Source organism: Methylobacterium planeticum, from assembly GCF_008806345.1.
Taxonomy (GTDB): Bacteria; Pseudomonadota; Alphaproteobacteria; order Rhizobiales; family Beijerinckiaceae; genus Methylobacterium; species Methylobacterium planeticum.
In genome coordinates, this window is record NZ_VZZJ01000015.1 from 84,021 (window position 1) to 132,214 (window position 48,194).

A 48,194-nucleotide genomic window follows, 5' to 3' on the forward strand; every position below is an offset into this window, starting at 1 on the left:
CCGCCCACTACGAGGCGGCGTGCGACGAAGGCTCGCTCGGATCTCCGCGGGGCCATCCCGTGACCCGTGGGTCGATAGCGCAGGTCGGGACCGCCGGAGACACCGCGACGCGAAGCGGCGGAGGCGAGCGAGCCCCCGCCGCGGGACGCCGGGAGACCGGTTTCAACAAGTGCGCTCAGAGTGGTCTCGCGGCGTCCCGCGTCCCCTCGCAGGCGGCGTTTGGGCCATGCCCCCGGAGCCAGCGGCTCGCGGGGGCGAAGGCGTGTCGGGACTGGGCCGGCGCCTCAGACGCTCGCCTGGCTGACGAACTTGGTGGTGAGGTAGGCCTCGAGCGCCTCGGCGCCGCCCTCGCTGCCGTAGCCCGAATCCTTGACGCCGCCGAAGGGCGTCTCGGGGACCGCGAGGCCGTGATGGTTGATGCCGAGCATGCCGCTCTCGATCCGGGCCGCGACCTTGGTGGCGCGCTCGGCCGAGCGGGTATAGGCGTAGGCCGCGAGCCCGTAGGGCAGGCGGTTCGCCTCGGTCAGCGCCTCGTCATCGTCCGAGAAGCGCTGGATCGCCGCCACCGGGCCGAAAGGCTCCTCGTTCATGATGCGGGCGGAGAGCGGCAGGTCGGTGAAGACCGTCGGCTCGAAGAAGTTGCCCCGGTTGCCGATGCGCTTGCCGCCGGTGCGCAACGTCGCGCCCTGCGCCGTCGCGTCGGCGGTCAGGCTCTCCATCGCCTCGAGCCGGCGCCCGTGGATCAGCGGGCCCATCCGGGTCTCGGGGTCGAGCCCGTCGCCGATCGTGAGGCCCTCGGCGAGCGCCACGAAGCCGTCGACGAAGCGGTCGAACACGCTCTCGTGCACGAGGAAGCGGGTCGGGGCGACGCAGACCTGGCCGGCATTGCGGAACTTGTTGGCGCCGAGCACCGAGACCGCCTTCTCGACGTCGGCATCCCCGAACACGATCGCGGGGGCGTGGCCGCCGAGCTCCATCGTGACCCGCTTCATGTGCTGGCCCGCGAGCCCGGCGAGCTGCTTGCCCACCACCGTCGAGCCCGTGAACGAGATCTTCCGGACGACCGGGTGCGGGATCAGGTAGGACGAGATCGCGGCCGGATCCCCGAACACCAGGGAGAGGGCGTCCCCCGGCACCCCCGCGTCGAGATAGGCCCGCACCAGGGCGGCGCAGGAGGCGGGCGTGTCCTCGGGGCCCTTCAGGATCACCGAGCAGCCGGTGCAGAGGGCGGCGGCGATCTTGCGCACCGCCTGGTTGATCGGGAAGTTCCAGGGCGTGAAGCAGGCGACCGGCCCGACCGGCTCGCGCACCACGAACTGCATCACCCCGTCCTGCCGGGCCGGGATCACCCGGCCGTAGCTGCGCTTGCCCTCTTCCGCGAACCAGTCGGTGACGTCGGCCGCCACCAGGGTCTCCATCCGGGCCTCGGCCAGCGGCTTGCCCTGCTCGAGGGTCATGATCCGGGCGATGTCCTCCACCCGCTCCCGCAGGAGGTCGGCGGCCCGGCGCAGGATCTTGGAGCGCTCGAAGGGGGAGACCCGGCGCCAGGTCGCGAAGCCCCGCTCGGCCGCCGCGAGCGCCCGGTCGAGGTCGTCCCGGCTGGCGACGGCGAGCTGCCCGATGGTCTCTCCCGTGGCGGGGTTGAGGACCGGCAGCCGCTCGCCCGCGGAGCCTGCCGACCACGTGCCGGCGATATGCAGATCGACATCCGGATACATGAAGCGCGACCATCCCTGCTCGACCGGCCGACGGGCCGGCACCGGCGCCCATCGCCGGCGACAGGGGTTGTCCGCCCTTCGGGCGCCGCGGGCAACCCGGTTCCGCGCATGGGGCCGCGCGTTCCGGCCGTTCCCGGAGGGGCGGGCCGGTCCCGGACGGGGGGGGTCAGGCGGCGATGCGCTCGCCGATGGCGTCGGCCCCGAGCACCACGGCGCGCTCGCCGCGGCGGGCCTGCAGGGTGCCGCCCTTCGGCACCACCTGCCAGCCCTCGCGGCAGCCGTCGATCGGCTCCGACACCACGATCAGGCCGGTCTCGGTCTCGCGGTAATACAGGCTCGGCGGGCGCCCATCGCAGGCCCAGCGATAGGCCGTCAGGGTTTCGCCGTCGGTCAGGAGCGCGGTGAAGCGCAGGGGCTCGGCGATGCCGGCGCCCTGCATCAGCTCGCGCACCGTCGCGAGGGTCTCCGCCATGGCGCCGATCGGGCTGTCGATCAGCCCGTTGGCGAGGGCCAGCAGGAACAGCGCCTCGGAATCGGTGGTGCCCCGGCGCCCGTCGTAGAGCGCGTCCGGGATCAGGGCCTCGAGCCGGCGCTTGATCCGGTGATAGCCGCCGATCTGGCCGTTATGCATGAACATGTGCCGGCCGTGGACGAAGGGGTGGCAGTTCGCCCGGGTCGTCGCCGTGCCGGTGGAGGCCCGCACATGGGCGAAGAAGGTGCGGGCGCGGACCTGCTGGCAGAGGTTGACGAGGTTCTCGTCGGACCAGGCCGGGGACACGTCCCGGTAGATGCCGGGATCGGGCCGGTCGCCGTACCAGCCGATGCCGAAGCCGTCGCCGTTGGTCTCGGTCTTCGCCTCGGCCGCGTGGAGCGACTGATGCACCAGCGAGTGCGTCGGTGCGCAGACGAGGTCGGACAGGAAGACCGGATCACCGCTATAGGCGAGGAAGCGGCACATGGCTGACAAACACCCCCAGACAAACGCGCGGGCCGGGCTCTCACGGCTCACAAGCAAGCCGTATTCCGCAGCGCGGTCTCCGCCGTCTCAGAACTGTAACACTCAGGCTTGCGCGGTGAACAGTTCGTTAATGCACCGCATCATGCCGACGGTTTGAGCGTATCCGGGGATCATGCCCAAGGCATGGCCAAGTGAAGGCCTGTCGGGGTGATGGCCTTTCCGGGTGACGGCCTGACGAAGCGATGACGGGAGCCGGCGATGACGGTGCCGACGATGCGGCGAGCGGCCCCCGCGGCCCCTGCATGAAAAACGAGCAGAATAACGGGACCGATCCCGACTCTTGCCGGTTGACCCAAGCCGGCGCAGCATCGGGGTCGGCGCAGCGACCCGATTCGAAGTCGCGCTCTCAGGCATCACCCACATCCGGATAAGGAGGCTTCATGGGCCAAGCTCTGCCCGACTGTCCCGTCGCACTCGTGGTCGAGGACGACGCCGCGGTCCGCAACCTCGCCGCGGCCGTCCTCGAGGAGACCGATCTCGACGTCATCGCCTGCGACAGCGCGGAGGCGGCGATCTCGGTGCTGGAGCGCGCCGACGTCAACGTCGCCCTGCTGTTCGCGGATGTGCGCCTGCCCGGCGCGATGGACGGGCTCTCCCTGGCCCAGACCGTCGAGGCGCGCTGGCCGGACGTGCGGGTGATCGTCACCTCGGGCTACGACGAGGGGCGCAACGCCCGCATGCCCGAGCACGCGGTGTTCATGCAGAAGCCCTGGCGTGCCTTCGATGTCCTGGTCCAGGCCGAGCGCGCCACGGACGCGGCCCGCGCCGCCTGAGGCCACGCAAAAAGGCCCGTGCCGCCGTGAGGCGACCGGGCCCGCTTGGACGGAAGGCGGAGGCTGCCGAAGACGGCAGCCCGGCCCTTACGACGCGATGGCGGCGCCGGGAGCCTGCTGCGGAGCGGGGCTCGCGGAGGGCATGCCGGGACGGCGGGGACCGCCGGCGCCGAAGCGGGGCTTCGGCTTCGGAGCGGCGATCAGGCCCTCGCGGATCGCGGTCTTGCGGGCCTGCTTGCGGGCGCGGCGGACGGCCTCGGCCTTCTCGCGTGCCTTGCGCACGGAGGGCTTCTCGTAGGCCTTGCGCTGCTTCATCTCACGGAAGATGCCCTCACGCTGCATCTTCTTCTTGAGGACGCGGAGCGCCTGATCGACGTTGTTGTCGCGAACGAGTACCTGCAACGGTCTTGATCCTCTAGAACGATCTGTCTTCGATCAGCGCCGGCTCCGAGCCCCGACGGCTTGTGGGGAACCGACAAACGCCCCTTGCCCGGGGAATTCCCAGGAGGGACGTCGATCGGACAGTCTCGAATCGGCGCGTAAAACGATACCTGCGGCAAGCTCATACACGATGCGCGGACGAGATCCAACCGGGCGCGGGCGACGAATGCGCGGTGGCGGCGAGGGGCGTCCCGGCGCGGCCCGAAGGCCACACCCGCCCCGGCCGGGAACGTCCGGTCAGCTGTGCGACTGGATGAAGTTGCGCACGAGCGGGTAGGTCTGCGCCTCCCATTTGCGGCCCGAGAACACGCCGTAATGGCCGACGCCCGCCTGGAGATGGTGGCTCTTCATGTGCGGCGGCAGGCCGGTGCAGAGGTCGTGGGCCGCCATGGTCTGGCCCACCGCGCAGATGTCGTCGCGCTCGCCCTCCACCGTCATCAGGGCGGTGCGCCGGATCGCGCGCATGTCGAGCGGGCTGCCCCGGTAGGTGAGCTCGTTCTTGGCGAGGGTGTAGTCCTGGAAGACCATCTTCACGGTCTCGAGGTAGAATTCCGCCGCGAGGTCGAGGACGGCGAAGTACTCGTCGTAGAAGCTCTCGATCGCCCGCGCCTTGTCGGTCTCGCCGTTGGCGAGGTGCCAGAACAGGTCCGCATGGCCCTGCACGTGGCGCTTGGCGTTCATCGAGATGAAGGCCGAGACCTGCACGAAGCCCGGATAGACCCGCCGGCCCGCGCCCTTGTGACGGCGCGGCACGGTGGCGATCAGGTTCTCCTCGAACCACTCGATCGGCTTCGAGATGGCGAGCTCGTTCACCGAGGTCGGGCTGATGCGGCAATCCACCGGGCCCGCCATCAGGGTCATGCTGCGCGGGGCCGCCGGGTTGCGGCTCTGCGCCATCACGGCCGCGGCGGCGAGGGCCTGGACGGCCGGCTGGCAGACGGCGACGACGTGCGAGCCCTCGCCCATCGTCTCCAGGAACTGGACCAGGTGATCGACGTAATCGTCGAAGCCGAAGCGCCCGGCCGAGACGGGCACGTCGCGGGCATTGTGCCAGTCCGTGATGTAGACGTCGTGGTCCGGCAGCAGGGTGCGGACGGTGCCGCGCAGGAGCGTGGCGAAGTGGCCCGACATGGGCGCCACCACCAGCACCTTGGGCTGTTCCGTGGCGATGTCCTTGCGGAAGCGCAGCAGCGTGCCGAAGGGCGTGGCGAAGACCGGCTCCTCGGTGACGGGCACCTCGCGGTTGCCGACGGCGACCGAATCGATGCCGTAGGGGGGGCGCGTGAAGGTGAGCCCGGCCCGCATCATCATCCGGGCGCCGGCGGACCACCAGGTCACCGGCTCGCGGAACCCCGCATGGGTCCAGGGGGAGATCGCGTCGTGCAGGATCCGGCCCCAGGCCCGGGTCTGCTCGGCGAGGTCGGCCTGGACCTCGAAGGCATCGTACAGCATGGGGCGGGCTCGCATGCGCGATCGGCCCAGGGAGGGGGCGCTCACGGCGGAAGGAGAAGGCAGCCACGCCTGCGGGCGCTGCATATTCATGGGGCGCTAAGGATGAGACGGGCGCGAAGGCGCCGCAACCGGCCAAAAGTACGACGCGACGGGTCTGTGGTAGTGCTGCATCATCCGAGCCCCCCGCTGCACGGCCTTGCGCGTGCACGGCCCATGCCACCGGAACGGGCCGACCTTGTTGAGCCAGCAACCTTTCAGACTGGCGGATACTGTCAAGCCTGTGCGACCGCCGAGCCCACGCTTGGTTGACGGCTGCGCTTTCGGGGCACCATCGGCGGCCGCTCCCCGAGGGGCGGCAGGTGGAGGGACGGCAGGTGGAGGGACGGCACGAGGAGGGACGGCACGAGTCTTGGATCAGCTTGGCGCTAAGCAACACGGAAGCCCGAGGGGACCAGAGATGGCTGCGGCGACGCTCACGATTTCGAGCCGGAATTACTCCTCGTGGTCCTTGAGGGGCTGGCTGATCTGCCGGATGGCGGGGCTTGATTTCGAGACGGAGGTGCTGTCGGGCGCCGACGCCTCGACCCGGGCCGAGCTCCTGCACCTCTCGCCGTCGTTCCTGGTGCCGCGCCTCTGCCACGGCGAGGTGGTGGTCTGGGACACCCTCGCCATCGCGCAATATCTCAACGAGACCTACCCGAAGGCGGGCTTCCTCCCGAAGGACGTCGTGGCCCGCGCCCATTGCCGCTCGATCGCCGGGGAGATGCACGGGGGCTTCATCAACCTGCGCTCGGCCCTGCCGATGAACCTCAAGGCGCATCATCCGAACTTCAAGATCTTCAACGGCGCCAAGGGCGACATCGACCGGATCAGCGCGATCTTCGACGAGTGCCTCGGCCGCTACGACGGCCCCTACCTGTTCGGCGCGCAGCCCACCCTCGCGGATGCCATGTACGCCCCGGTCTGCACGCGCTTTCGCACCTACAACGTGGCGCTGCCCGACCGCGCCGCCGCCTACCGCGACCTGATCCTGTCCTGGCCGCTGATGCAGGAGTGGAGCGAGGCCGCCGCCGCCGAGCCGGACGAGATCGAGGAACTCGACATGGAGTTCTGAACCCGGTCCCGGGGCCGCCGCCCCGGGACCGGCGGGCCTCAGGTCTGGAAGTCGAACAGCAGGGCCGCCGAGGTCTGGCCGGAACTGCCGGAGCCGCTCGCCCCGTAGCCGGAGGCGCTGGACTGCGTCGCCTGCAGTTGCTGGATGAAGCTCGTCAGCAGGTCGTCGGTCCCGCTCGCGCTGGCGTCGGTCGCGGATCCCGCCGAGGACGCGTCCGTGGGCGGCGGACCGTGCGGCCGGTGCCCGCGCCCGCCGACCCCGCCGACCGGCTCCGCGTCCCGATCCTCGGATGCGTCGTCGGGACCGCCGCCGGCATTCTGCGCGAAGATCTGCTTGAGGGTGTCGGCCTGGGCGCTGGTGAGGCTGCCGCTCGTCACCTGATCGTCGATCAGGCCGTCGATCCGGTCCTTCATGTCGGAGGGGTCGAGGCGGGTCTCGCGGCCGCCGCTGCTCGTCCCGCCGGAACGCGACGTGCCGCCGGTCGAGGCGGTGGACTCGCCGAAGAGGCTCGCGTCGATCGACTTGAGGGCGCTCGTCAGCGCCGTGCCGTCGGCCGAGCTGATACTGCCGGAGGAGACCTCGCTGCCGATGGCGCTCGCCACCGGGTTCCTGCCGGAGGGCGGCGGGGGCGGGCGCTGGGTCGAGAAGAGCTGCTGGGCGGTGGAACTGGAGATCGTACTCATGGGCAGGCTCGTGAACTGGAAGGCACCGGTTGCGCCCGGCCGCGGGTCCGGTTCGATGAGGCGGGATCTTGGTTAAGGGGCCGTTGCGACGGGGCCGGACTTGGTTTCCCGAGATGTCTCCGGACGCCCCGCGCAACATCGCGAAACCAAGTGCCGGCCGGAGCCCTAGGCGGCCTCGGCCGGGAGAACGGCCGGCCCCGGTGCGGGCGGGTGCGGTGCCTGGACGGCGAGCGGCAGCTCGATCCGGGCGCAGAGGCCGCCCCCGGGCGGGTTCTCGAGGATCAGGCGCCCCTGATGCGCCTCGACGATGGCGAGGACGATCGAGAGGCCGAGGCCGAAGCCGCTCGCCTCGTTCAGGTTCCGGGCGCGGTCGCCCCGCACGAAGGGCTGCAGCATGGCGTCGCGCTCGGCCTCGGGGATGCCGGGGCCGGAATCGCGCACCTCGACGGCGATGCCGCGCGGCGAGGTCTCCATGCTGAGCACCGCCGCGCCGCCGTACTTCACGGCATTGTCCACCAGGTTGGTGATGGCCCGCTGCAGCTCGTCGGGGCGCCCGCGCACCAGCACGTGGCGGCTGCGCTCGACCTGCACGTCGGCGCCGACATCGCTGAAGCCGTCGCAGACCGTCTGCACCACCGAGGCGAGGTCGACGAGGGCGGTCGCCCCCGCGCCGCCGCCCTGGCCGTCGCGCACGAAGGAGAGCGCCGCCTCGACGAGGCCGTTCATCTGGTCGAGGTCGCGCAGCGTCATGGTGCGGGCCTGATCGTCCTCGATGAACTCCGCCCTGAGCCGCAGCCGCGTGATCGGCGTGCGCAGGTCGTGGCTGATGGCGGCGAGCATCTGGGTGCGGTCGTCGATGAGCCGGCGCACCCGCTCGCGCATCCGGTCGAGGGCGCGCGAGACGGCGAGCACCTCCTCGGGGCCGCGCTGGGGCAGGGGCAGGGGATCGTTGCGCGTCCCGAAGGCCTCCGCCGCGTTGGCGAGGCGCGCGAGCGGGGCCGTGAGCGCCCGGGTCGCCCAGACCGAGAGCAGGGCCAGCGTCAGGCCGAGGAACACGAAGGTGAAGATGAGGGCGCCCTGCTTCGGCGGCCGCAGGGGATCGTCGGGCAGGCCGGCCTCGAAGGTCGCGCCGCCCGGCGTCGTGATGCCGAGCCGCAGGATCCCGTGCGGCGCCGCTCCGGGCAGGTCCGTGATGGCGAGGTGCTGGCCGAAACCGTCGCGCAGGCGCTGCACCACCGGGTGGACGTCGAGGCTGCTCTCCGGCGTCGCCGCGGCGCCGCCCCAGGGCGCGATGCGCAGGCTCGGCAGGACGTGGGCGGCGTGGCGCAGGAGGGCCGGGCGCTCGGCCGGGGAGGCGACGTCGAGGAGGCGGGTGACCGTGGCGAGGCGGTTGGCCGCCACGCCCGGATGGTCGTCCGGGCGCCAGGGCTCGCGCAGCAGCACGAAGGCGATCGTCGCCACCGCGTGCGCCACCACGATCGCCGCCACCACGAGGAGCGCGATCTGCCCCGCCACGCTCCGGGGCCGCAGGCGCGCCAGGAGCCGCCTCGGGAGGTCGGGCGTGCTCATGACCGGCCGACCTCCGGGGTGAACAGGTAGCCGCCCGACCGGATGGTGCGGATGATCTCGGGGTTGCGGGAATCCCGCTCGATCTTCTGGCGGATGCGGCTGACCAGGACATCGATGCTGCGCTCGAACGGCCCGGCGGCGCGCCCCTGCGTCAGGTCGAGGAGCTGGTCGCGCGAGAGCACGCGGCCGGGGCGCAGGCAGAGGGCGTGCAGGAGGTCGAACTCCGCCCCCGTGATGGCGATGCGCGCGCCCTCCGGGCTCAGCACCTGCCGGAGCGAGACGTCGAGGGTCCAGCCCGCGAAGTGCAGGCGCCGCGCCCCGTCGTCGCCCGGCGTCTCGGCCGCCGCGCCGCGCCGCAGGATCGCCCGGATCCGCGCCAGGAGCTCGCGCGGGTTGAAGGGCTTGGCGAGGTAATCGTCCGCCCCGAGCTCGAGGCCGATGATCCGGTCGATCTCCTCGGCCTTGGCGGTGAGCATCAGGATCGGGACCGCGGAGGATTGGCGCAGGCGCCGGCACAGGCTGAGGCCGTCCTCCCCGGGCAGCATCAGGTCGAGGACGATCAGGTCGACGCGGGCATCCGAGAGGACCCGGTCCATCTCCCGCCCGTCGCCGGCGAGGCTGACGCGGCACTCGTTCGCCCGCAGGTAGCGGGCGATCAGGGCGCTGATCTCGCGGTCGTCCTCGACGAGGAGGATGTGGGGCGTTGACGTCATGGGCATCGACAGGGTTTTGCGAAGTTCGATCAGGGGTTATGCCCTGCTCGGGCAATCATTCGAAGCCTGCGGGGCGGGCTGAATTGTAACACGCTGTTTCCACCGCCGCCGAGGGACACATCGGGCAACGGAAGTTGTGCTGCTTGTGGAAAGTGAACGGTTCCGGGTCGGCCGCATTGCCGACGAGTCCGCAGATTCCTATGTCCGGTCGATGCGCGCCGAATCACCTCGGCGCAATCGCCAGTCCGGCGTTGGGCCGCACGGCGCCCCTCGTCCCCGGGAGACGACGATGCAGACCTCCAACCGCCTGTTCGACGATTTCGCCCGCCTGATGACCGACGCCGCCGGGGCGGCGCAGGGGGTTCGCCGGGAGGCGGAGACCGTCGTCCGGAGCCAGATCGAGCGCCTGATCCGCGACATGGACATCGCCTCGCGCGAAGAGGTCGACGTCCTGCGCGACCTCGTGACCACCCTGCGCAGCCAGAACGACGCCCTGACCGCCCGCGTCGTCGCCCTGGAGGCGAAGCTCGGCGCGGAGGCTGCGGCGGGGGCGACGGAGGCGGTCTGAGGCAAGTCTCGAAACCGTACCTGTCCACGGGCTTGAGCTTGTGCACAGGAAGCAGCGGTGGATAGCCGGTTTCCTGTTCACCGGCTCGAACCCCCGCTTTGAATCGCGAGTCAGGGCCGGTCTATAGTCAGGAACGCACTGATTCGCCCGAGTACGCCGATGACCGTGAGCGCCTAAGCTTTCACCGCATGTTCCTGGACCGTTTCGGTTCAGGATTCACCTTCGTGCGGATCGCTTCGACGACCCGGTTGCTTGTCTCTCATCATGTCGCGACGACTCCCCGGTCGGCGCCTTGGATCCCCATGACCCAGCTCCACGTCGACACCGAAGATCACGACCGGCTCGAGCACCCGCTCGACGTCGTCGAACGCCTCGCTTCCCTGCGCGACTGGATCTTCGACCGGGCGGAGACCGACGAGATGTCGGTGTCGGTCTCGGGGCGCTGGACCGATTATCACGTGGCCTTCACCTGGATCGAGGACGTCGAGGCGCTGCACGTGGCCTCGGCCTTCGATCTCAAGGTGCCGGAGCGGCGGCGGCTCGAGATCCTGAAGCTCGTCACCCTCGTCAACGAGCAGCTCTGGATCGGCCATTTCGACCTGTGGTCGACGGACAGCGTCGTGATGTTCCGCCACTCCCTGCTGCTCGCCGGCGGCGTGGCGCCGACCCATCCGCAATGCGGCATGATGCTGAAATCCGCGGTCGATGCCTGCGAGCGCTACTATCAGGCGTTCCAGTTCGTGATCTGGGCCGGGAAATCCGCCCGCGAGGCCCTCGACGCCGTGCTGTTCGAGACGGAGGGCGAGGCCTGAGGAGCCCGTCATGACCGATGCGCCCGGCCGGCTGCCGTCCTCGCTCACCCTCGTGGGCGCCGGAAAGATGGGCGGCTCCATGCTCGCCGGCTGGCTCGCGGGCGGCCTCGACCCGCGCCGCACGACGCTGATCGACCCCGCGCCCGCACCCGAGATCGTGGCCCTGTGCGAGGCCCGGGGCCTCGGCCTCAACCCCGCCGCGCCGCCCGCCTCCGAGGTCGTGGTGCTCGCGATCAAGCCGCAGGGGCTCGCGGCGGCCGCCCCCGCCCTCGACGCGCTGCTCGGGCCGGACGCGCTCCTGGTCTCGATCCTCGCCGGCAAGACCATCGCGGATCTGCGGACCCGGCTGCCGTCCGCCCGCGCGGTGGTGCGCGCCATGCCGAACCTGCCGGCGAGCATCGGGCGCGGCGCCACCGGGGCGGCGGCGAATGCGGAGGTGTCCGCGGACCAGCGCGACCGCGCGGACGCGCTCCTCGCCGCGACCGGGCTCGTCGAGTGGCTCGCGGACGAGGCGCTGATCGATGCGGTCACGGCCGTCTCGGGCTCGGGGCCCGCCTACGTCTTCCTGCTCGCCGAAGCCCTGGCCGAGGCCGGGGTCGCGGCGGGCCTGCCGCCCGAAACCGCGGCGCGCCTCGCCCGGGCCACCGTGGCGGGATCGGGCGCGCTCCTCGACGGGAGCCCGGTCGCGGCGGACGCGCTGCGCCGCAACGTCACCTCCCCGGGCGGCACCACCGCCGCGGGCCTCGCGGTCCTGATGCGGGCCGACGGGATGGCCGCCCTCCTGCGCGAGGCGGTTGCGGCCGCCAAGCGCCGGGCGGGAGAGCTCGCCGGCTGAGCCGATCGGGATCGGCCTCGGGGCGGGGCGGCGCCCGGCATCCGTGCGGCATGCCCGCCCACGGCCCTGCTCGACGCGGGGCGAGCCCCTAGATAGGGTTCTGCGACCGAGGAGGAGCGGAGACCCATGGACAAGACCGCAGGCCCGTCGGCTGAGGACCCCAAGAACGCCGGTCCGAAGGGCGAGACGTCGAAGAGCGAGAGTTCCCGGAAGAAGGCCGCGTCGCCGCCGAAGCCCTCGCCCCGCGAGGCCGCCGTCGAGGCCCTGATGCGGCTCGCGGCCGAGCAGCCCTGGAACGACATCGAGATCGGCGACATCGCCCGTGAGGCGGATCTGAGCCTCGCCGAGCTGCGCGACCTGTTCCCCTCGAAGGGCGCGGTGCTCGGCGGCCTCGCGCGCATCATCGACCGCAAGGTCCTGGAGGGCGACAATTCGGACCTCGCCGACGAGCCGACCCGCGAGCGCCTGTTCGACGTCCTGATGCGCCGCCTCGACGCGATGACGCCCTACAAGCCGGCCCTGCGCCGGATCGCCTTCGCGCTGCGCGGCGATCCCCTCTCGATCCTGGCCCTCAACGGCGTCGCGCTGAACTCGCACCGCTACATGCTGGCGGCGGCGGGCATCGACACCGAGGGGGCCCTCGGTCGGGTGAAGCTCCAGGGCGTCGTGATCGCCTTCGCGCGCGTGGTCGAGACCTGGCTCGAGGACGAGGATCCGGCCCTCGCCCGCACCATGGCGCGCCTCGACAAGGAGATCCGCAACGGCGAGCGCTTCATGGAGCGCGCCGAGGATGTCCGGCGCCTCACCGCCCCGTTCCGGGCCCTCGGCCGTTCCGTGCTCGAGCGGCGCCCGAGACGGCGCGGCGCGCGCAGCGAGAACGAGGACGATGGGAATCCCCTCGGCGGCGATCCGGCCGCGGCCATCTGAGGCGCGTTCGCCGGACGGGGCGCCGGTCCCCGCGCGGGCGCCGCCCGCGGGTCGCGGATCTCAGGGCTCGACGCGGCGCAGCACGAAGGTCGTGCCGGTCTCCGGGTCGCGCCGCCACGCCCCGTCGCCGGTCGGCACGAGGTTGACCGTATGCCCGCGCTTGGCGTTCAGCGTCAGGCGTCCCGAGACGAAGCGCCACGAGACCGGGTCGAACACCTCGACGCCGCCGTCGCGGCAGCCCGCGAGGATGCGCACGGGGGCCTGGGCGGCCTCGGGCGCGCCGAGTTCGAGGCGGCAGACATCCTTGTCGCGGTAGCGGTCGAGGGCGTAGATGCCCGGGTCCGGGCGCGGGCCCGCGGAGGCCGGGTCCGGCGGCTCCGCCGCCGTCGCGTGAGGCGCGTCGGAGGCCACGCTGTGGGTCGCGACGGTGCTGGCCTCCTCGGCCCGCCGCGCCGCCTCCTCGGCGGCCGGATCGGGGGGGCGCATCGCGACGATCTGGAGGGGCACCAGGCTGTAGGCCTCGCCGCTCTCCGCATGGGCGAGCAGGCTGCGCTGGTCCGGGCGGCGGGCGAAGAGCAGCACCGGGCGCACGTTCTTGTCGACGAGGCGGACCGCTCCCTCCGTGAAGAGCCAGCCCGCCACCCCGTTGAGGATCGGCAGCGCCCTGCGGCAGCCCGCCGGGAAGCGCAGGCGCCGGCCCGCATCCCCGCTCTCGCTCGTCAGCGTCATCACGCAGCGGCGGGTGCTGCCGTCCCGCGAGAGGTCCCAGGTGCCGGGCACCCCGGACAGCGCCTCGGGCAGGCTCGGGATGAAGGGCTCGGCCGGTGCGGCCGGAATCTCCGGCGCGGCTTCGGGCGCTGGTGCCGCGGGGGCCGGCTCGGGCGCCTGCGCCAGGGCCGAGCCGGCGCCTCCGAGCAGGATCAGGATCGCGAGCCGACGCCTCACGGATGCGCGCTCCAGGGCGTCTCCGGCACCGGCGTCACCGGGCCTTTCCCGGCAAACCACGAAACGAGATTGTCCACCACCAGCTTCCCCATCGCGGCCCGGGTCTGCACCGTGCCCGAGCCCACATGCGGCAGGAGGACCGTATGGTCCAGGGCCGCCAGCGCCTCGGGCACATGCGGCTCGCGCGCGAACACGTCGAGGCCGGCGCTGTGGATCGTGCCCGCCTCCAGCGCCGCGACCAGGGCGGCCTCGTCCACGAGGCTGCCGCGGGCGACGTTGATCAGGATCCCCTCCGGCCCGAGCGCCGCCAGGACCTCGGCATCGACGAGGCCGCGCGTCTCCGGGCCGCCGGGCGCCACGATCATCAGAACGTGAACGGCGTGCGCCATCGCCAGCAGGGTCGGATGGTAGGTGTAGGCCACATCCTCCTGACGCCGCCGCCCGTGATAGGCAAGCGCGACGCCGAAGCCTTCGAGGCGGCGCGCGATCGCCCGGCCGATGCGGCCGAGGCCGAGGATGCCGACCGTGCGCCCGCGCAGGCTCGTCGTGAGGGGGAACGACCCGCCCGGCCAGCGGCCCGCGCGCAGATGGCGGTCGGCTTGCGGGATCTGCCGGATCGTGGCGAGCAGCAGCCCGAGGGCGAGGTCGGCGACCTCGTCGCTCAGCACGTCCGGCGTGTTCGTGACGACGATCCCGCGCTCGCCGGCCGCGACCGCGTCGACCGTGTCGTAGCCGACCCCGAAGCTCGACACGATCTCGAGGTTCGGCAGGCGCGCGAGGAGCGCCCGGTCGACGGGCGCGTGGGCGTTGACGGCCACGCCCCGGATGCGCCCGCCGATTTCGGTCAGGACGGCGTCCGGGTCCGGGGCCGTGTCGAGGCGATGGAGGGTGAAGGCGGAGGCGAGGGCCTCCATCACGCTCGGCTGCATCGGCCGGAGGAGCAGGATGTCGGGGGCTTGCAAGGTCTCGGGGCTCCGCACCGGCAGGGGCTCGTGAAGGGAGGTCCGGCGCGTTCCGGCCGGACCGCCCTCGGGTCGCGCCGATGATGGTCGCGCCGGCGTGTCGCGGCAAGAATGCCCGGCAGCGACAAGAATGCCCGGCAGCGACAAGAATGCCCGGCAGCGACACGATCCGGCGATGTTCACCACCGCGTCTCGACGCGCCGGCCCGTCCCGACCCGGTCATGCGGCCGTCTCCGGGCAGCCATCCGGGCTCCGCCGGCGCGCGCCCACTTTCGAAACGGACTTGCGAACATTACTAAAGAGGCTCACTTCCACGCCCGAACGGCACCAGCCGCGAGCACACGATCAAGCGACCGAGCCCATGAACGCCCCGCGCACGCTCTACGACAAGATCTGGGACGACCACGTCGTCGATGTCCAGCCGGACGGCACCAGCCTCCTCTACATCGACCGCCACCTCGTCCACGAGGTGACGAGCCCGCAGGCCTTCGAAGGACTCCGCGTGGCCGGTCGCCGGGTGCGCCATCCCGAGAAGACCCTCGCGGTGGTGGATCACAACGTCCAGACCTCGGACCGGAGCCTCGGCATCGAGGATCCCGAGAGCCGCATCCAGCTCGAGGCCCTGGCCGAGAACGTGCGCGACTTCGGCATCGAGTTCTACGACGCCCTCGACCGGCGCCAGGGCATCGTTCACATCATCGGCCCCGAGCAGGGCTTCACCCTGCCCGGCCAGACCATCGTCTGCGGCGATTCGCACACCTCGACGCACGGCGCCTTCGGGGCGCTCGCCCACGGCATCGGCACCTCCGAGGTCGAGCACGTGCTGGCGACCCAGACCCTGCTGCAGAAGAAGGCCAAGAACATGCGCGTCACCGTCGACGGCACCTTGCCGCCGGGGGTCAGCGCCAAGGACATCGTGCTGGCGATCATCGGCGAGATCGGCACCGCGGGCGGCACCGGCCACGTCATCGAGTACGCCGGCGAGGCGATTCGCGCCCTCTCGATGGAGGGCCGCATGACGATCTGCAACATGTCGATCGAGGGCGGCGCGCGCGCCGGCATGGTGGCGCCCGACGCCACCACCTACGCCTACGTCAAGGATCGCCCGAAGGCGCCGAAGGGCGAGCTCTTCGACCGCGCCCGTGCCTATTGGGAGAGCCTCGTCACCGATGAGGGCGTGCAGTTCGACCGGGAGATCCGGCTCGACGCGCGCAATCTGCCCCCGCTCGTGAGCTGGGGCACGAGCCCCGAGGACGTGGTCTCGATCCAGGGCATCGTCCCCGACCCGGCCGCGATCCCGGACGAGAACAAGCGGCAGTCGAAGGAGAAGGCCCTGGCCTATATGGGCCTGCGGCCCGGCACCCGGATGACCGACATCACCCTCGACCGGGTCTTCATCGGCTCCTGCACCAACGGCCGCATCGAGGACCTGCGCATCGTCGCCAAGATGGTCGAGGGCCGCACGGTGCACCCGAGCGTCTCCGCCATGGTGGTTCCGGGCTCGGGTCTCGTGAAGGCGCAGGCCGAGGCCGAGGGCATCGACCGGGTCCTCAAGGCCGCCGGCTTCGACTGGCGCGAGCCCGGCTGCTCCATGTGCCTCGGCATGAACCCGGACCGGCTGAGGCCGGAGGAGCGTTGCGCCTCGACCTCGAACCGCAATTTCGAGGGCCGCCAGGGCCACAGGAGCCGGACCCACCTCGTCTCCCCGGCCATGGCGGCGGCGGCGGCGGTCGCCGGCCGCTTCGTCGACATCCGCGAGTGGCATTGAGGCCACGCCCGCGGGGCAGGGCGGAATCCCGGATTGACGATTCCGCCCGCGCCCCCTAAACGAACCCCAACGCCGACCGCACGCGGTCGACGGGCCCAGGTGGCGGAATTGGTAGACGCGCTGGTTTCAGGTACCAGTCTCGCAAGAGGTGAAGGTTCGAGTCCTTTCCTGGGCACCAATGCTTTTGTAAGACATTGATCTACCGCCCCTATTTCCGGAAAAGTCCAACTTGCCCCGCGAGGGCTCCGAAAGTTGGACACTTTCTCGCTCAAAATCAATTAGGTGCATAGCCCCACCGGCAAGCCGCTTCTGCTCAGCCTTGCGGGTGTAGTGCTCGGCCATCTTCGACGTACGCCAGCCGAACATCGCCATCAATTGCCGCTCCGTGGCGCCGTTCTCGGCCGCGAGCGTTGCGCCCGCTTTGCGCAGCCCATGGGACGAGCAGTGGGGCAGTCCAGCCTCCTTGCACCAGTCCTTCATCTTGTTGCCGAAGCCGTTCGAGGTGAACGGCTGACCGCGTTCAGTGACAAGAAACGTCAGATGGGTGCTCGGGCAGGCATCGATGGCCGCTCGCAGGACCGGGAGGAGGGGAACCTCCAGCGTCATAGGCTTCGAGTTCCGACCCTTGTGCTGAGTGTAGCGCAGCCAGGAGCCCTGTAAGTGCTGGCGCCCGAAGAGCACCACGTCGGAGCGGCGTCCGCCTGCGAACAGGAGCAGACACATGGCCAAGTAGGCCTTCGAGCCGAGTGGATGCCGGTCGATGAACTGACGTACCTCCGAGATTGTCCAAGTGTGGAAGCCCTCTGAGGCTGTCGAGATGTAGGCGACGTCGCGTGCCGGGTTGTGCGGGGCCAGATCCACGTCGGGCTTCACAGCCCATTTGAACACGGCCCGCACTGCCTTCATGCGGTTATTGGCACCATCGGGTTTATCCGCTTTGCGGTCTCGCAGAATGCGGACCGCGGCAGGTGTCATCCGCGAGAGCGGGAAGTCAGCGAACACAGTCGAGGCGCCTGGCTTGGTCGGCTCGTCGTACGTGCTTTCCAAGAGCGAGCGGCGGCGGCGCTGCGTGACGGCATCGAGGCGCTTGAATTCACCCGAGCCGATGTACTGCTGGCAAAGCCATTTCCAGCTGTCAGGCGTGGTGCGGCGCTGGTCACGAGCGGGCGCCGCCGGAGAACCTTCCAGAGCGGCGTGATATGCGCCCATGAACAGCTCGGTCCAAGGGATGCCCTCCAGCTTAACCTTCTTCTGTCCCTTCCGACGCAGATAGATGCGAACGATCCCGTAGCGATCGACATCCTCAACGCAGAATTTCGGGAGCCGGCGGGCCATGTCGGCGTCGAACCTCATGTGGCGAGGTCTCCCCACGCATCGTGCGTGACGTCCCTAGACGCGCCATCGCTCTCATCGGGCAGTGCCGCGAAGGCTGCGTCAAGTCTGATGCGATCCCACACCGTGCGGGCGTTGATCCGCTTCGGCGGCGGCATCCGCCGATCCCTGATCATCGTGTCGAAGAGGGACGGGGACACGCCGATGTAGGCCGCGGCTTCCTCACGCGAGAGACCACGCGGCGGAAGGGACACGGGCAACAGGTCGGCGAGGCGGCGAGCGGCTTTCATCGGCCGACCTCGGCGAGCGTGACACGCCCGTTTGGCGTGACATTTCTAAAATCGACCCAAACGACCGTGACGACGAAATCAGCCCGCGTGACAGGCGTGACACGAAAGCCCCCTACTACGTAGGGGGGCTTTCCGATGTCACGGCAAATGTCACGGCCAGCGGGGGCGTGACAGGCGTGACATTGACCCTTTGTCACGGGTGTCACAGCTGTCACGGTCAGGCCACCCATAGCCATTCCTCCCCACCCCAGAACCCGGACCGGAAGCCGTGCTGAGAACACGCAGCGAGCGCCCGCTTCAGAGCCTGCCGGGTCGTGGCCGCAGCCTTCTCGGGCTCCACGTCGCCCGTGACGTAGCGGCGTCGGAATTCGGGCCTCAGCTGCTCGACGGTGACTGCACGCACCAAAGGGCCGTCGCCCATGACGCTGACCTCACGGCCGAGCGCGATGACCTCGGCGAAGGCCTCCTTGAGCGCGAGGATCGGCAGGGGATCCTTCTTCGGGCGTTTCGTCAGGACAGGGGAGAGGACGTCCAGCGCCGGGTCGATGACACAGGCGCCGACTGGGTCGCCGTCATCGTCCTCACCGAACTGGATGAAGCGCAGGGAGAAGCCAGCAATCGGACCTTCCTCGCCGAAGCGTGTTTTCGCCAGGGCGAGTGAGCGGTTGGCCACTTCGCCCGTGACTTGGTTCCGGTCGGCCAGGACGCTGATCACCGCATCCGCGCCCGCCCGGTATGCTGAGGATCCCCGAAGGCCCGTCTCGTCGTTCTTGCCGTAGTGGTGTACTGGTAGGACGGCAGCGCCTATGGGATCGCCAATGAGACGCATGTGGCGGAGAGCCTGTTGCGCCTCGGCGGCATCGTTCTCGTCCTTCATCGCGAAGGCTGCAGCCAAGGTGTCGATGATGATGAGGCCAAGGCGGACGCCGTGGACCTTCAGCATTCGATCCGCGACCGCCTGGATTTTCGGCTGCAGAGCCTTCACCTCGTCGGCGTCAGACAAGCTGGGAACCGCTGCCAACCAAGCAATCGGCAGCGATTGGCCTTGAGCCCGGCTCCGCCGAGCGGCCTCGATGCGCGACGAAAGAGTGCCCGCCCCCTCCGCTGCCAGGATGAGCGTGCCGACGCTCTCGACCATGCGGTGGCCGAAGAAGGGCTCGCCGAGCGCTGCTGAGACAGCGAGGTCAACGACAATGAAGGTTTTGCCGGCGCCCGATTGGCCGCCGACCATGGTGATGCCCTCGGCTGGGACGACGCCCTTGACGAGGTAGCGTGGCGGATCCGTAGCTTCGTCACCGTCGAACACGAAGCCGGAAAGGAGGCGTTGAGTCTCAGCCTGACACTTTACGGCGTCGGCCAGCGCATCGTCCATCGGCGTCCAGTCTGATGAGTGCAGACGGGCTTCCTCGGCCGCAAATGGATCATCTCTCAAACCCATTCGGCGGCCCTCCCGGCTTTCTCCTCCCGCATCGGCGGACGAGCGGTAGCCTGCTGTCGCTCGCGTTGGTGGGTCTTCTGCTCGTCGAGATCCGCGCAGAGGCTCAGGACATGTCGCATCTCGATAGTCATCAGCCGCAGCGTGCGTGTAAGGCCGAAATCGTCGCGCAGAGATGCGTATTCGCCTGCCATCTGAGCGCGCATGGCGAGGGTCGCCGCCGTGTCGGCGATCTCAGCGCGCCACATATCGAGATCCCCGAAGGGGATCTCGCTTGTCGTGGGGATTGAGGAGCAGGTCATAGGCCGCTCCCCTCACGCTCGATGGCCTGCAACCCTGCGATCAGCTCGCCGAGCCGAAAGCGAGAGATGCAGACCCCATTGCGGGTCGGGACCGGCTCACCCCCGGATGAGTGAAGGAGCGCAAAAGTCCTGATGTCCACGAAGGCCGCGCCGTGATGCTCGGCAAGGCGAACTCGGATCTCCTCCGAGTTGCCCTTGCGGATGCTGCAATAGGTGCGTGGCTCGCTCACGGCCGAGCCCTCCAGCAGTCAATCCGTGGGAAGGCGAGTTCAGCCACAGCTGCAGCTGCGGCGGCCGACAACCCGTAACGGTGACGAAGGTGATGTTTTTGGTAGAAATCCGGGTCGCGAAGCGCTATCTGGAGGATGTCAGCTGCCGAGCAGACATTCGATCCAGAAGCCTTCGCCATGCCACTGGCGGGGGCTTCTTCCATTTGTGCTTGTCCTTTTTCAGGGGTGAGCGATCCGCATTCACTGGCGGATCAAGCAGCGGCTACGCTCGGGGTCGAAAGCCCGAGCATTTCGCGCAGCTTTGCACTCGGCACCCGATACTGGCCGCCGATTTTGATGGACGGGATGTCCCCGGCCTCACGCGCCTTGTAGGCGGCGTTCTTCCCAATCCCGAGAATTCGGCCGGCGAGCACCACATCGACAGTGGGCTGGGTCAGAACCTGCATGACGTCATTGCTCATCGCGGTCTCTCACACTTTCTCTCGGGATAGCCCGACGGAAAGTGTTGTGGACCCAATGATGCCACCTTGTCAACTTTACCTCGGGATACTACAACCGAAAGTGAGGGACCGATGGGGTTGAACCGTGACCGAAGCTGCTGCGACGCCCAAAAAGAAGATGGGGAGGCCGCCGAAAGCACCTGAGAAGGGCAGGCGCCAGAACTACACGTTCAGGATGAGTGACGCTGATCGAGACCGCGTCATCGAAGCAGCCGCTAAGTCTGGCCGCTCTATGAGCGAAGAAATTGAGTGGCGGATCACGGCCTCCCTTGTGAACGAGCGCCGTGATGCTGTTGATGCCGCAATTCTTGGCAGCCGGATCATCGCCAACATCGCGAAGGACTTGGCGCTTGCGCTCAGGCTGATCGACCCACCGACACCATTCCCGCCTTCGGGGTCCTACGAACTGGAGCGCTTAGCTTTTCTTGGGGCGGCCAAAGTCATCGCGAAGGAGCATCTGCCAGATCGCCTTCCGCTCATGGCTGCTGTTACTCGCACCGAACAGTGGGAGCGTGCCTGCTTGGAGGCGAAGCGGTCGGGACCGGAAATCGGCGGCCAAGTACTTCAGCAATCTCACTCGGCCTTTTTCAAGAGACTCGCGGCTGAAGCTGCTGCCCGTCCCGTTCCCGAAGAGCCTGACCTCAGTAGTTTCACGGGAATGGGCGGCCTGATGGGGGCAGGAGCTGAAGAACAGGCTCAACGACGGGCTACGGAGGCCGAGGTTCTGCACGAGAGTGGTCAAGATGGTGGGAATTTTGAGAACTCCACCGAAAACATCCGTATCTCGCGGGAAAATGGCGGAAAAACATAGTCAAATCTGGGAAAATCTGCAATAACTTGAGACAGACACAGGCCTATCCGTAGGGGAGGGTTTGTCATACATTCATATTCTGAGCTTTGGAGCCAGAGTATGGATGCGTGTGCTGTCTCTTCTTCAGCCCGCCTTGAGGCGGTCTTGTCGACGCGAGTGCCGGTCGGCTTTGGCGACGACATCCGCCTCGCTGCTCGCGCAGAGGGTGTGCGGCCCGGGACGCTGATCCGCGAGGCTATCTCGGAGCGCATTCGACAGGCCATGCGCTCTACTGATGCGGCTGCCTCCTACGGGGAGCAGCTCTGATGCCCGGTTTCTGGGAAAACGACGCGCTCGTTGAGCCTGTCACCACAGCGCGTGCCCCTGGGAAGGGCTTCTGGGAGAATGACCCTGTCGTCGACCAGCCTGCCTCAGGCGGCTTTGATGCTGGCGAGTATGCACGCTTCAAGGCCAATCGGCCGGCAGGCGGTTCGAAAGGCTTCAACTCTGCCGAGTACGAGGAGTTCAAGGCACGGACTGGTGAGCGGAAGGGCCGGCAACCGAACCCGTTTGACCAGTTCGATGACGCTCCCGCTGGCGCTCGCGGCTCGAAGCCCAACCCCTTCGATCAGTTCGACCTGCCTGCGGCCAGTGCGCCAGCGAAGGCGATGTCGGCTCTGGCGCCGTTCTTCGACAAGGGCCTGAGCACCCGAAACTCGGCTGGGCAGTGGACGCCTGAGGCTCGTGCTCGCCTCACCCGTGAGGGCATCAACCCACTCGACATCAACACGAAAGCCGAGAAGGGGCTCCTGGCCACCTATCAGGCTCAGAACGGCCAGCAGACGGGTGACGAGGCCGCCGCCATCGGTCGAGGCTTGATCAACGGCGTGCCGGTGGTCGGCCCCGCTCTGCTGGGAGGCACCAACCGCGCCGCGGCCTTTATCAGGGCCGTGCAGAACGGTACCAGCTACACCGACGAGTTGAAGAACGTCGAGGATTTCAACACCCGTACGGCCGCGGCCAACCCTGGCTCGACCACGACCGGCGAACTCGCTGGCGGCGTGCTTGGGACGGCGCCGGCCGTGATGGCGGCACCGGCTGCCTTCGGTGCGGGCGCTGGTAGCCTGGCGCTTCGATCAGGCCTGTCTGCGGCGACCTCCGGGGTGCTTGGTGGCGCCGACGCAGCTATTCGCAGTGGTGGCGACCTAGAGCAGACTGGAGAAGGCGCTGCCCTCGGCGGTGGGCTCGGCCTCATCGCGCCTGGTGCTGGGCAGGCTCTCGGCAGCGCGATCAAGGGCGTCGCCGGGCTGGCTGCAAAGGTCAATCCGAACGTGCCTGGCGTCGGTAACCGCGCTGCCAGAGCCCTCATGGACGACATGCGGAACTCGGGTGGAGCAGAGCCGGTTCGGGCACGCCTCGACGAACTGGGTCCGGAAGCGATGCTGCTTGACGCCTCGCCGTCCTTCGAGGGCCGAGCGCAAAGTCTCGCTGTTCGGCCGGAAACCCGGGAGGCGATCACCGCTCCGCTGACCGAGCGGGCCCAGGGAGCGAACAGGCGCCTCACCACCGACGTGGACACGCACCTCGGGCCGAACATGGATCCTGCGGTGTTCCATGCTGAACTGGACCGGGCCTACGACGAGGCCGTGCCGCAGCTCTACCAACGGGCGCTGTCCCGCCCGGTCACGGTCGACACCTCGGATTTGCTCGCCACCGTAGGCCGCATGGGCGAGCAGGAGAAGGGCGGCGCTCAGTCGGCCCTGCAGCGTGCCTGGGGCCTGCTGCACACGGAAGGCGATGTGCCCGGTGTCGGGTCCGCCCGCGTGCCCGACAGGCGTCCTGAGGCCCTGCACAATGCCAAGGAAGCCTTGGACGCGCAGATCGCGGCTGTTCGCAATCAGCAAGGCTCGGCAGCCCGTAGCGAGCTTCGAGCCCTCACGACGGTCCGCAGCGAGCTGAACGCCGCCCTTGAGGCCCAGGTGCCTGGGTACGCCGACGCGAACCGCATGGCTCAGAGCTTCTTCCAGCAGCGCGAAGCCTTCGATAGGGGCCAGACCCTGCTGAACGGCGGGCGTGAGGCTATGCGGCCGGCCGAGGTCGCGGAGACCACAGCAGCGTTATCGCCAGAGGCGCAGCAGGCTCAGCGGCTTGGCCTTCGAACCGAGGTCGACCGCCTTACGGGCACGCAGCTGAACGACCGCCTCGCGCTCCGCAAAGCCCTCCTTGGCGAGGGCGACTACAACCGCTCGCGGATGGGCACGGTCTTCGGTGAGGAACCCACGGCAGGGCTCGCCAGCGCTGTCGACCGTGAGGCTGCCTTCGACGCCTCGCACCAGCGCATCGTCAACAACAGCATGACGGAGCTGCGCCGACAGGCGGCTGATGCCGTTGGAGTTCGCGATCTCTCGCCGAACAGCGGTCCATCAGGTCTGGCCGTCGCTGGCGGGCTCGGAGGAGCGGCTGGGATTGCGGGGGCGCTCGGGCTCAAGGGTCTGAAGCTCGGCGCGGACGTCCTCGGCCGCTCAGCCGATCTGACCCGCAACAAGGAGGCAGCCCGCATCCTCACGCTGAAGGCAGGTCCGGAACGGGATGCGCTGATCGAGACGCTGACCGCCCGCCTCACCGCGACCGATCACGGGGCGATCCCGGCCAACAAGATGGAGAACTTCGTGCGGCAGGTGCTTCAGTCCCAGAACGACCGGAGCGAGCGCAACCTTCCGTCGCCGGTCCTGGGCCAGTAGCCGAAGGTGTACGCGGTGCTGATCAGGGCTCCCTCGATGGCGAGCACGGCCTCGATGCCGATCTGGCTGCTCAGCCATGAGACGCCGGGGAGCAGGGTGACTTTGAGGAGTGCCGCTGCGCCCGCCATCACGGCGGAGAAGAGCACCAGGGTTACGACGACTTGGGCAAGGCGGGACATAGATCTGAAATGGCCCCGCTTCTCACGGACACAAGAACTCTCGGCTCCTCGCAGAGGAGGGGCAGTGACCATCCTGCATCTTCGGAATGCAACATTGTTACCCCCAAATAAATCTGCGCAGTCCTTCCAGGACGGGGCGCCTTGGGTCGCTCCTCCTTCGCTCATAGCGGACTATCGCCCTGTCGGTGTCGGAGCAGGGCTTGTGACGGAGTCCGAGTTTTGAGGATCGGTCACCCACGACGGACAGCCGGTTTTCAGCGACTGGGCCACCTGAGCGACGTCGCCCGACATGCGCGTCTTCATCTCGCGGGGATACTCAATCAAGACGTGGTGGATCAGATCATTGTCTTTGCAGGCACTGACCATTTTCTCGTAGGTGATCTTCCCACTCTTCACCCCAGAGTACACCGCCCAGTTCGTGCCGCGGGCCTTATAGGTCACCTTCAGTCCTGGAGGGGCAGTAAGGCCCTGCTGAGAAACATCCCAGCCCGCCCAGACGAGGATGCGAACCTTGCCGTCCCGAGAGATGAGCGTGCGCCCGTCGCCATCGGCCGGTTCAGGCTGAGCCACGTAGCCGGCGGGAACCTCAATCCAGGTATCGAAGCGATCACTTCCATAGCGCGTCCCGGCATAGCTCGGCGCGATCATGAGAAGGGAGGCGAGCAGGCTGGCGACGTAGCGCATGTGGTGTCCCGCGAGTAGTTCGGTTGACTTAGTATTCGGTTTGGTTCTTTACAAGAGAACAAAAGAGGGTAGTGCGTAGATGGACCCGAAAAGTTTTGCCGAGAAGTACGGGCCATTTGCGGTTGCTGCATCACAGCAGACGGGGATCAAGCCAGAGCTGATCCTGGCGCAAGCCGCTGCCGAAAGTGCTTGGGGCGAGAAGTATAAGGGCAACAACCTCTTCGGCATCAAATCGCACGGTAAGCCGGGCGGCGTAGATGTAGCGACCCACGAAGTTGTAAACGGGCAGCGCGTCGCCATCACGGACAGCTTTCGGTCGTTCAAGACGCCGGAGGACAGTTTTCAGGGCTATGCAGACTTCATCAATGAAAACCCTCGCTACGATAAGTTGAAGGGGTCCGCGTCGCTTGGAGAGCAGCTGAAGGCTCTCGCTGCGTCGGGCTACGCGACTGATCCGAACTATCTGAACCTGATCGGTGGCATCGCCGGCCGGTTCAACCTCGGGGACTACAAGAACCCCACCCCTTCTTACGATCTCAACAGCCCATTCAACGGCGGGCTGCAGACGGACGTATCTGCCTCGGTCGGTGACGGCTTTCTCGGCTGGAATGCTAGGATGCCCGAAGGCGTTACGCTGATCGCCGGGTTCACGCAGACCATTCCAAATGTCCCGGTTCGGCCCTCCGACATCGAACTCAACGGCATGCCACGCCCTAGCGACTACGGGGCCATTGCCGCGCTGTACCAGCAAGATCTGGGGCGCTCCCCTGATGCGGACGGCCTGAGTTATTGGGGGCGCGCTCTGGCGAACGGCCAATCGCTGATGGATGTGGATCAGGGCATCCGCGGCAGTGCAGAAGCCAAAGCCTACCTCGGGATGCCGTCCACGGATGCAGGCACTTACAACCCTGCCACGGGGATTAGTGCGCTGAGCCCGGCGGACATCGTGAACACGGCCTACCTCGCGACGCTGGGCCGGGCGCTGGACGCGACCGGGTCGGACTACTTCACCCAGCAGACTCAGAACGGAACCGGCCTCGCCGGCATCATGGATGCCATCACGAAGAGTCCCGAGTACGCGAACCTCTACGACACCCCGAGCCTGACGCCAACGCTGGATCCGAACGGCAACACCCCGACCATCGGCTACACCGGCATGACGCCGACCATCGGGGGTGGTTTGACTGCCGGCACGCAGGGGCCGGGCGGGTTGACGCCCACGCAAGGCCCTAACCAGTTCGCCGCGGCTTGGGATGCTCAGCAATACGACGCAGCTAATCCTGATGTTGCCGCATCGGGTATGGACCCGCTCACCCACTACCTGACGTTCGGCCGAGGCGAAGGCCGGGCGATCGACACGCTCGGTCAAAAGTTCGGCGACCAAGCCTATCTCGCGCAGAACCCTGACGTGGCTGCGGCGGGCATGAGCCCTCTGGAGCATTACATCCGCTTCGGTCAGATGGAGGGGCGTGATGCGCCGCTCGTCGGGCCGGACGGCACGGTCCAGATGGTGGACAACTTCGTCCAGCAGCCGACCCTGCAGAACTATGACCTCTTGGCATTATTCGCTCCGCAGCAGGCCTCGACGCAGGGCCCGGGCGCTCTCACGCCCACCATCGGCCAGAGTGGGCTGACGCCGACACAGGGCGCACCCAATGCGATCCAGGCGTGGGAGCAGGAGTACTACAAGGCGAACCCCGACGTTCTCGCCAACGGCATGGACGCCCTTCAGCACTACATCACGTTCGGGCAGGGCGAGGGCCGAGCGGTCAACACGCTCGGGCAGAAGTTCGACGGCACCGCCTACCTCGCTCAGAACCAGGATGTCGCCACGGCGGGTCTCAACCCGTGGCTGCACTACCTCACGAGCGGCGCGAAGGAAGGCTGGGCGGCAGATCTCGTCGGCCCTGACGGCACGACGCAGCTCGTCAACAACTGGCTCTATGCGCCGACCCTGAACAATGCCGAATACGCGCCCCTGGTCACGAACATGGCCCAGGCGGCTCACGTCTGGTCGCCGTCCCTGACCCCGACGCAGGGGCCGCCCGGCAACTCTCCGCTGATCGGTCCTGATGTCACGGCACCGACCTTCAACCCCGGCACCTTCACTCAGGCGTGGGACCCGAACGAGTACCTCTCCGAGAACCCGGATGTCGCCGCCGCCGGCATCGATCCGGCATGGCACGCTCGCACCTATGGGGTGAACGAAGGCCGGACGGCGCACTTCGACCTCGGTGGCATCCCTATGTTCACCCCGAACTGGGGCGGCGCACAGCCTGCAGGATACCGGCAGGCGCTGAACGCCTTTGGACAGCCGGCCGTGCCCTCCGACAACCAGCCCCTCGGCTCGGGCAACACCTACAACAATGGCGGGGTCCAGTACGGCGGGGTGAACATCGGCGCCAGCGCGCTCTTCGACCCATACTCGTCGGAGATGGCCTACCTGAACACACAGGCCGACAACATCAACCAGAACGCGGTGGCCTCTCGCGCCGTCGAGAACCAACTCACGCAGGGCACGGGCACGATGTTCCCAACGTTCGCGGTGAACGGCTTCAACCAGGGCAACAGCAACGTTGTCCAGCAGCAGGGCCTGAACTACCTCAACAACGTGAACACATCTCTCGCCAACAACGCGCCGCAGTTCAACCCCGCTCTCAAGACGCAGGGCATTCCCAAAAACACCGGCTTCCTTGGCGTCGGCTTCGTGCCCTGGAGCCTCTGACAGCACCCGCGAGAGGGCTGCAAGCAGTGTTGATCACTCTCTCGCAGAGCAGTTTCTTTTGATGTAGGTCACAACCCTCGCATCCTTCAGGCGGGCGTCTATTGCCTCGAATTGCTTTGAGGCGCCCAATTCATAGGTGCAAGACTGCTCTGGGTTTCTGCTGTCATCAGCAACATTCAAAACACGCTCTGAACATGAAAAACTGCACCCAACGAGAGAGTTGCCTCTATTGTGCAGCATGCGGCCCGCACGCTTCTCCTCGGTATCAAATTGCCTCAGTATCTTCTCAACGCGCATGACCTCCTGAGCGCATTTCTGAACGCTCACCACCTTCCCGCACCAGTTCACTTCTTCATCATCGTTCCTTGGTTGACTTGCCTCACCAGGGCACCGCACGGTCTGATCTGAGCGCATTGCTTTTGACCAACGGCACTCAGGGTTTTCGGGATCGTACAGCGACAAAGCTTGGGCCCCCGTCGCCAACGCGACAGCAAGAGGCATGGCCAACATCAGTGCAAGGCGCATTCAGTCTTCTCTCCATCAACCTGCAATGGTCAGATCCGGCGCCGAGCCCGGTCGCTTTCTAGATCGAACGCTGACATACCTTCACTTCAAAGCGACAGCCCTCTGCGACGAACCAGCACCGGAATGCTGAGAGGTCGATGGGCGAGACCGACCCTGCCGCTCCGTCAGCTTCATTGAGGTTTCCGCTGGCGTCGTCATCATCCCAAACACCACGACTATCCTACGGAACCGGTCGCTGTGCTCTGGCCCAGCCTGTCGGGATGGTCTTCACCGAGCGTCTTCGCGTTCCGTGATCTGCTGCTCCGCATAGACGAACGGCGCGAAGATGCGGTTGCCGTTCATGATCCACGCGCAGAGGAACAGTGTCCCGCCGAAGAAGGCGATGGGGTAGATTAGGCTGACGGGCTTAATCTCTGACATGAGGCACGAACTCCGTCTTGGCGGCCCCGCCCATCTGGGTGCCTATCGGTCTCCAGCCCCCGATAACAGCTTTTCGATCTGCGCCATTCCACTCTCGCGCGCCTTCGCCTCGCTCGTCAGGCTGCGATCCGAGCGTTGGACCAGCTTACCGCTTCTGCGGATGGCCCATTGGTAGGCTGCGCCCTCGGCCTTCGGCGGCAGGATTTCCAGGGTGTAGGGATGCGTGTTCGTCAGCGTCTCGGTCATGCCCGACCATGGCACGGGCGCTCGCTGCCACCAAGGTACGCAAGTCAACGGGGTGTGTGGCGGCACTCCTTCACGAGCCCTGTGTCATCGCTGGCGATGCGCTTGAAGAGCCGGAGCGAGAAGCCGCTGCGGCGAGCATGGTTTACGAACGGCTAACCACGTTCACACACGATCCAGAAACTGCAGCGCTTAGGCCCGTTTACGTATGCGGACACATCGTTCGCGCCAGTTCGAGGGCCGCCGTGGTCATCCTCAATCCCCTGACCGGGAACGTGTTGAGGTCCCCGCCCCTAAGCCGCGGCTCAAGACCTCCTAGCGGGCGCAGTCTGATCCTGCACCGCTCTTCGGATCGCCGCCTCCGTTCGATCCGTCCTCATGCAATCGCTCTGCCTTCAACTCGCGCTCTGCTTGGAACCAGAACTCGGCCTCGTAACCCTCGGGTTGATGCCGCCGCTCCCAAATCTCGTATGCCCGCTGGCGGATCTCGTCAGAGGTCGGGTCGGCGATGAAATGCTGCATGTGGCTGCTCCTGCGCTAGCGTCAGCATTAAGCTGGCGACAGAGGCTTATCAGTGTCGGCATTTGGCAGGTCGGGCAGCAGCACACCTCTTTCTCCGCCGGGGTGTGCCGATGCCGACGTTTGCGGTGAACGGCACGAACCAGGAAGACGCCTACCTCAACAGCGTGAACACGGCGTTCGCCAACATGGCCCCGCAGGCAGGCGGCGCTTTTGATATCGCCCCCGTCGCGGCTGGCATGAACGCCACAGCCGCCAGCATCGCACGAGGGGGAAGCGGCTTCCTCTGGTAGCCACCTCCACCCTTACGTTCGTCTTCATCTCGGGCACTGCTGTCAGCGCCCGATAGAACCGAGGGAAACGACACCCAGGAAGATCCGCGATCCAGCAGCAGGATCCGCGCTGACGCAATTTTCAATTGGAGTCGTAGGGCTCGCCGCTTGAAGGATTGGCGCTGATCGTCAGCGCGTAGGTGTCGATCTGCGCGACGGCGTGGGCCTTCGACACGGGAGGATCCGTCAGCATCGTGACCGCGAACCCTGCAGCAGCAACGGCGAGCGCCGCTGAAAACATGACTAGCTTGCGCATATTTGTCTCCGTCATCGGAAATGCGGCGCGTACATTCATCAGAACTATATGCAGAGCCCATCCCTCGGACGGTTCTCACCATGGAGAGGGATCGTTGCAGGCGTATTCCGTTGATTGTTGCTTGTACCCTCGGCCCGTCATTCTCGCGCCGCCGTGCGCAAGGTCATCCTGACGGCGCGGCCGGAGAAGCAATGAGAGGAAAAGCACCACGTATCTGGGGCGAGAAAGTGATCCTTCTGTCTCAGAGTTTGATCGTGCTCTGGGTCCTCGTCTCAGCAGTGACTTGGTGGCTTAAGTAATCAAGTCCAGTTGCACTTCTGCATTGCCCCGGGGAGTCAGCTGCCATGAAACAGATGAATGGTCACAGGCAGCAGGGTTGCCGTAAGAATGCCGTTCAGGCTCATGCCCAATCCCGCAAACGCACCGGCGACCTCGCTCATTTGCAGAGCACGCGCCGTGCCGATGCCATGCGAGGCAATGCCAATGGCCAATCCCGTCACGCGGTCATCGCGCAGGCGGAGACGGCGGCCCAGCCACGGCCCCAGGATCGCACCTGTGATGCCGGTGCTGATCACCAGAACGGCGGTGAGAGCCGGCACCCCGCCAATGGCCTCGGAGATGCCAACCGCGATGCCGGCTGTCACGGACTTCGGCGCAAGCGACAAAAGCGTTGCCGGACTCGCTCCCAAAGCCCACGCAATCCCGACCGCACTCAGCACTCCAGCCGGAAGCCCGACTGCGAGCGCGGCAAGGATGAGCGGGCCGGAGGCGCGGATCAGGCGTGTCTGTCGGTAGAGCGGCACTGCCAGGAGCACGACAGCCGGTCCGAGCAGGAACGCGATGAAGCCAGCACCCCGCAGGTAGGTCGCGTATGGCACGCCTGCAGCCTTGATCAGGCAGGCGACGAGCAGGATGGCGATCAGGGTCGGGTTCAGCAGAGGATGATTGCCACCAAGGCGAGCAAGGCGGACCGCAGCCAGGAAGGCCAGGATCGTCACTCCAATCTCAAGGACTGGCTGCTCCGAGAGCGTTGTCCAGGCGATATGATCAAGCCGTGACATCGGCCGCCTCTGGACGCTCTGGCTCGGCTCGTGACAGTTCGCGACGTCTCTCCTGCATCAAGATAAGGTCAGCAGCCAGCGCCGTTGCAAGCATGGTCGCGAACGTCCCGCCGAGGATCGCAGCCGCGATCGGCACGAACTCCGCGTGGAGCACATCCGAGTAGGCCACGACACCGACGCCAGCTGGGACAAAGAGCATCCCGAGCATGCTGAGGACGCGGTCTGCCAAAGTGCCGAGATCGTCGGGCAAGCGCCTGCGGTAGAGCAGGTCGACATATAGCAGGACGAGGCCGATGACGGGGGCAGGAACAGGCAGTCCTCCCACTCGCATCAGGATCTCGCCAGCGCTGAGCCACACGAAGACGCGAGCAAGTGCCTCTAGCATCTTAACTCCATAGAAATGCTCGGGATTTCCGTCGCCAAATTACTCGGTAGCGAGCTCGCCGAAAGGGTTCTCACCCCCTCCCGCAGCGGCTGAAGTGTCCGTGAAGGTCGTCTCAGCCAGCGCCAGTCCCATCATTGCGAGAAGCACGGCGAAGACGACGATGATCGTCCGGTCCGACCCCTTCACAGGCGGTCTACGGGCGGGGAGCGTAGTCGGCATGAGACAGCACAGCCTGTCGCGGCTACGGGCAGATGCCGAAGGTGACGCACTGGTCAGCAGAGGCCAATTCCGACCGCTCCGACGCAGCAGTCTTTGCGGTCGCTGTTGCAGCCTCAGACTTCGGCGGGTCCGTCAGAACCACGGACCAGAATGCCCCAGCAGCAAGCGCTAGGGCGAGCGCGAACATGACGATTTTGGGCATGAGATGATCTCCGGCTTCTTCGCGAGAGGCACACACTGGCGCACGGCTCTCAGTCGAGAGAGGCGATCTGGACGGGCATTTCCGCGTCGTTGATGTCGACGACGTTGGCCAGCTTCGTGCCGTGGCGCATCACTTCTTGCTGGCCGAACAGCATGGCTGCAGCGAAGAGGCCCCAGATCGTAACGAAGAGAACAGGTGGGCGAGCGGTGTTCATCGGAGTCACTCCTCAATCAGCAAACCTAAGTGTTGTGCATGTCCGCGCCGCTGTTCTCTAGCAAATAAAGGAAAGATGATTGACTGTAATGCACGAAAATCTGGCAATGTGACGTAGATCACAGAGGTTAATTTTCGATCTTGACGCTCAGCAAGACTAAACAATAAGCTTTTAGTCTTCCTCTGCCGCATGCGCAGGGACAATCTTCCAGCTTTGGCTTCAGGCAGCCTCACTGCTCGTCCGATTGAGTGACAGCGTGCACAGACCGCATGGCTTTAGCCGCCTTCGCCACCCGCGCGGCTTGTCGTGAGCCATCGTCCCCAAGGCAACCCTGCCGTCGCCGACCTCTACGGCCAACGGTACGAACCAGGGCAACGGCACAGTCGTGGCCGCGAACCAGAGCGCCTACCTGGCGCGGTCAACAACAGCCTCGCCGCTCAGGCACCACAGTTCAACTCCGCCCTCAACACACAGGGCATTGCCAAGAACACCGACTTTTCAGGTATCGGCTTCGTGCCCTGGAGCCTCTGACAGCATCGCACGAGAGTGGGAAGCGGCTTCTTTTGGTAGCTCTTTCCACCTCCGCATCAGTCTTTTACCGCTGGCGCCGCCTACTGAAACTGACGTGCCATCTCGCGGTGGCGGCGCTTCAGATGCAGCGCGAGCGGCTGACATGCGCCGTCGCTAAAGAACACATTGTTGAGCAGGTTCGCCGCCTAATCCGCCTTGCGGAAAAGGTAGCTATCGGAAGGTGATGACTGCTCTTCGCCATTTCCGCTCCGTTGCGGCGGATTGCGCTCCTGCACCGGAACTGGCCTTCCTTCTCGTCTCTGAAGCAAACGCCCCAAGCGCTGCTGCCAACCGCCAGTCTGCCCAGCAGGTGAGAGTTCACTGCCCTGTTTGGTCCAGAAGAGATCCAGGATCATGAGAACGATCCAAGGACCGCCGATCCCGAGGAAAAACGCCATTGCTTCCACCCTCGCGCGCCAGGTTGCCCGCTGTTCCGGGATGAAGGATAGAACCCACGCTTGAACTCTCAACGATACCGAGGACCTGGTGCCTTGCGAGGGGGCAAGGCGCGTGCTGAAGCGGAACCATGAGCGACAAGCAGTTCAACGTTTGGCTTGGCAGTATGGTGGGGTTCACGCTTTCTGCCCTTGTGGGCCTGCTCGGAGCAGGCGTGCTCGACAGCGTCAATCCACCTGTGATCCTGCTACTCGCCCTGTTTGTTGCCCTGGCGTCAGCCGGCGGGCAGCTCGGCCTGTTCATTCTGGACCCGATTGAGCGTCAGAGGCCCTGAACCCCTTCATTGGCTGGAGTATGCCGCGTTCCTCGTAGTGCCTGGATCTAATGTTCGGTACCAGGACGGTTCGGGCGCGGCTTCTCGCCGTGCTGTTCGGTGAAGGCGGAGCGTTGCGGGTCGCCTTTGGACTGAGCGACACGAGCACGCATCCAGAGGGCCGCGGCGATGACAATTGCCAGCGTTGCCACAGCGAGCACGAGGATCAATATTTCGTTGTTCATGTCCGTGTCCTGGATCTGAGGATTTCAGAGGCAAGTCGGCGGTGAACAGCGATGTTCCTCTGCGTCGATGTCTTCACGGTCGCAGGCGGTCTCGTAGCTCATGTCCATGCCAAACATGATCGCGATGCTGGCCATGGTCCGTCGTCCGCTGACGCCGTTTCGCTTTCGCTCTCTGTTTCAACCCGTCGCGTTGACCTCACACCCGTTTCCTCGTCACCTCACTGGGTGTCGCGCGAAAGGCTGTCTGAGATGCACGGACCTCGCCGAGCCGCGCTCGTCGGCTTCCCGCATGTGGCCTACACACGCTGCGACCTGCCGGGCGCCTGCAACGACAGCCAACGCCAAGCACCTGCAGGGTTGAGGATCGCTGTCGCAGCGTTGATCGGCCTTCTTGAGGTCATAGCACTCCTCACCCGGCCCAGTGTCTGAGCGCGTTCGGCATACCGTCCGGCTTCATGCCCTCACGGCATGGCAGTGGCTTACTCTTTGGCATTGCTCAGGTTCTGCTTCCTGGCTTTCCGCCTGCGTGGAGGCAGGCCTTGGGCCGCACGGTCCGCATTATCCTCAGCCTCCCTTGCCGCCCGCCTTGCATCCCGTTTCGCGGCTATTTGCTCGGACAGCCCCTTTAAGACGTGCCGGAGGGCCTCAGAGGAAGCCTCGGTTGCACGGCGCTTCTCGTCATCGGTTGGGCGCCTCCAGGTGCTCGGGTCCGGAAGCGGGTCTGGAGGGATGATGCGGCACGCCTTCATCATCCTCTTGATGGCTCCGAGCGTAGTGAACAGCCGAACAGCGACTTTGAACCCTTCAAGGTGCCCCTTCCCTATCTCGCTGCGGAGGCCCTTTGCCTAAACCCCGCCATCCGGGAAGGCGAGCGCGGCGGCCACCTCCAAGCGCAACGGGATATCGTCGGTGATCTCGGAGGGGTTCGGAATGCGCTTCGGGTTCACAGAACGGGCCGTCGCCGGCCGCCTCGGGGCGTTCTGTGAGTACCGAGCCTCGCAAGGATTTCTTCGTCCGTCTCGTAGACCTCAAAGCTTGCGGCGGCGCCCTTCAGTCGGTCAATCCACTCGTCCAGGTCGTGCCGATCCCAGCGCTGAAGGCCATTCCCGAAATCAATTGGGACGACATGGCAGAGCCGCATGAACGTCGGAACTGCAAGTCCATAGTAGGCCGCTGCGTAGGATCGTCGAAGCAGGCGGGGCCAATAGGGAAGCGGGCTTGATCTCCTTGCCATAGTCGCCGCTCCCGAGCTCCCTGCCGCTTCCCTGCGGTTCACGACAATCCGAGGTCTACGAGGCGCGGCGCTCGCTCGCCTGGATTGCCGCCCGTTCGGGTTGCGGGGGTGCCCTCCCGGGATGGGGAGTTCAGCACAGGGCGCGGCTGCACCGGAAGCCAGAACATCTGCGAACTTGAGACGCGACCCAGTTGCCCGGCTTCCATGCTTGGAGATAGGTCAGGCGCCCCCCGAGGAGCAGCGTGAGCCCGGATGCCGATGGACATCGCCGTGCTCATTCATCGCAGGCCAAACTAATTTATGTTGCGGTGCAACATTTCGGTCCGTGTACCGTTGATTGAACAGGACGCTCTCTGCAGGCCATTGGGCCGCCACGGCATCTCCGGCCGCATCCGGCTGGCTCGCAGGCAGACACGTCGATCAACGGAAACCCTTATGCGCCTTGTACTCAGCCTTGCTGCGTCTGCCCTTCTGCTTGGCCTCGCCCAGCTTCCCGCACGAGCGACTTCTTGCAGCGAACAGATCAGAACGATTGAGCGTCGCCTCGACAGCGCTGGTGCTGTCCATGTGGCAGGTCTTCAGGACGGCCATGCAATCCGCAGCAGCAACTCGCCTAAGGCGCTCTTTGAGGCTTCAATGGGCGCCCCCAGTGACGTCGCTATGATTTCAACGGCCGCACGCATTTCCGACGCGCGCCACCTGATCACCCGAGCGATCCACGAGGACGGCCAGGGTGATCAGCGAGCTTGCGAAGACACCATGACGGAAGCCAAGGGCATGATCGGCGCGCTGCCGTAGGCATCGATCATCGTGGCTCGGTGGTCGAACTCACCGAGCAACCTTCCTCCCAAAGGCTGCCGTGTCCCGAAGTGCGGAGTGCTCCATGTACAATCCCTTCTTCAGTTCCCTGATGTTGGCCTTTGAGGCACAGAAGGTGATCGAGCTTCGCCTTGTCCGAATTGCATGGGGCGGGCGTGAGGCCGGGTCCGAGATGCACGCGATGGTCTCCGAGAAGATCAGTGCCAGCATCGAGGCGGCCGGAACGTTGATGACCGGCGGCTCGCCGGAGGCGGTCATCGCGCGCTATCGCGAGCACGTCGCTGCCAACACGAAGCGCCTGACCGCTGCCTAGCGCAGAGCCGAACTCGGACGCCGAACACACGGCATCGCTTCAGATTGATCCGGTTGGTCAAGGAGCATGTCCCCTCCCACTCAGGATCACATCATGACGCAACGTTCCAACACCAGCAGCTGGCTTGTTCCGACCCTGCTGGGCTCTGCCGCAGCGCTCGGCGCCTCAGCGCTCTACACAGCCTCGAAGGCACGTGAGGCGGAGCATCGCACGCCGCCTATCGGCGACTTCATGACCATAGACGGGGTGCGCCTGCACTATGTCGAGCGCGGCCACGGCGAGCCGCTGGTGCTCATCCACGGCAACGGCACCATGATCCAGGACTTTCTGGTCAGCGGCATCGTGGACGATCTGGCTGAGCGCTACCGTGTCATCATCTTTGATCGACCCGGCTACGGCTATAGCGATCGGCCGCGAGGCCTCTGGACCCCGCGCGCGCATGCCACCCTCTTTCAGAAGGCCCTGCAGCAGCTCGGCGTCACGCAGGCCGTGGTGCTTGGGCACTCATGGGGCAGCCTCGTTGCGGTCGCACTCGCACTGCAGGCGCCGCAACTCGTGCGCAGCCTCGTCCTGGCATCCGGCTACTACTTCCCAACGCTTCGGGCCGACGTGATCCTCGCCTCACCGCCGGCGATCCCCGTCATTGGTGACGTGATGCGCTACACGGTCTCGCCCGTGGTCGGGCGCCTCCTGCTGCCGGGGATGATCAAGGGCATGTTCGCGCCAGCTGAAGTGCCGGAGCGCTTCGACCGCGAGTTCCCGAAAGACATGATGCTGCGCCCATTGCAGTTGCGCGCCTCGGCGGAGGACGCCGCGATGATGACCTCGGTGACCGTAGAGATCCAGAAGCACTACCGTGATCTGAAGCTTCCTGTGGTGATCATCTCCGGTGCGGACGATCAGATCGCGGACGTTGGCCGTCAGTCTGAGCGGCTGCATCGTGATCTGCCCGACAGTGAGTTCGTCGTGGTGGCTGGCATGGGCCACATGATCCATCACCTCGCGCCCGATGAGGTCATTGCAGCCATCGACCGTGCGTCGGAGAGCGCCCGCACAAAGGGCGCATCGAAAGCAGCCTAAATCGAGTAGGCGGCATGAGGGCATCGTCGGAGAGGGAGCGGGGCTTAGCCCTCGTCCTTTCTCTGACCGGTCACGACGATCGGCATCATGGGAGTCGGTCGGGGCCGCGGTAGCTGCGTTACCCATGCCCTTCATTGGAGATTAACCATCGGGGTACCATATCAGGGACATGCCGGTCGCAGCCTCGTGCTGCTTGATCGGAGACGGCCACGATGCCGGGACGGGGTGACGCCGGATGTACGCGCACTCAATTCTGCCATCCGTGGCCGTTGGCATGTCTGGTCCGCGGTAACGCTGAACCCAATCTTCAGATCGTCATGAGCAAGCGTGTGAAACAACTTCCGCAGGAGCGGGGCTCGGTGCTGTTCGACGTGGTCTACGAGGATGGCTCCCGCAAATCCAATCGGCGCGTTCCAATGGAGATCCTGGGCGGTCTCGACGGCGATGAGCCTGCCCGCCTCCTGATCGAGGAGCAGGACGAGGCCATTGCGCAGAAGTCGGGCCGGCCGCGCTCGCCCATCCAGGAACTGACCCGTTCTGCGATCAAGGCCCCGAAGCTGGCTTCCGAGGATCGCCAATCCTCAGGCGGATAGACCGCCGACAGATCGCGATCCTGCAAGGCTGATTTTCTTCACCGGATTGTAGCATACCTCTCCGTGCGTCGGTCGAGCGTATCGCTGACGCGATTGAGCATAGATAGCCTCGCCCAACCCGCCTTCTTCACGCTTTAGCACGCTCTCATCGCATGTAGCCGCAACCCTCAGCCCGAGTTCGTGCGTGTGGCTGCGGCTGTAGAGGAAGGCTGCCAGACGGGCCCGGGTCCGCTCCGGGATACCGGCGACAAGGCTGGGCAGCGCCTCGGCTTCCGCGCGATAGATCCGACCGAGGGTGTCGAGCGGGACGGGGCAGTCTGCGTTCATGTCGTTGAAGCTGATCGAACGCGGCTGGATCACGGTGGCACCTGCTGACTGGAAGCCAGCAGACAAGCCGGGACATGGTTAACGAACTGTGACGCTCTGTTGCTGAACCGTATGGCTCACCGGCACCAGGGCGCTGCTCCGCACCACCGCATGGGCTTCGGATCAACAGAACCGGTCGTGGCGGGATCGGACACGCCTGCGGCTGTTTGCTGGCCAGTCTGGTTCGCGTCCATGAGCGATGCCGCCGCAAGCCCGCCGAGCGCCAAGGCCATAAGCCAGAGCGTGCCCCTCACTGCCTTCTTGGTGCGCTTCGACATGCTCGGCAGATTGGGCGCTGCTGGTTAGCAGACTCCTAATCGCAGAAGCCCCTGAAGCAGCGCCAAATGCGTCGCCGCGCTTCTTTCGGCTCAGCGTTGATCCTGCGCTTCCTCGTCCGACATTTCGTGTGTGCTCGAACCGCCATCGGTGTCGTGTTCGAAGAAGCGTGGATGCTCGACGGGCGGGAACAGGTTCTCCAGACCACGAGCAACGCCATACAGCACGGCATCAGAGCCCAACCCGCTGACGGGTGGGCAAAAATTGGCATCTCGCATCACACGCTCTTCAAGGCCGCGCCTCTACTCAGGGCGCTATCTGATGGGCGGCAGCAAGCGGCTGCCTTTAACTTCCATTAAGTGTGTGAGATGGAAATCGTTTCAGGAGTTCGGCGAATAATTTGGATGCCACAGCAATTGTCTGCGCTGATACAAAGCAGAAGAATTTCCGCGACGCTGCCCGAGCAGAGGAAGGCTGCCCCGCCGCCCGATCTGATCACGGGCTGGCGGGGCGTGTCGTGTCCGCACGACGGAGCCGATACGCAACTTGGCCTCGGGTAGAGTGCCAGAGGCGCGTTACCTGAGCCTCAAGCTCCTTCGGCATCTACCTGTCCAGAATGGGGACATCGCGGCCTAACCCGCTTCGAAGGGGCGTACCGCCCGACTATGCCCCTGTGACCTCAGTATGAGAAATTGCTGGCGCTTCTGTCACGATGAAGTTCAAGCAGAACAGGATGAGACCGACGCCATCGGTCACCTCCAAGCGCCATTCTTCACCAACGGCCAGCCGAGTAGCCTCATCTTCCAACAGCGCCCCAGCATAGCGGATCGCCTCTCGACGCGCGAACGTCGTATTCGGCAACTCGGTCCCGTCGGCATCGATAAAGCTACGACCATCATGGACGTTGAAATGATAGCGAGGCACGGACTGCTCCGGGCTATGGGAAGCAGGAGTGCGCCGCTTCCATCAACCGGCGGGTCGTTGAGTAGAGCCGGCAATGAGTTCTTGAATGGCACAACGCTAGGAAACCGCCGCATCATATGACGTCTTTTGTCCCACCTCAGGCGCGACCTTGAGCGTGTAATGAATGCGGTATGATCAGCCCGACCGTGCTCGACCGCATTGGTCGAATGCCGAGGAGTAGTCGCCGCGCAGCGCCTTGAGGCCCGGAGGCATCACCATCACGGTGACACTCTCAGGCGGCTTCGAGCCATTCCCGGAGGTTCGCTGCCACCTCACGGCTCAGACCGAACCGCCCCTGCATCGCGTTGGCGAGCTGCGGCCTGCTGATGCCGATCTGACGGGCCACGTCCTCCCGCTTCAACATCCTGACTTCCTCGCCAGCTTCACGCCCGGTTCCCCCGCGGTAAATTCGATCCCGGCCGCCTTCAGAGTTTGCAGCAGTGCATCCATCTGCGCGGTCGTGGGGACCGGTTCGCCCGGGCTTGCCTCGGCCCGCATGACGACGCTGGGACGTAGCTTCGCCTTGTTGGCGAACTCAGACAGCGGCCACTCAAAGAGTTCACGAGCGGCAGCGATCTGAGCACCCGTGATCATTGCTTCTTCCTCTTCAGCAGCTCGGCTTGTGTGAGGCAGGCGCTCATCTGCCGCTTCCGATTACGAACTTAATCGGTCAAAGACCCCTCAGTGGATGCGATGGGACGGCAGAAGTTCATCGGTTACCTCCTGCCCTGTCTCTGCCTCGCGAACTACGATTTTCACCCCTTCCATCCACAGCCGCTCCAAATCGTTCGGGGAGACATATCGCTCCGAAGCGGCATCATAGAGCCGACAGCCGCTGTAGCGCTTGATGAGCCGTGAGGGTTGAACTTTCTTTGCTGTCATCGCCGCTGAGGTCCTGCAAGCCCTTGCCACGTCGAAGGCAGAGCACTCCTCTCTGGAATGGTTACAGACTGGCGCCTCATCCAGCAAGGCAATGGCATGAAGCGCGGACACCAGCCGGCTAAAGCTCTCTGCGGGTGCCGTCTGCTCGATCACGAAATCGGATGCCGGCCCCTCCCTCGTTCTGGGAAATGAACTTCAGGCCGGCGGTCATGCTGGGTCCTTGCGCTTGAGCCTGACTCCTGGCTCGCCTCCGTTGAGGAACGTGACTCCAGCTTCCTCCAAGGCACGCTGAATGGCTTGGACGTTTACGGACCGACCAGCAATCGGGCCGAGGCCTGCAGCCTCCATGTTCCGGATCGTATTGACGTTCAGCCCCGCGACCTCTGCAAGTCGCGACTGCTCCATGCCCACGAGGGCACGAGCAGCTTTCAATTGGTTGCCAGTGGTAAGCATCTAAACCTCCAACCAGGCAATCTAGGTACCACACCTAGAAACCGGTTGACATAGGTGCAAGATGGCCATATCTAGGTATAAGAACCAAATTGGACTGAACCTGATGACCACTCGCAGGCAAATCTCCTGGACCGCCGCCACCCGCGACATGCGGAATGACCGCACGGTCGTTGCCCCTCCTGCAACGATGGCCGAGCGCATCGCCCGTCAGCAGGTTCGCGAGGAGCACGTCCGGCTCTACCGCGTCGCTCAGACCGCCCTCACCATCGCTTGGAGCCGCCCTCTCGCCACCGCTGCCAGCTACGACCGCGCCGCCATCATGAACCTCGCCAACGCCATCGTCCGTGAGCGGATGGCTGCGGTTCTCGGCCAGTCCTACCGCGCCCTGATCGGCAAGGCGCTCAAACAGGCTTGGGCCGCCGCTCACGCCGCCCGCCGCGCCGCTGCTCACTGAGGCCGCCATGAGCCCCGAGCGCCCGCCTTAGATCTCCGTGAGTCAGGAAGGCCATTTTGAGCCTCTAAGCGCCTGAAAGCGCAATCCGCTCAACTGCTTCTCCGGTTGAGTCGACCTCCAGTTATTCACCCTCCCCAAGCCCCGGAGTACACCGGTTATGGCAACGATCCTTCATGATCAGCCTCAACCCGATCCTATCCACGCAGCGATTGCCCGCCACCGCGCCGCCTACGATGCCTTCCAGGTTGCCCCTGAAGGCATTCTCAGCATCGAGGCCAACGATGAGTACGACGCTGCGAGCGACGCGCTGGTCTCGACCGCCTGCGCCTCGCGTTTCGGCGCTCTCGCTCTACTGGGGCATCTCCGTTGGTGGCTCAAGGATGAGGCCGAGTTCCGCGCCGGCCACGAGCCCGCTTACAGCCTCGCAGAAGCCCGCGCCGCCGACCTGACGCTATTCCTCGGCACGCCGCTGCCGCCAGCTCTGCGTCCTGCCACCCCGCCTATGCGCCAGCTTTACGAGCCTTGTCGCGTGCCGGTGAGGCCCTGGCCTGCCTGTCCATCATCGTCGGCGGCATGGGCCCGACCGGCCTCGCTTCATATCTTTAAGCCCCTCGAATTCCTCACAACACGTCTAACCGTCAAGCTATCAAGACAAGGAGCCGTTACCCATGAAAGCGATCAAGCTGTCTAGCTTCATTCGTCGCGATGAGAGCAAGCCGACCCTGCGTCAGCGCGCGGCGTCCCTCAAAGCATCGGCGGTGCGCGTGCTGCGGAAGTCCAATCTGAGCCTGTCGGCACCGGGCTCCGAAGAGGCCAAGGCCCAGTTTCACGCTGCCTCCAGCAAGTTCGATCGTCGCGCCATCGGTGGCACGCAGCACCTCAGTGACGTGCTCCTCCACTCGGATGGTACCTGCTGGACTAAGCGCAGCCTTGGTCTGGCTCTTGAGGAAGGCGCCATCTCGGTAGCGGAGTTCGTGCGCTTGCATCCACTCGCCTGCGAACGCGAAGCTTTCATGGACGCGACCGCCCGCTCGCTGAACCTCGCCGTACTGCACGCCCTCGCTTATGGGGGAGAAGCACAGCCTGATCCTGATGGCGGCGGCGAAATGGACGCCGTGCCCGCGCAACCGGACAAGATCGCCCCGCACTCAGACGTAGCGGGTCCGCATCGTCGCTCGATCGTGCTCGGGTCATTGGCTGGAGTGGCAACGCTGCCCGCGTTAGCAATTCCTACTTTTGCATCCTCTCTGGCCGGTGCATCCGCCGAGCCGCATCCAGACCAAGCCCTGTTCGATGCCGAGGCTGAGATGGTGCGGACCAAGGCTATGTTAGAAGCCGCCGAGAAGGCGAACGGCGAGGCACATTGCGCATTCTGGGAGGGTGTCGGCCCCTGCCCCGCCTTGCTCGTTGTGAAGCCTTGGGAGCACAGAGTCTTCGGCCGCGTGGCCCAGCCCTGGCTCAAGCATAAGCCTCACTGGGCCTGGATACCTCGGCATGAGGGCGACAATGGCAACCCTGATCCGATGGCTCAGGCGTGGACGGTTGAAGGGCTGCGCTCAACGATCCGCGATGCTGTCCTCCTGTTCGGCAGGGGCGGACAGACCCCGCATTTGATCCGCGAGTGGCGCAACCTCTTGCCGGTGGCCGAAGCGTTCGAGAGCCGCAGGGCCGAAATGGATGCTCGCTTCCGCTGCAAGGAGCTGTCGGCTGCTAGGAAGGCTGCGTCTGAGGCGCATCATGCCGCCGGGGTGGCCTTCAGTGACATACCCGCAAAGACCTTGGACGGATTGGCCGTGAAGACGCGCTATCTCGACCAAGCCGCTTGGCATCGGATGCCGAGCAACTGGGTCTCGCTGCTGCAGAGCGCTGCACTCGTCAGTGGCGTGGCGTTGCGCGAGCCGGATTACGATGGGGCCGGGTGGGTGAAAAAATGGGAGGGTGTCGGCGGCACGATCAAGCGGCGTCCCGTCTCTCAAGAAGTGATGTTCTGCGCGCCGTCCGGACCGGCCTCCTCTGAAGCGAAGGCTGAGGTGTCCCGTCTGGTGACCGAGCTTGGGGCGAATGAGGTTGCGATCAACCGCTGGGTTCGGGCTCAGGGCTGATCATAGGCACCATCCACACCTTCACGCCTCGGCAGCGCTATGCCGCCGAGGCTGACGTGCGGGCCCAGATCGAAGAGGCGGCGCAAGCCGCCCTCGACGCCGCCGAGCGCCTGATCGGCATCCTCGACCGGATGGATGGCAACCCCGACGACGAGGATGGCGCCAATGCCGAGCCCTCGCTCGGCGCACCCGAGGACCACGAGAGCCAGGTCGTCTGGCTGCTCGGCTCGGATCGCGACCTCGAAACCCGGACCATCCTCCCCCCATAGGACCGCTTCTGATGAAATCGACCCTTGCCATGCGGGCGTCGCGCCCGCGGCTTGCCCGCTGCCGCCCGCGGCCTCGGCCGGATCCGCAGGCTGCACCGTGATCTTCTCGCCAAAACCGGCCACGAAGCTGGATACGGCAACGTCATCACCGCCGGCGCGCTCCTCGCGGTCTACCTATTGGCGGGGCATAATGCCAAGGCAGCCCAGTCTCGCTTGCACATTTGCGATCACGGCCAAGCTGTTATGCTGGCGTCGGGACGCGCTGTCTGCACTCGTTCCGTCGAATGGGAGAAAGCAATGCTCAAGACGCTCATCCCGGCCGCACTCCTCGCTGCCGTTCTGGTCACACCAGTCTCGGCCGTGCCACTGGCCGCCTTTCCCACGCCCGACAGCAACATCGTCGAGGTCTATGGCGGCTGCGGCCCCTACGGCCATCGGGGCCCCTATGGCGGCTGCCGCCCGGGGGGACAGCGAGGCGGCTATTATGGTCGCGCCTGCCCTCGCGGGTTTCACCTCGGTCGAGGCGGCCGCCGCTGCTGGCCGAACTGACGAAAAAAGAGCGCGGCGCTGCCATCACAGCCGCCGCGCTCCTAGCCGATCTTGTGCTGGTGGCGTGATGCTGGATCAGCTCGGCTGCTCTTCGGTTTCCTCGATCTCGGGATCATCCTCCTCGGGGATGGATGGCGGGTCGCCTTCCGGCTCCTGAGGTTTGGACGGAGGATCACCGATCGGCTTCGGGTCGTCACCAGGACTCGTTGTGCCAGCTTGGCTCATCGTTCCGCTCCCATGCTTCGTTGCACGGAGCAAAGCTGCGATACCCAGAAGCGTTCCTTTCTGTCACATCGGAAGGAAGGCTTCTTGAGCCGCACCTCGATGTTCAACGAATATGACGCCCGTCCTCAGGCACCGAGGTCAGGTCCACGATGTAGCCCTTCGCAGCCAGGGCTTCGAGGACGAGGTACTTCATCGTCATACGCCGGTTGAGTGCTTCATGCCGCAGCCCACTCCACACCTCATCCGGCACTTCGAACTTGGGCGCAGCTGGCTTCACAGGGGCGATGGGGGTTTTGGCCTCTTGAGCCTTTGGGCTGACGGGCTCAACCGCTTCCGCGACCTGTTTTGACTCAAGCGCTGTCGATGCTCCGGTGAACCCATGGTCGCCAGTCGCAGCCGCTTGGGGCGGCCTTCTGAGGATCCAAGAGCCGGTAGACACTCGCCCGACCGATGCCGAGGCGACGCGCGATCTCCGTGGGCCGGATCCCCTCGGCCCTAAGCGCATGAACCTGAGCCGCGTCGATGGAGAGGGGCCGGCCCTTATAGATGCCGTTTGCCTTCGCTTTAGCGATGCCTTCGAGCTGCCGCTCACGACGTAGGTTGGTCTCGAACTCGGCGAAGACACCCAGCATGTCGAGGAAGGCCTTGCCCGCAGCCGTCCCGGTGTCAATGGGCTGCTCAGTCGCCTTCAGGATCGCACCCTTGGCCTTCAGCGTGCGGACGATGTCCTGCAGGTCACCGATGGAGCGCGCGAGCCGATCGACGCGGGTGACGACCAGGCTGTCGCCCTTGCCGATGAAGTCGAGGATGATCGCGAGTTCCGATCGCCCGGCCGTAGTGGTGCCAGATACCTTCTCGGACCGGATGGTGTTGCAGCCAGCAGCTTTAAGCGCCGCGAGCTGGATGTCGAGGTCTTGGTCGGTGGTGCTGACACGGGCATAGCCAATTGCCGCCATTGCGAACCAATTTGTCTCGTATGGATCTAGACCTCCCTCGCAGACTGTCTCGAAAGTGTCAATCTAACCCATACGAGACGTGGAAAGTGTCTCACGGCTTAGTCTCACATGGGTATACCCTAGCGGGCAAGACGAGCCCTGCATCAGGGACATAATCGTGCCAGTAGGACTCTAGAAGCGTGACAAGCTCGCGTTCCAGATCGCTAGCCCTTCAATCGGAATGGGCTCTCGGTCAGGCGGGACGTTCCACACGGCCAGGCCCTATCGGAACGATGAAGAGGCAGCGTCCGCGAAAACCTTCGTCAAATACTCACTCAAGCCCTGCTCTCTCCACGACCGGCCGCGCCAAGCAATGTAGCCATCCGGTCGCACGAGATAGCTCATCGCCTCCGGACCGTAGGCGGCGGCGAACGCTCCCGAGCGATCCGCAAGGAGCGTCAGACCCGGCGCCGCGCTCGCCCTGACTTCCCCAGCGATGGTGGCGACGCGCAGGTGCGTCCGCATGGTTAGGGGCAACTGCTGCACCCAGCGCGACAGCTCAGGGACCGCCTCGGTCTCGGCGCGGCCGAGGTAGACGACGAGAACGTGCTCCGTGCCGCGCAGGACATCGAAGAGGCGCAGCGGGAAGCCAAGCCCGGGCCGCACGAGACCGCCGACGTCGGGCGCGCGATCACCGGCCGCGGGCCCGGCCGCGTTGGTTCCGGCCGCCTCGTCGTTGACGAAGGCCGTGCCGCGGTAGGAGACCAGCACCTGGGTGTCGGCGAGCCGGTCCGGCGCGGCGCCCCGCTCGCGCCCGTAGCCCTCGCTCGCCGCGCGCGTGCGCGCCACCACGTCCGCGCCGACCGGGCGGCGCTCCGCCTCGTAGCTGTCAAGCAGGCTCTCGGAACTGGCGCTGCGCAACACCAGGGCGAGCTTCCATGCCAGATTGTAGGCGTCCTGAATGCCGGTGTTCATCCCTTGGCCACCGGTCGGTGGGTGGATATGGGTGGCGTCGCCCGCGATGAAGCAACGCCCCTGCCGGTAGGCTGCGGCCAGACGCATGCTGATGCGGTAGACGGAGGACCACCGGAGGTCCGACAGGCGCGGCCGGTCCGGCAGCAGGTCGTCGGCCACGGCCTGCAGGTCGGCGAGGGCGGGACCGCGAAGCTCGGCCTGGATGCCATGGTCTGTGCCGCCGGTCGGCACAAGCTGCGGCGGGGCGAGCATGGAGACGCGATAGCGGCCCAGCTCCGGCAGAGGGATGGCGATGAACATGGCGGGCGGACCGCCCTCGACGAGGCGTAGCGCGCGGACTGCCGTGCCGTAGGGCACGTCCCAGCCGATATGGACGTCGCCCAGCATGAAGGGCCAGGGATAGGCCTCGCCCTCGAAAGCGATGCCGAGCAGGCGGCGCACGCTGCTGTGCGCACCGTCGCAGCCCACGACGTAGCGGACGCGCGTTTCCTCGGCTGCTCCCTCCACGGACTCCAGGCGCACAGCGACGCCGTCCGCATCCTGCCGCAGGCCGACCAGGGCGACACCGCGCTCAACTGGGATGCCGAAGCGCGCGAGCCGGCGCGCCAATATGCGCTCGGTCTCGTATTGCGGCAGGCCGAGCTGGGCATAGGGCAGGTCCAGGGCGGGGGCGGGGGCGTCCTGCGGCGGCTGGCCCTGAATGATCGAGCGCAGCCCGGTAAGCCACAGGCCCGCGTCGATCATCTCGCGGGCGAGCCCCATGTCGTCCCAGACCTCCAGCGTCCGGGGCGTGACGCCAATGGCACGGCAGTAGGGCAGCGGTTCGGCGAGACGGTCGGCGATGCGGCAGCGCACCCCGTGCCGGGCCAGCTCACAGGCAAGCGTCAGCCCGACCGGCCCCGCTCCGACCACAAGCACATTCGACATAACTTCCTCCGCTGCTGGTTCCGGCAGAGCGACGTTCAATCCTGCCCGCAGGTGCTGGGTGCGGTCTCCCCGGCGAAGCGATCGCCGATCCAGTCTAGGGCGGTGGACGCGGCGTCAGGTGCTTTGTCTCGTGCCAGTCAGGGATGGGGTAGGCGTTGCCCAGGACGGTTCAGGTGCCGAACGCACCCGGAGGAGCCTGTGACTGGGCTTCGGCTTCTTGGAGGCGATGAGCATATTCTCGCACCATCGCATCCACGTGACCGAGAACGTTCTCGTAGGCTTCCCGCTAGCCCTCCTCGTTGGCTTCCTCCAGCCATTGCGAGAATTCCTCCTGCAATGTGTCGAGGACCACTGCACCGCCCTTCAAGTTTTCAAGCGTGCGTTCCGGGTCGGGCATCTTCTGCTCCGCGGTCACGGGCTGGCGACAGAAACCTGATGGTAGCAGGACCAGACCCCAACTCAGCCGTTGGTTAGGATCGCACGGGAAGTCCCAGGGCGGCCGCGGGCCGTTCGCGGCAGCGTACCGCGAAAGTCGCGACGGGCCGCCGGCGCGCATCTTGTGCGGCTCAGCGATGGCGCCGGCCGCGCCCTCGGGACGAAAACCGCCGGCTCTCGGTGTTCTACGCCACCGCGGAGCTACCCCCACCATCCACAAAACGCCTACGGCAAGATCGGGATCTGCCGGATGGTCTCGCGTGTGCCGCTGACGGTCAGGTCATTGTCGGCCTGCCGTAGGAGGGGGACCGGGATGCTGATCTTCCCGCCACCGAGCCAGCGCCGCCGTGTCACGACCGCAAGGAGCGTGGTGCCGTCCTGCGAGACCCGTACATCCTGCACGCGGCCCACGACAAGCTTGTGATCGGCATAGAGCCAGCGGCTGCGCAGGGTCGGGACCAGCGAGGCCGCACCGCGCGGGGTCGATTGCAGCCGAAGCAGGAGCAAACGCTCCGAAGAGGCGTCGGCATGGTCCGGTCGTGGCCAGACCGCTTTCGTCCAAGCCCACCGGGTGCTGTTCCGATAGGGCTTGCTCTACCGGACCTTAGCAGGTGTGCGACGCCATTTGCCGACTGAGCATTAGAGCGTCGCAACTGGGCTAACGGAGAAGCTGCAGTCCCGCGAACGTGAGCGTCGCTGTAGCGCCTTCGGTTTGTGAGACACCGGGAAAGAGCCTACGCGGCGAGGGCCGCAGGTGAAGGTCGTGCCTGGCGGGCAGCGGCTGGCGACTGGAAGCCGAGCCGCTCGATGAGCCAGGTGGTGTTGTAGGTTTCGCGGAAGGCAAGCAGCGCCTTGCGCAAGGCCTCCAGGGTGTAGCGCCTTCGGTTTGTGAGACACCGGGAAAGAGCCTACGCGGCGAGGGCCGCAGGTGAAAGTCG

Annotated in this window: 57 protein-coding genes, 1 tRNA gene and 2 pseudogenes; 22 read left to right on the plus strand and 38 right to left on the minus strand. The window is 66.1% G+C overall.

Annotated elements, in window-relative coordinates; genetic code table 11:
* Positions 1-284 precede the first annotated feature (284 nt).
* Together F6X51_RS17185 and F6X51_RS17190 are read right to left on the minus strand one after the other, a co-directional pair.
* The gene (locus F6X51_RS17185) at positions 285-1,718 is read right to left on the minus strand and encodes an NAD-dependent succinate-semialdehyde dehydrogenase (RefSeq protein ID WP_150964955.1); all 1,434 of its coding nucleotides are present in this window, start codon (positions 1,716-1,718) and stop codon (positions 285-287) included.
* 166 nt (positions 1,719-1,884) lie between these two features.
* The gene (locus F6X51_RS17190) at positions 1,885-2,676 is read right to left on the minus strand and encodes a class II glutamine amidotransferase (protein WP_150964903.1); all 792 of its coding nucleotides are present in this window, start codon (positions 2,674-2,676) and stop codon (positions 1,885-1,887) included.
* 440 nt (positions 2,677-3,116) lie between these two features.
* On the opposite strand from F6X51_RS17190, the gene F6X51_RS17195 reads away from it, so the two are divergent.
* Positions 3,117-3,509, plus strand: coding sequence for a response regulator (locus F6X51_RS17195; protein WP_150964904.1), 393 nt, complete (start codon positions 3,117-3,119; stop codon positions 3,507-3,509).
* Positions 3,510-3,596: 87 nt separating this feature from the next.
* Here F6X51_RS17195 and rpsU read toward each other — a convergent pair whose 3' ends face one another.
* The gene (gene rpsU / locus F6X51_RS17200; protein WP_150964905.1) at positions 3,597-3,911 is read right to left on the minus strand and encodes a 30S ribosomal protein S21; all 315 of its coding nucleotides are present in this window, start codon (positions 3,909-3,911) and stop codon (positions 3,597-3,599) included.
* A gap of 276 nt (positions 3,912-4,187) precedes the next feature.
* Positions 4,188-5,402 (minus strand): polyhydroxyalkanoate depolymerase, encoded by a 1,215-nt coding sequence (locus F6X51_RS17205; RefSeq protein ID WP_150964906.1) that lies wholly within the window; start codon positions 5,400-5,402, stop codon positions 4,188-4,190.
* Positions 5,403-5,859: 457 nt separating this feature from the next.
* Here F6X51_RS17205 and F6X51_RS17210 point away from each other — a divergent pair, with 457 nt between their 5' ends.
* On the plus strand, positions 5,860-6,516 hold the full coding sequence (locus F6X51_RS17210; RefSeq protein WP_150964907.1) for a glutathione S-transferase family protein: 657 nt from the start codon (positions 5,860-5,862) through the stop codon (positions 6,514-6,516).
* 38 nt (positions 6,517-6,554) lie between these two features.
* Here F6X51_RS17210 and F6X51_RS17215 read toward each other — a convergent pair whose 3' ends face one another.
* The 3 genes from F6X51_RS17215 to F6X51_RS17225 all read right to left on the minus strand — a co-directional run bounded on the left by F6X51_RS17215 (position 6,555) and on the right by F6X51_RS17225 (position 9,487).
* Positions 6,555-7,199 (minus strand): hypothetical protein, encoded by a 645-nt coding sequence (locus F6X51_RS17215; protein ID WP_150964908.1) that lies wholly within the window; start codon positions 7,197-7,199, stop codon positions 6,555-6,557.
* 165 nt (positions 7,200-7,364) lie between these two features.
* Positions 7,365-8,768, minus strand: coding sequence for an ATP-binding protein (locus F6X51_RS17220; protein ID WP_150964909.1), 1,404 nt, complete (start codon positions 8,766-8,768; stop codon positions 7,365-7,367).
* Positions 8,765-9,487 carry a response regulator gene (locus tag F6X51_RS17225; RefSeq protein ID WP_150964910.1) on the minus strand — a complete coding sequence of 241 codons (723 nt, stop codon included), beginning with the start codon at positions 9,485-9,487 and terminating at the stop codon, positions 8,765-8,767. Before F6X51_RS17225 ends, F6X51_RS17220 begins: the two co-directional genes overlap by 4 nt.
* Positions 9,488-9,770: 283 nt before the next feature.
* Between F6X51_RS17225 and F6X51_RS17230 the strand changes: the two genes are divergently transcribed.
* The 4 genes from F6X51_RS17230 (at position 9,771) to F6X51_RS17245 (ending at position 12,623) form a co-directional block, all read left to right on the plus strand.
* Positions 9,771-10,049, plus strand: coding sequence for an accessory factor UbiK family protein (locus F6X51_RS17230; RefSeq protein WP_150964911.1), 279 nt, complete (start codon positions 9,771-9,773; stop codon positions 10,047-10,049).
* A gap of 302 nt (positions 10,050-10,351) precedes the next feature.
* Positions 10,352-10,861 carry a type III secretion system chaperone family protein gene (locus F6X51_RS17235; protein ID WP_150964912.1) on the plus strand — a complete coding sequence of 170 codons (510 nt, stop codon included), beginning with the start codon at positions 10,352-10,354 and terminating at the stop codon, positions 10,859-10,861.
* Between the two features lie 10 nt (positions 10,862-10,871).
* Positions 10,872-11,696, plus strand: coding sequence for a pyrroline-5-carboxylate reductase (gene proC / locus F6X51_RS17240; protein WP_150964913.1), 825 nt, complete (start codon positions 10,872-10,874; stop codon positions 11,694-11,696).
* Between the two features lie 126 nt (positions 11,697-11,822).
* Entirely contained in the window at positions 11,823-12,623 is an 801-nt protein-coding gene (locus F6X51_RS17245; RefSeq protein ID WP_150964914.1) for a TetR/AcrR family transcriptional regulator, read from the plus strand.
* A 60-nt stretch (positions 12,624-12,683) separates the two neighbouring features.
* On the opposite strand, the gene F6X51_RS17250 is transcribed toward F6X51_RS17245, so the two are convergent.
* Positions 12,684-13,568 carry an AprI/Inh family metalloprotease inhibitor gene (locus F6X51_RS17250; RefSeq protein ID WP_246696855.1) on the minus strand — a complete coding sequence of 295 codons (885 nt, stop codon included), beginning with the start codon at positions 13,566-13,568 and terminating at the stop codon, positions 12,684-12,686.
* Positions 13,565-14,530 (minus strand): 2-hydroxyacid dehydrogenase, encoded by a 966-nt coding sequence (locus F6X51_RS17255; protein WP_150964915.1) that lies wholly within the window; start codon positions 14,528-14,530, stop codon positions 13,565-13,567. The genes F6X51_RS17250 and F6X51_RS17255 overlap by 4 nt, the downstream gene beginning before the upstream one ends.
* 361 nt (positions 14,531-14,891) lie before the next feature.
* Here F6X51_RS17255 and leuC point away from each other — a divergent pair, with 361 nt between their 5' ends.
* Both leuC and F6X51_RS17265 read left to right on the plus strand, forming a co-directional pair.
* Positions 14,892-16,298 (plus strand): 3-isopropylmalate dehydratase large subunit, encoded by a 1,407-nt coding sequence (leuC, locus tag F6X51_RS17260; RefSeq protein WP_150964916.1) that lies wholly within the window; start codon positions 14,892-14,894, stop codon positions 16,296-16,298.
* Positions 16,299-16,391: 93 nt separating this feature from the next.
* Positions 16,392-16,476 (plus strand) — tRNA-Leu (locus tag F6X51_RS17265).
* A 143-nt stretch (positions 16,477-16,619) separates the two neighbouring features.
* On the opposite strand, the pseudogene F6X51_RS28990 reads toward F6X51_RS17265, so the two are convergent.
* From F6X51_RS28990 to F6X51_RS17295, 6 genes and pseudogenes are all read right to left on the minus strand, one after another.
* Positions 16,620-17,651: pseudogene (locus tag F6X51_RS28990) on the minus strand (tyrosine-type recombinase/integrase); the annotation flags it as partial.
* Positions 17,648-17,920 carry a helix-turn-helix transcriptional regulator gene (locus F6X51_RS17275; protein WP_150964917.1) on the minus strand — a complete coding sequence of 91 codons (273 nt, stop codon included), beginning with the start codon at positions 17,918-17,920 and terminating at the stop codon, positions 17,648-17,650. The pseudogene F6X51_RS28990 and the gene F6X51_RS17275, both read right to left, overlap by 4 nt.
* Before the next feature lie 217 nt (positions 17,921-18,137).
* Positions 18,138-19,292 carry an AAA family ATPase gene (locus tag F6X51_RS17280; RefSeq protein ID WP_191970150.1) on the minus strand — a complete coding sequence of 385 codons (1,155 nt, stop codon included), beginning with the start codon at positions 19,290-19,292 and terminating at the stop codon, positions 18,138-18,140.
* Between the two features lie 56 nt (positions 19,293-19,348).
* Complete coding sequence (locus F6X51_RS17285) at positions 19,349-19,603, minus strand: hypothetical protein (protein ID WP_150964919.1); 255 nt, start codon at positions 19,601-19,603, stop codon at positions 19,349-19,351.
* A gap of 50 nt (positions 19,604-19,653) precedes the next feature.
* On the minus strand, positions 19,654-19,887 hold the full coding sequence (locus F6X51_RS17290) for a hypothetical protein (protein ID WP_150964920.1): 234 nt from the start codon (positions 19,885-19,887) through the stop codon (positions 19,654-19,656).
* A 251-nt stretch (positions 19,888-20,138) separates the two neighbouring features.
* A complete protein-coding gene (locus F6X51_RS17295; RefSeq protein WP_150964921.1) occupies positions 20,139-20,348 on the minus strand; it encodes a helix-turn-helix domain-containing protein in 210 nt (69 codons plus the stop codon).
* Between the two features lie 124 nt (positions 20,349-20,472).
* On the opposite strand from F6X51_RS17295, the gene F6X51_RS17300 reads away from it, so the two are divergent.
* Together F6X51_RS17300 and F6X51_RS17305 are read left to right on the plus strand one after the other, a co-directional pair.
* Positions 20,473-21,198 (plus strand): hypothetical protein, encoded by a 726-nt coding sequence (locus tag F6X51_RS17300; RefSeq protein WP_150964922.1) that lies wholly within the window; start codon positions 20,473-20,475, stop codon positions 21,196-21,198.
* Positions 21,199-21,503: 305 nt separating this feature from the next.
* Entirely contained in the window at positions 21,504-23,918 is a 2,415-nt protein-coding gene (locus F6X51_RS17305; protein WP_150964923.1) for a hypothetical protein, read from the plus strand.
* Here F6X51_RS17305 and F6X51_RS17310 read toward each other — a convergent pair.
* Together F6X51_RS17310 and F6X51_RS17315 are read right to left on the minus strand one after the other, a co-directional pair.
* Positions 23,861-24,097: a hypothetical protein gene (locus tag F6X51_RS17310; protein ID WP_150964924.1), complete on the minus strand. Its 237-nt coding sequence runs from the start codon at positions 24,095-24,097 to the stop codon at positions 23,861-23,863. The two genes, F6X51_RS17305 and F6X51_RS17310, sit on opposite strands and share 58 nt — an antisense overlap.
* Before the next feature lie 171 nt (positions 24,098-24,268).
* A complete protein-coding gene (locus F6X51_RS17315) occupies positions 24,269-24,781 on the minus strand; it encodes a hypothetical protein (protein WP_150964925.1) in 513 nt (170 codons plus the stop codon).
* 79 nt (positions 24,782-24,860) lie between these two features.
* Between F6X51_RS17315 and F6X51_RS17320 the strand changes: the two genes are divergently transcribed.
* Positions 24,861-27,506 (plus strand): glucosaminidase domain-containing protein, encoded by a 2,646-nt coding sequence (locus tag F6X51_RS17320; protein WP_150964926.1) that lies wholly within the window; start codon positions 24,861-24,863, stop codon positions 27,504-27,506.
* A gap of 33 nt (positions 27,507-27,539) precedes the next feature.
* Here F6X51_RS17320 and F6X51_RS17325 read toward each other — a convergent pair whose 3' ends face one another.
* From F6X51_RS17325 to F6X51_RS17335, 4 genes are all read right to left on the minus strand, one after another.
* Positions 27,540-28,031, minus strand: coding sequence for a hypothetical protein (locus F6X51_RS17325; protein WP_150964927.1), 492 nt, complete (start codon positions 28,029-28,031; stop codon positions 27,540-27,542).
* Between the two features lie 267 nt (positions 28,032-28,298).
* Positions 28,299-28,451 (minus strand): hypothetical protein, encoded by a 153-nt coding sequence (locus tag F6X51_RS27985; protein WP_191970151.1) that lies wholly within the window; start codon positions 28,449-28,451, stop codon positions 28,299-28,301.
* Between the two features lie 42 nt (positions 28,452-28,493).
* Entirely contained in the window at positions 28,494-28,697 is a 204-nt protein-coding gene (locus F6X51_RS17330) for a hypothetical protein (RefSeq protein ID WP_150964928.1), read from the minus strand.
* Positions 28,698-29,009: 312 nt separating this feature from the next.
* Positions 29,010-29,216, minus strand: coding sequence for a DUF2934 domain-containing protein (locus tag F6X51_RS17335; RefSeq protein WP_150964929.1), 207 nt, complete (start codon positions 29,214-29,216; stop codon positions 29,010-29,012).
* Positions 29,217-29,326: 110 nt separating this feature from the next.
* Between F6X51_RS17335 and F6X51_RS17340 the strand changes: the two genes are divergently transcribed.
* Positions 29,327-29,506, plus strand: coding sequence for a hypothetical protein (locus tag F6X51_RS17340; RefSeq protein WP_150964930.1), 180 nt, complete (start codon positions 29,327-29,329; stop codon positions 29,504-29,506).
* A gap of 121 nt (positions 29,507-29,627) precedes the next feature.
* On the opposite strand, the gene F6X51_RS27990 is transcribed toward F6X51_RS17340, so the two are convergent.
* The 5 genes from F6X51_RS27990 to F6X51_RS17360 all read right to left on the minus strand — a co-directional run bounded on the left by F6X51_RS27990 (position 29,628) and on the right by F6X51_RS17360 (position 32,850).
* Entirely contained in the window at positions 29,628-29,801 is a 174-nt protein-coding gene (locus F6X51_RS27990; protein ID WP_191970152.1) for a hypothetical protein, read from the minus strand.
* Between the two features lie 335 nt (positions 29,802-30,136).
* Positions 30,137-30,799 (minus strand): LrgB family protein, encoded by a 663-nt coding sequence (locus tag F6X51_RS17345; RefSeq protein WP_322098530.1) that lies wholly within the window; start codon positions 30,797-30,799, stop codon positions 30,137-30,139.
* 49 nt (positions 30,800-30,848) lie between these two features.
* Positions 30,849-31,247, minus strand: a complete 399-nt coding sequence (locus F6X51_RS17350) for a CidA/LrgA family protein (protein ID WP_150964932.1) — start codon at positions 31,245-31,247, stop codon at positions 30,849-30,851.
* Between the two features lie 470 nt (positions 31,248-31,717).
* Positions 31,718-31,882, minus strand: coding sequence for a hypothetical protein (locus tag F6X51_RS27995; RefSeq protein ID WP_191970153.1), 165 nt, complete (start codon positions 31,880-31,882; stop codon positions 31,718-31,720).
* Positions 31,883-32,598: 716 nt separating this feature from the next.
* Positions 32,599-32,850, minus strand: coding sequence for a hypothetical protein (locus F6X51_RS17360; RefSeq protein ID WP_150964934.1), 252 nt, complete (start codon positions 32,848-32,850; stop codon positions 32,599-32,601).
* A 128-nt stretch (positions 32,851-32,978) separates the two neighbouring features.
* Here F6X51_RS17360 and F6X51_RS17365 point away from each other — a divergent pair, with 128 nt between their 5' ends.
* Positions 32,979-33,182, plus strand: a complete 204-nt coding sequence (locus F6X51_RS17365; RefSeq protein ID WP_150964935.1) for a hypothetical protein — start codon at positions 32,979-32,981, stop codon at positions 33,180-33,182.
* A gap of 47 nt (positions 33,183-33,229) precedes the next feature.
* On the opposite strand, the gene F6X51_RS28000 is transcribed toward F6X51_RS17365, so the two are convergent.
* Positions 33,230-33,406 carry a hypothetical protein gene (locus F6X51_RS28000; protein WP_191970154.1) on the minus strand — a complete coding sequence of 59 codons (177 nt, stop codon included), beginning with the start codon at positions 33,404-33,406 and terminating at the stop codon, positions 33,230-33,232.
* Between the two features lie 1,669 nt (positions 33,407-35,075).
* Here F6X51_RS28000 and F6X51_RS17370 point away from each other — a divergent pair.
* From F6X51_RS17370 to F6X51_RS17385, 4 genes are all read left to right on the plus strand, one after another.
* Positions 35,076-35,438: a hypothetical protein gene (locus F6X51_RS17370; RefSeq protein WP_150964936.1), complete on the plus strand. Its 363-nt coding sequence runs from the start codon at positions 35,076-35,078 to the stop codon at positions 35,436-35,438.
* Positions 35,439-35,523: 85 nt separating this feature from the next.
* Positions 35,524-35,772, plus strand: coding sequence for a hypothetical protein (locus F6X51_RS17375; RefSeq protein WP_150964937.1), 249 nt, complete (start codon positions 35,524-35,526; stop codon positions 35,770-35,772).
* 93 nt (positions 35,773-35,865) lie between these two features.
* Complete coding sequence (locus F6X51_RS17380) at positions 35,866-36,852, plus strand: alpha/beta fold hydrolase (protein ID WP_150964938.1); 987 nt, start codon at positions 35,866-35,868, stop codon at positions 36,850-36,852.
* Positions 36,853-37,169: 317 nt separating this feature from the next.
* Positions 37,170-37,445, plus strand: coding sequence for a hypothetical protein (locus F6X51_RS17385; RefSeq protein WP_150964939.1), 276 nt, complete (start codon positions 37,170-37,172; stop codon positions 37,443-37,445).
* Here F6X51_RS17385 and F6X51_RS17390 read toward each other — a convergent pair.
* The 6 genes from F6X51_RS17390 to F6X51_RS28665 all read right to left on the minus strand — a co-directional run bounded on the left by F6X51_RS17390 (position 37,434) and on the right by F6X51_RS28665 (position 40,085).
* A complete protein-coding gene (locus tag F6X51_RS17390) occupies positions 37,434-37,805 on the minus strand; it encodes a hypothetical protein (protein WP_246696856.1) in 372 nt (123 codons plus the stop codon). The two genes, F6X51_RS17385 and F6X51_RS17390, sit on opposite strands and share 12 nt — an antisense overlap.
* Positions 37,806-38,179: 374 nt before the next feature.
* The gene (locus F6X51_RS17395; protein ID WP_150964940.1) at positions 38,180-38,365 is read right to left on the minus strand and encodes a hypothetical protein; all 186 of its coding nucleotides are present in this window, start codon (positions 38,363-38,365) and stop codon (positions 38,180-38,182) included.
* Positions 38,366-38,750: 385 nt separating this feature from the next.
* The gene (locus F6X51_RS17400) at positions 38,751-39,011 is read right to left on the minus strand and encodes a DUF6894 family protein (RefSeq protein ID WP_150964941.1); all 261 of its coding nucleotides are present in this window, start codon (positions 39,009-39,011) and stop codon (positions 38,751-38,753) included.
* Positions 39,012-39,282: 271 nt separating this feature from the next.
* Positions 39,283-39,414: a hypothetical protein gene (locus F6X51_RS28920; protein ID WP_281407649.1), complete on the minus strand. Its 132-nt coding sequence runs from the start codon at positions 39,412-39,414 to the stop codon at positions 39,283-39,285.
* Positions 39,408-39,644 carry a helix-turn-helix domain-containing protein gene (locus tag F6X51_RS17405; protein WP_150964942.1) on the minus strand — a complete coding sequence of 79 codons (237 nt, stop codon included), beginning with the start codon at positions 39,642-39,644 and terminating at the stop codon, positions 39,408-39,410. Before F6X51_RS17405 ends, F6X51_RS28920 begins: the two co-directional genes overlap by 7 nt.
* 87 nt (positions 39,645-39,731) lie before the next feature.
* Positions 39,732-40,085 carry a polyhydroxyalkanoate synthesis regulator DNA-binding domain-containing protein gene (locus F6X51_RS28665; RefSeq protein WP_246696857.1) on the minus strand — a complete coding sequence of 118 codons (354 nt, stop codon included), beginning with the start codon at positions 40,083-40,085 and terminating at the stop codon, positions 39,732-39,734.
* Between the two features lie 403 nt (positions 40,086-40,488).
* Between F6X51_RS28665 and F6X51_RS17425 the strand changes: the two genes are divergently transcribed.
* From F6X51_RS17425 to F6X51_RS17445, 5 genes are all read left to right on the plus strand, one after another.
* Positions 40,489-40,839 (plus strand): hypothetical protein, encoded by a 351-nt coding sequence (locus F6X51_RS17425; protein WP_150964944.1) that lies wholly within the window; start codon positions 40,489-40,491, stop codon positions 40,837-40,839.
* Positions 40,840-40,996: 157 nt separating this feature from the next.
* A complete protein-coding gene (locus F6X51_RS17430; protein ID WP_246696858.1) occupies positions 40,997-41,530 on the plus strand; it encodes a hypothetical protein in 534 nt (177 codons plus the stop codon).
* Positions 41,508-42,941, plus strand: coding sequence for a hypothetical protein (locus F6X51_RS17435; protein ID WP_150964945.1), 1,434 nt, complete (start codon positions 41,508-41,510; stop codon positions 42,939-42,941). The genes F6X51_RS17430 and F6X51_RS17435 overlap by 23 nt, the downstream gene beginning before the upstream one ends.
* 56 nt (positions 42,942-42,997) lie before the next feature.
* Complete coding sequence (locus tag F6X51_RS17440) at positions 42,998-43,210, plus strand: hypothetical protein (RefSeq protein ID WP_246696859.1); 213 nt, start codon at positions 42,998-43,000, stop codon at positions 43,208-43,210.
* A gap of 297 nt (positions 43,211-43,507) precedes the next feature.
* On the plus strand, positions 43,508-43,759 hold the full coding sequence (locus F6X51_RS17445) for a GCG_CRPN prefix-to-repeats domain-containing protein (protein ID WP_150964947.1): 252 nt from the start codon (positions 43,508-43,510) through the stop codon (positions 43,757-43,759).
* 75 nt (positions 43,760-43,834) lie between these two features.
* Here the strand turns inward: F6X51_RS17445 and F6X51_RS28005 are convergent, their stop codons facing one another.
* The 5 genes and pseudogenes from F6X51_RS28005 to F6X51_RS17465 all read right to left on the minus strand — a co-directional run.
* On the minus strand, positions 43,835-43,984 hold the full coding sequence (locus tag F6X51_RS28005; RefSeq protein WP_191970155.1) for a hypothetical protein: 150 nt from the start codon (positions 43,982-43,984) through the stop codon (positions 43,835-43,837).
* 350 nt (positions 43,985-44,334) lie between these two features.
* Positions 44,335-44,940: a recombinase family protein gene (locus F6X51_RS17450; RefSeq protein ID WP_150964948.1), complete on the minus strand. Its 606-nt coding sequence runs from the start codon at positions 44,938-44,940 to the stop codon at positions 44,335-44,337.
* 261 nt (positions 44,941-45,201) lie between these two features.
* Positions 45,202-46,821 (minus strand): FAD-dependent monooxygenase, encoded by a 1,620-nt coding sequence (locus tag F6X51_RS17455; RefSeq protein WP_150964949.1) that lies wholly within the window; start codon positions 46,819-46,821, stop codon positions 45,202-45,204.
* 660 nt (positions 46,822-47,481) lie between these two features.
* Positions 47,482-47,763, minus strand: a complete 282-nt coding sequence (locus F6X51_RS17460) for a PRC-barrel domain containing protein (RefSeq protein WP_246696860.1) — start codon at positions 47,761-47,763, stop codon at positions 47,482-47,484.
* A gap of 227 nt (positions 47,764-47,990) precedes the next feature.
* Positions 47,991-48,128: pseudogene (locus F6X51_RS17465) on the minus strand (IS3-like element ISMtsp5 family transposase); the annotation flags it as partial.
* Between the last annotated feature and the right edge of the window lie 66 nt (positions 48,129-48,194).

Excerpts from the sequence above, each read along its gene's own strand:
- F6X51_RS17335 (WP_150964929.1), bottom strand. The coding sequence starts at position 29,216 with ATGCAGCATTTCATCGCCGACCCGACCTCTGACGAGATCCGCCAGCGG.
- F6X51_RS17215 (WP_150964908.1), bottom strand. The coding sequence starts at position 7,199 with ATGAGTACGATCTCCAGTTCCACCGCCCAGCAGCTCTTCTCGACCCAG.
- F6X51_RS17370 (WP_150964936.1), top strand. The coding sequence starts at position 35,076 with ATGCGCCTTGTACTCAGCCTTGCTGCGTCTGCCCTTCTGCTTGGCCTC.
- leuC (WP_150964916.1), top strand. The coding sequence starts at position 14,892 with ATGAACGCCCCGCGCACGCTCTACGACAAGATCTGGGACGACCACGTC.
- F6X51_RS17305 (WP_150964923.1), top strand. The coding sequence starts at position 21,504 with ATGCCCGGTTTCTGGGAAAACGACGCGCTCGTTGAGCCTGTCACCACA.
- F6X51_RS17450 (WP_150964948.1), bottom strand. The coding sequence starts at position 44,940 with ATGGCGGCAATTGGCTATGCCCGTGTCAGCACCACCGACCAAGACCTC.
- F6X51_RS17330 (WP_150964928.1), bottom strand. The coding sequence starts at position 28,697 with ATGACCGAGACGCTGACGAACACGCATCCCTACACCCTGGAAATCCTG.
- F6X51_RS17425 (WP_150964944.1), top strand. The coding sequence starts at position 40,489 with ATGACCACTCGCAGGCAAATCTCCTGGACCGCCGCCACCCGCGACATG.
- F6X51_RS28920 (WP_281407649.1), bottom strand. The coding sequence starts at position 39,414 with ATGTTGAAGCGGGAGGACGTGGCCCGTCAGATCGGCATCAGCAGGCCG.
- F6X51_RS17435 (WP_150964945.1), top strand. The coding sequence starts at position 41,508 with ATGAAAGCGATCAAGCTGTCTAGCTTCATTCGTCGCGATGAGAGCAAG.
- F6X51_RS17340 (WP_150964930.1), top strand. The coding sequence starts at position 29,327 with ATGCCGACGTTTGCGGTGAACGGCACGAACCAGGAAGACGCCTACCTC.
- F6X51_RS28000 (WP_191970154.1), bottom strand. The coding sequence starts at position 33,406 with ATGAACAACGAAATATTGATCCTCGTGCTCGCTGTGGCAACGCTGGCA.
- F6X51_RS27985 (WP_191970151.1), bottom strand. The coding sequence starts at position 28,451 with ATGTCAGAGATTAAGCCCGTCAGCCTAATCTACCCCATCGCCTTCTTC.
- F6X51_RS17210 (WP_150964907.1), top strand. The coding sequence starts at position 5,860 with ATGGCTGCGGCGACGCTCACGATTTCGAGCCGGAATTACTCCTCGTGG.
- F6X51_RS17350 (WP_150964932.1), bottom strand. The coding sequence starts at position 31,247 with ATGCTAGAGGCACTTGCTCGCGTCTTCGTGTGGCTCAGCGCTGGCGAG.
- F6X51_RS27995 (WP_191970153.1), bottom strand. The coding sequence starts at position 31,882 with ATGAACACCGCTCGCCCACCTGTTCTCTTCGTTACGATCTGGGGCCTC.
- proC (WP_150964913.1), top strand. The coding sequence starts at position 10,872 with ATGACCGATGCGCCCGGCCGGCTGCCGTCCTCGCTCACCCTCGTGGGC.
- F6X51_RS17380 (WP_150964938.1), top strand. The coding sequence starts at position 35,866 with ATGACGCAACGTTCCAACACCAGCAGCTGGCTTGTTCCGACCCTGCTG.
- F6X51_RS17205 (WP_150964906.1), bottom strand. The coding sequence starts at position 5,402 with ATGCTGTACGATGCCTTCGAGGTCCAGGCCGACCTCGCCGAGCAGACC.
- F6X51_RS17185 (WP_150964955.1), bottom strand. The coding sequence starts at position 1,718 with ATGTATCCGGATGTCGATCTGCATATCGCCGGCACGTGGTCGGCAGGC.
- F6X51_RS17365 (WP_150964935.1), top strand. The coding sequence starts at position 32,979 with ATGAGCGACAAGCAGTTCAACGTTTGGCTTGGCAGTATGGTGGGGTTC.
- F6X51_RS17320 (WP_150964926.1), top strand. The coding sequence starts at position 24,861 with ATGGACCCGAAAAGTTTTGCCGAGAAGTACGGGCCATTTGCGGTTGCT.
- F6X51_RS17195 (WP_150964904.1), top strand. The coding sequence starts at position 3,117 with ATGGGCCAAGCTCTGCCCGACTGTCCCGTCGCACTCGTGGTCGAGGAC.
- F6X51_RS17245 (WP_150964914.1), top strand. The coding sequence starts at position 11,823 with ATGGACAAGACCGCAGGCCCGTCGGCTGAGGACCCCAAGAACGCCGGT.
- F6X51_RS17385 (WP_150964939.1), top strand. The coding sequence starts at position 37,170 with ATGAGCAAGCGTGTGAAACAACTTCCGCAGGAGCGGGGCTCGGTGCTG.
- F6X51_RS17230 (WP_150964911.1), top strand. The coding sequence starts at position 9,771 with ATGCAGACCTCCAACCGCCTGTTCGACGATTTCGCCCGCCTGATGACC.
- F6X51_RS17310 (WP_150964924.1), bottom strand. The coding sequence starts at position 24,097 with ATGTCCCGCCTTGCCCAAGTCGTCGTAACCCTGGTGCTCTTCTCCGCC.
- F6X51_RS17225 (WP_150964910.1), bottom strand. The coding sequence starts at position 9,487 with ATGCCCATGACGTCAACGCCCCACATCCTCCTCGTCGAGGACGACCGC.
- F6X51_RS17275 (WP_150964917.1), bottom strand. The coding sequence starts at position 17,920 with ATGAAAGCCGCTCGCCGCCTCGCCGACCTGTTGCCCGTGTCCCTTCCG.
- F6X51_RS17235 (WP_150964912.1), top strand. The coding sequence starts at position 10,352 with ATGACCCAGCTCCACGTCGACACCGAAGATCACGACCGGCTCGAGCAC.
- F6X51_RS17360 (WP_150964934.1), bottom strand. The coding sequence starts at position 32,850 with ATGGCGTTTTTCCTCGGGATCGGCGGTCCTTGGATCGTTCTCATGATC.
- F6X51_RS17445 (WP_150964947.1), top strand. The coding sequence starts at position 43,508 with ATGCTCAAGACGCTCATCCCGGCCGCACTCCTCGCTGCCGTTCTGGTC.
- F6X51_RS27990 (WP_191970152.1), bottom strand. The coding sequence starts at position 29,801 with ATGCGCAAGCTAGTCATGTTTTCAGCGGCGCTCGCCGTTGCTGCTGCA.
- F6X51_RS28005 (WP_191970155.1), bottom strand. The coding sequence starts at position 43,984 with ATGAGCCAAGCTGGCACAACGAGTCCTGGTGACGACCCGAAGCCGATC.
- F6X51_RS17455 (WP_150964949.1), bottom strand. The coding sequence starts at position 46,821 with ATGTCGAATGTGCTTGTGGTCGGAGCGGGGCCGGTCGGGCTGACGCTT.
- F6X51_RS17285 (WP_150964919.1), bottom strand. The coding sequence starts at position 19,603 with ATGTGGCGCGCTGAGATCGCCGACACGGCGGCGACCCTCGCCATGCGC.
- F6X51_RS17405 (WP_150964942.1), bottom strand. The coding sequence starts at position 39,644 with ATGATCACGGGTGCTCAGATCGCTGCCGCTCGTGAACTCTTTGAGTGG.
- F6X51_RS17395 (WP_150964940.1), bottom strand. The coding sequence starts at position 38,365 with ATGCGAGATGCCAATTTTTGCCCACCCGTCAGCGGGTTGGGCTCTGAT.
- F6X51_RS17375 (WP_150964937.1), top strand. The coding sequence starts at position 35,524 with ATGTACAATCCCTTCTTCAGTTCCCTGATGTTGGCCTTTGAGGCACAG.
- F6X51_RS17220 (WP_150964909.1), bottom strand. The coding sequence starts at position 8,768 with ATGAGCACGCCCGACCTCCCGAGGCGGCTCCTGGCGCGCCTGCGGCCC.
- F6X51_RS17315 (WP_150964925.1), bottom strand. The coding sequence starts at position 24,781 with ATGCGCTACGTCGCCAGCCTGCTCGCCTCCCTTCTCATGATCGCGCCG.
- F6X51_RS17325 (WP_150964927.1), bottom strand. The coding sequence starts at position 28,031 with ATGCGCCTTGCACTGATGTTGGCCATGCCTCTTGCTGTCGCGTTGGCG.
- F6X51_RS17190 (WP_150964903.1), bottom strand. The coding sequence starts at position 2,676 with ATGTGCCGCTTCCTCGCCTATAGCGGTGATCCGGTCTTCCTGTCCGAC.
- F6X51_RS17430 (WP_246696858.1), top strand. The coding sequence starts at position 40,997 with ATGGCAACGATCCTTCATGATCAGCCTCAACCCGATCCTATCCACGCA.
- F6X51_RS17280 (WP_191970150.1), bottom strand. The coding sequence starts at position 19,292 with ATGGACGATGCGCTGGCCGACGCCGTAAAGTGTCAGGCTGAGACTCAA.
- F6X51_RS17295 (WP_150964921.1), bottom strand. The coding sequence starts at position 20,348 with ATGAGCAATGACGTCATGCAGGTTCTGACCCAGCCCACTGTCGATGTG.